40 protein-coding genes and 1 pseudogene (1 of these 41 running past the window's edge) are annotated in these 57,671 nt (G+C 72.3%); 12 read left to right on the top strand and 29 right to left on the bottom strand.

Annotated features, from left to right (window positions below):
- The 10 genes in view from BLT23_RS37715 to BLT23_RS37670 are tightly spaced (at most 40 nt apart) and all read right to left on the bottom strand, a layout consistent with a single transcriptional unit that may run on beyond the window.
- A protein-coding gene (locus BLT23_RS37715; RefSeq protein WP_218133998.1) for an MFS transporter crosses the window boundary here: on the bottom strand, window positions 1-631 show its 5' portion. The gene continues 590 nt to the left of window position 1, outside the view; the window shows 631 of its 1,221 coding nt (coding positions 1-631); it begins with the start codon at window positions 629-631; its stop codon lies off the left edge, out of view.
- Between the two features lie 40 nt (window positions 632-671).
- Window positions 672-1,796: an NAD-dependent epimerase/dehydratase family protein gene (locus BLT23_RS37710; protein WP_143036181.1), complete on the bottom strand. Its 1,125-nt coding sequence runs from the start codon at window positions 1,794-1,796 to the stop codon at window positions 672-674.
- Between the two features lie 32 nt (window positions 1,797-1,828).
- Complete coding sequence (gene sbnA, locus BLT23_RS37705; protein ID WP_090059804.1) at window positions 1,829-2,788, bottom strand: 2,3-diaminopropionate biosynthesis protein SbnA; 960 nt, start codon at window positions 2,786-2,788, stop codon at window positions 1,829-1,831.
- On the bottom strand, window positions 2,788-4,014 hold the full coding sequence (locus BLT23_RS37700; RefSeq protein WP_176947128.1) for an ATP-grasp domain-containing protein: 1,227 nt from the start codon (window positions 4,012-4,014) through the stop codon (window positions 2,788-2,790). Before BLT23_RS37700 ends, sbnA begins: the two co-directional genes overlap by 1 nt.
- Before the next feature lie 17 nt (window positions 4,015-4,031).
- Entirely contained in the window at window positions 4,032-5,018 is a 987-nt protein-coding gene (locus BLT23_RS37695; protein ID WP_176947127.1) for an ornithine carbamoyltransferase, read from the bottom strand.
- Entirely contained in the window at window positions 5,005-6,045 is a 1,041-nt protein-coding gene (locus BLT23_RS37690; protein ID WP_090059767.1) for an ornithine cyclodeaminase family protein, read from the bottom strand. The genes BLT23_RS37695 and BLT23_RS37690 overlap by 14 nt, the downstream gene beginning before the upstream one ends.
- Window positions 6,045-8,120, bottom strand: a complete 2,076-nt coding sequence (locus tag BLT23_RS37685; RefSeq protein ID WP_176947126.1) for a prolyl oligopeptidase family serine peptidase — start codon at window positions 8,118-8,120, stop codon at window positions 6,045-6,047. The genes BLT23_RS37690 and BLT23_RS37685 overlap by 1 nt, the downstream gene beginning before the upstream one ends.
- Entirely contained in the window at window positions 8,117-14,296 is a 6,180-nt protein-coding gene (locus BLT23_RS37680; RefSeq protein WP_090059763.1) for a non-ribosomal peptide synthetase, read from the bottom strand. Before BLT23_RS37680 ends, BLT23_RS37685 begins: the two co-directional genes overlap by 4 nt.
- Complete coding sequence (locus BLT23_RS37675) at window positions 14,293-15,078, bottom strand: HAD-IIA family hydrolase (protein WP_090059761.1); 786 nt, start codon at window positions 15,076-15,078, stop codon at window positions 14,293-14,295. The genes BLT23_RS37680 and BLT23_RS37675 overlap by 4 nt, the downstream gene beginning before the upstream one ends.
- Window positions 15,075-16,616 carry a pyridoxal phosphate-dependent aminotransferase gene (locus BLT23_RS37670; RefSeq protein WP_176947125.1) on the bottom strand — a complete coding sequence of 514 codons (1,542 nt, stop codon included), beginning with the start codon at window positions 16,614-16,616 and terminating at the stop codon, window positions 15,075-15,077. The genes BLT23_RS37675 and BLT23_RS37670 overlap by 4 nt, the downstream gene beginning before the upstream one ends.
- 167 nt (window positions 16,617-16,783) lie before the next feature.
- Between BLT23_RS37670 and BLT23_RS37665 the strand changes: the two genes are divergently transcribed.
- Entirely contained in the window at window positions 16,784-17,965 is a 1,182-nt protein-coding gene (locus tag BLT23_RS37665; RefSeq protein ID WP_176947124.1) for a threonine synthase, read from the top strand.
- An 8-nt stretch (window positions 17,966-17,973) separates the two neighbouring features.
- Here BLT23_RS37665 and BLT23_RS37660 read toward each other — a convergent pair whose 3' ends face one another.
- The 3 genes from BLT23_RS37660 to BLT23_RS37650 form a co-directional block, all read right to left on the bottom strand.
- Window positions 17,974-18,762, bottom strand: a complete 789-nt coding sequence (locus tag BLT23_RS37660; protein WP_176947123.1) for an HAD-IA family hydrolase — start codon at window positions 18,760-18,762, stop codon at window positions 17,974-17,976.
- On the bottom strand, window positions 18,744-19,583 hold the full coding sequence (locus tag BLT23_RS37655) for a class II fructose-bisphosphate aldolase (RefSeq protein ID WP_090059753.1): 840 nt from the start codon (window positions 19,581-19,583) through the stop codon (window positions 18,744-18,746). Before BLT23_RS37655 ends, BLT23_RS37660 begins: the two co-directional genes overlap by 19 nt.
- Before the next feature lie 429 nt (window positions 19,584-20,012).
- Window positions 20,013-21,371 (bottom strand): M20/M25/M40 family metallo-hydrolase, encoded by a 1,359-nt coding sequence (locus BLT23_RS37650; RefSeq protein ID WP_245744571.1) that lies wholly within the window; start codon window positions 21,369-21,371, stop codon window positions 20,013-20,015.
- Between the two features lie 809 nt (window positions 21,372-22,180).
- Here BLT23_RS37650 and BLT23_RS37645 point away from each other — a divergent pair.
- On the top strand, window positions 22,181-24,478 hold the full coding sequence (locus BLT23_RS37645) for a beta-L-arabinofuranosidase domain-containing protein (protein ID WP_245744570.1): 2,298 nt from the start codon (window positions 22,181-22,183) through the stop codon (window positions 24,476-24,478).
- Between the two features lie 64 nt (window positions 24,479-24,542).
- Window positions 24,543-26,624: a family 43 glycosylhydrolase gene (locus BLT23_RS37640; protein WP_245744569.1), complete on the top strand. Its 2,082-nt coding sequence runs from the start codon at window positions 24,543-24,545 to the stop codon at window positions 26,622-26,624.
- 50 nt (window positions 26,625-26,674) lie between these two features.
- Here BLT23_RS37640 and BLT23_RS41955 read toward each other — a convergent pair whose 3' ends face one another.
- Window positions 26,675-28,309 carry a glucuronyl esterase domain-containing protein gene (locus tag BLT23_RS41955; RefSeq protein WP_090059749.1) on the bottom strand — a complete coding sequence of 545 codons (1,635 nt, stop codon included), beginning with the start codon at window positions 28,307-28,309 and terminating at the stop codon, window positions 26,675-26,677.
- Window positions 28,310-28,848: 539 nt separating this feature from the next.
- Here BLT23_RS41955 and BLT23_RS37630 point away from each other — a divergent pair.
- The 3 genes from BLT23_RS37630 (at window position 28,849) to BLT23_RS37620 (ending at window position 32,479) form a co-directional block, all read left to right on the top strand.
- Window positions 28,849-30,507 carry a glycoside hydrolase family 27 protein gene (locus tag BLT23_RS37630; RefSeq protein ID WP_090059747.1) on the top strand — a complete coding sequence of 553 codons (1,659 nt, stop codon included), beginning with the start codon at window positions 28,849-28,851 and terminating at the stop codon, window positions 30,505-30,507.
- A 104-nt stretch (window positions 30,508-30,611) separates the two neighbouring features.
- The gene (locus BLT23_RS37625; RefSeq protein WP_090059745.1) at window positions 30,612-31,649 is read left to right on the top strand and encodes a saccharopine dehydrogenase; all 1,038 of its coding nucleotides are present in this window, start codon (window positions 30,612-30,614) and stop codon (window positions 31,647-31,649) included.
- Between the two features lie 158 nt (window positions 31,650-31,807).
- Window positions 31,808-32,479, top strand: coding sequence for a hypothetical protein (locus tag BLT23_RS37620; RefSeq protein ID WP_090059743.1), 672 nt, complete (start codon window positions 31,808-31,810; stop codon window positions 32,477-32,479).
- Window positions 32,480-32,517: 38 nt separating this feature from the next.
- On the opposite strand, the gene BLT23_RS37615 is transcribed toward BLT23_RS37620, so the two are convergent.
- Window positions 32,518-33,768 (bottom strand): DUF6357 family protein, encoded by a 1,251-nt coding sequence (locus BLT23_RS37615; protein WP_090059741.1) that lies wholly within the window; start codon window positions 33,766-33,768, stop codon window positions 32,518-32,520.
- A gap of 125 nt (window positions 33,769-33,893) precedes the next feature.
- On the opposite strand from BLT23_RS37615, the gene BLT23_RS37610 reads away from it, so the two are divergent.
- From BLT23_RS37610 to BLT23_RS37590, 5 genes are all read left to right on the top strand, one after another.
- Window positions 33,894-34,418, top strand: a complete 525-nt coding sequence (locus tag BLT23_RS37610) for a hypothetical protein (protein WP_090059739.1) — start codon at window positions 33,894-33,896, stop codon at window positions 34,416-34,418.
- 31 nt (window positions 34,419-34,449) lie between these two features.
- The gene (locus BLT23_RS37605) at window positions 34,450-34,917 is read left to right on the top strand and encodes a DUF2243 domain-containing protein (protein ID WP_090059737.1); all 468 of its coding nucleotides are present in this window, start codon (window positions 34,450-34,452) and stop codon (window positions 34,915-34,917) included.
- Window positions 34,914-35,744 carry a cytochrome c oxidase assembly protein gene (locus BLT23_RS37600; RefSeq protein WP_090059735.1) on the top strand — a complete coding sequence of 277 codons (831 nt, stop codon included), beginning with the start codon at window positions 34,914-34,916 and terminating at the stop codon, window positions 35,742-35,744. Before BLT23_RS37605 ends, BLT23_RS37600 begins: the two co-directional genes overlap by 4 nt.
- Before the next feature lie 564 nt (window positions 35,745-36,308).
- Window positions 36,309-39,632 (top strand): ATP-binding protein, encoded by a 3,324-nt coding sequence (locus BLT23_RS37595; protein WP_176947122.1) that lies wholly within the window; start codon window positions 36,309-36,311, stop codon window positions 39,630-39,632.
- Window positions 39,633-39,760: 128 nt separating this feature from the next.
- The gene (locus BLT23_RS37590; protein ID WP_090059731.1) at window positions 39,761-43,192 is read left to right on the top strand and encodes an ATP-binding protein; all 3,432 of its coding nucleotides are present in this window, start codon (window positions 39,761-39,763) and stop codon (window positions 43,190-43,192) included.
- 215 nt (window positions 43,193-43,407) lie between these two features.
- On the opposite strand, the gene BLT23_RS37585 is transcribed toward BLT23_RS37590, so the two are convergent.
- From BLT23_RS37585 to BLT23_RS37525, 14 genes are all read right to left on the bottom strand, one after another.
- Entirely contained in the window at window positions 43,408-44,031 is a 624-nt protein-coding gene (locus tag BLT23_RS37585) for a response regulator transcription factor (RefSeq protein WP_245744568.1), read from the bottom strand.
- A 96-nt stretch (window positions 44,032-44,127) separates the two neighbouring features.
- A complete protein-coding gene (locus BLT23_RS37580; protein WP_090059730.1) occupies window positions 44,128-45,459 on the bottom strand; it encodes an NADase-type glycan-binding domain-containing protein in 1,332 nt (443 codons plus the stop codon).
- Window positions 45,459-46,019 (bottom strand): phage tail protein, encoded by a 561-nt coding sequence (locus BLT23_RS37575; RefSeq protein WP_090059728.1) that lies wholly within the window; start codon window positions 46,017-46,019, stop codon window positions 45,459-45,461. Before BLT23_RS37575 ends, BLT23_RS37580 begins: the two co-directional genes overlap by 1 nt.
- A complete protein-coding gene (locus BLT23_RS37570; RefSeq protein ID WP_090059726.1) occupies window positions 46,016-47,950 on the bottom strand; it encodes a putative baseplate assembly protein in 1,935 nt (644 codons plus the stop codon). The genes BLT23_RS37575 and BLT23_RS37570 overlap by 4 nt, the downstream gene beginning before the upstream one ends.
- Window positions 47,950-48,360, bottom strand: a complete 411-nt coding sequence (locus tag BLT23_RS37565) for a GPW/gp25 family protein (RefSeq protein WP_090059725.1) — start codon at window positions 48,358-48,360, stop codon at window positions 47,950-47,952. Before BLT23_RS37565 ends, BLT23_RS37570 begins: the two co-directional genes overlap by 1 nt.
- A complete protein-coding gene (locus tag BLT23_RS37560) occupies window positions 48,357-48,671 on the bottom strand; it encodes a PAAR domain-containing protein (RefSeq protein ID WP_090059723.1) in 315 nt (104 codons plus the stop codon). The genes BLT23_RS37565 and BLT23_RS37560 overlap by 4 nt, the downstream gene beginning before the upstream one ends.
- A gap of 20 nt (window positions 48,672-48,691) precedes the next feature.
- Window positions 48,692-50,389, bottom strand: coding sequence for a VgrG-related protein (locus BLT23_RS37555; RefSeq protein ID WP_090059721.1), 1,698 nt, complete (start codon window positions 50,387-50,389; stop codon window positions 48,692-48,694).
- Window positions 50,386-51,150, bottom strand: a complete 765-nt coding sequence (locus BLT23_RS37550) for a CIS tube protein (protein WP_245744567.1) — start codon at window positions 51,148-51,150, stop codon at window positions 50,386-50,388. The genes BLT23_RS37555 and BLT23_RS37550 overlap by 4 nt, the downstream gene beginning before the upstream one ends.
- A gap of 26 nt (window positions 51,151-51,176) precedes the next feature.
- Complete coding sequence (locus BLT23_RS37545; RefSeq protein ID WP_090059719.1) at window positions 51,177-51,611, bottom strand: phage tail protein; 435 nt, start codon at window positions 51,609-51,611, stop codon at window positions 51,177-51,179.
- Window positions 51,612-51,636: 25 nt separating this feature from the next.
- Window positions 51,637-52,275 (bottom strand): hypothetical protein, encoded by a 639-nt coding sequence (locus BLT23_RS40385; RefSeq protein WP_143036180.1) that lies wholly within the window; start codon window positions 52,273-52,275, stop codon window positions 51,637-51,639.
- Window positions 52,276-54,541: 2,266 nt separating this feature from the next.
- Window positions 54,542-54,700 (bottom strand): DUF6760 family protein, encoded by a 159-nt coding sequence (locus BLT23_RS41185; protein WP_176947121.1) that lies wholly within the window; start codon window positions 54,698-54,700, stop codon window positions 54,542-54,544.
- Complete coding sequence (locus BLT23_RS37535; RefSeq protein WP_090059715.1) at window positions 54,697-55,161, bottom strand: hypothetical protein; 465 nt, start codon at window positions 55,159-55,161, stop codon at window positions 54,697-54,699. Before BLT23_RS37535 ends, BLT23_RS41185 begins: the two co-directional genes overlap by 4 nt.
- The gene (locus BLT23_RS37530) at window positions 55,158-55,598 is read right to left on the bottom strand and encodes a phage tail protein (RefSeq protein WP_090059713.1); all 441 of its coding nucleotides are present in this window, start codon (window positions 55,596-55,598) and stop codon (window positions 55,158-55,160) included. The genes BLT23_RS37535 and BLT23_RS37530 overlap by 4 nt, the downstream gene beginning before the upstream one ends.
- A 43-nt stretch (window positions 55,599-55,641) precedes the next feature.
- On the bottom strand, window positions 55,642-57,165 hold the full coding sequence (locus BLT23_RS37525; RefSeq protein WP_090059712.1) for a phage tail sheath family protein: 1,524 nt from the start codon (window positions 57,163-57,165) through the stop codon (window positions 55,642-55,644).
- 288 nt (window positions 57,166-57,453) lie between these two features.
- On the opposite strand from BLT23_RS37525, the pseudogene BLT23_RS37520 reads away from it, so the two are divergent.
- Window positions 57,454-57,671 (top strand): annotated as a pseudogene (locus tag BLT23_RS37520) (IS982 family transposase); the annotation flags it as partial.

Below are 57,671 nucleotides of genomic sequence, written 5' to 3'. Positions count from 1 at the left end.
CGCGGACCGGTTCTTCCTCGCTCTTGACCTCGCGTTCCGCGTTGGGCAGGACGAACAGCACGACCAGGGCGCACGCGAGGCAGGTGGCGGCGTCGATGACGAAGAGCCACCGCAGGCTGAACTGGCCGATCCACGCGGCCAGCAGACCCGCTCCGACGGCCGCGCCGGCCAGGGCGGCACCGAGCAGGCCGTAGGCCGCCGACCGGTGCTCCGGCGTGGTGACGTCGGCGATGATCGCCTGGCTCGGCGGTTCGTACAGCTCGAACGCCAGGCCCAGGATCAGCACCGCGACCGCGACGACGACCAGGCTGCTCGTCGCGGCGACCAGCAGCTGGGCCACGGCGCAGCCGACGAGACCGATGACGATGGTGACCTTGCGCCCGATCCGGTCGGCGAACCGGCCGCCCAGCAGGCGGGACGGGATGGTCGCGGCGCCGAACCCGGTGATCAGCAGGCCCGCCACGGCCACGGACACGCCGAACTCCTGCACGAGCACGAGGCTGAGGAAGGGCAGCGTGAACGCGCCCAGCCGGTTCGCCGCCCGCGCCGCGACCAGCACCCAGACCACCTTGGGCAACTCCCGCCATCCCGAGGGCAGGACGCGGTTCCACAATCCGGCAGCAGTGCTCACGAAAGACCTTCCGAGGTGGTGGATCGACAGCCGGGCGGCGTCACGACAGGCCGTCCCGGAAGGCGCGGTAGGCCGCGCCCAGCTCCTCTGCCTGCGCCCGGGACTCGTCCAGGTGCACCGTCCGAGCCGAGTAGCCGAGGAACTTCTCGATGATGGCCATGTTCTCGGGCGTGTAGACGGCCGTGCCGTCGGGGCGCACCTCGGCGATCCCGTCGAACACCATCGCGCGTTCGTTCACCTCTCGGGCCTGCTGCTCGGTGACCCCCTCCGGCAGGGCGAGCTCGACGCGGTCCCGCCACACCCGCACCGGGTAGCCGCCGATCAGCGCGTTCGGGCCGGGCGCGTGCACCACGGCACCCGTGTCGTCGAGGACGGCGTCGAGCACCGTGAGCGCGGACGCGGCGGTCAGCCGGGTGCCGTCACGGGCGCCGATCCTGGCGTAGCGGGTGGACAGCAGCCGCACGACGTCGGGCACCGACACGTCCGCGGTGCGGTCGACGTCGTCGACCAGCACGTGCAGCAGGTACGGCGCGCCGTTGACGGTGTGGTCGTTCTTCAGGCCACTGCTGACGAACGCCTCGGCCACCAGCCGCAGCTGCACCGAGCGCAGCGGCACGTCCAGCAGGTCGGCCGCCGCACGCCGCAGACCCGGCACGACGTTGGCGACGTTGCCCACGCCGATGGTCGGTGCGAGCCCGGCGGTGTCGAGCAGGGCGTGGGTGACGTCGGGCAGGGCGGCGTTGACCACCTTGGCGTCGGAGCCCGCGCGGCGCACGGCCTGCATCAGGTGGTAGACGAGGGTGAGCTGCATCGGCAGCCACGGGCCGATCGACGCCCGGTCGATCTCCTCCGCCAGCGCCTTGGGCAGCTCGAAGATCTGCCACCACGGCTGGAGGCTCGCCGTGGTGAAGATGACGTCCGGTGCCACGCGGGCGATCAGCTCGGCGGTGCGGTCGACGTCGAAGAGGTCGACCTGGTCGGCCTCCACCGACGGGTAGTAACCCATCTGGGTGACGGCGTGCAGGGCGAGGTTGGCCCGGCGGCGGGTCTGCTCCCGGTCGGTGCCCACGACCGTGATGCGCACGTCCTCGGACCGGCGCATCAGCAGTTCGAGGACGCCGTACCCGAGCAGTCCGGCGCCGACGATCATCACATGGGGCTTCACGCTCTTGGGTTCCTTCCGGCGGGTGGGTGTGGTCATCCGATGAGGTGGGCGTGCAGGGGTTCGACGACGGGGTCCGCCTGGTAGATCACGTCGAAGTACCTCTCGCCCCGGTCGGGGAAGAGGGTCACGACGCGGGCGCCCGGCCGCAGCCGCGGGAGGAGCTTGCGGATGGCGGCGACCACCGATCCCGAGGAGCCGCCGGCCATGATCGACTCCGCCGCGAGCAGGTCGTGGCACCCCGCGGCGGACTCGTCGTCCGTCACGTGCACGACCCGGTCGACGAGGTCGGTGTCGAGCAGCTCCGGCCGGCGGCTGGCGCCGATGCCGGGGATGCGGCGGGGACCCGCCGGTCCGCCGAAGATCACCGATCCCACCGCGTCGACCGCCACCACCTCGACGTCCGGGTACGACTCGCGCAGGCGCCTCGCGGTGCCCATGAGGCTGCCGCCCGTGCTCAGCGCGACCACCAGGTGGTCGGGAGGGCCGGGCAGGTCCGCGACCAGCTCCTCCCCCGTGCCCTCGTAGTGGGCCTGCCAGTTGAGCGGGTTGGCGTACTGGTTGACCCACACCGCCCGCGGGTCCGCCGCGAGGATGCGGTGCACCTCGGCGAGCCGCGTGTGCAGGTAGCCGCCCTGGGAGTCCTTGCGGTCGACCTGGACCACCTCGGCGCCGTGCTGCCGCATCAGGGCGAGGTTGAGCGGGCGCACGAGCGGGTCGACCACCAGCGTGCACGCCAGGTCGTGGGCCCTGGCCTGGGCGGCGAGCGCGACGCCGAAGTTGCCCGACGTGCTCTCGACGACCCGCATCCCCGGCCGCAGCACCCCCTGCCTGAGCCACTGGCGCACGACGTGGCGCGCCGGGCGGTCCTTGATGCTCCCGCCGGGGTTCAGGAACTCCAGCTTCGCGAGCACGTCCACGTCGTGCCCCGCGAACAGGCGCTTGAGCCGGACCAAGGGGGTGCCGCCGCCGACGTCGGCGTAGGACTCGAACATCACGACTGGTACTCCACGGCGACGTCGTCCATGAACAGCTCGGCGAGCCGGATCGACCTGTCGAAGTCGTCGGCCGTGGTGATGACGTAGCCGAGCCGGTCATCGTTGTCGCGCACGCCGGTGACGTCCATGGGCTGCGTGGTGAGGTTGCTGCGCACGACGCCCTCGTAGTCGCCCTCCGGCGCGCGGACGGACACGACCCGGCCGAGGCGGGCGGGCAGCTTGTAGAAGCTGGTGGCGTACCGGCCGGTGCGCGGGGCGCGCTCCACCCGCACGTCACGGCCCAGGTAGAGGCCCATGTACAGGTCGATCGGGTCGACACCGCTGGTGAGCCGGATCAGGTCGCGGATCTGGTCGCCACCGAGCCTCGGGTTGATCTCGATGAGCGCGACGGAGTCCCCGTCGACCTTGAACTCGACGTGCGCCGAGCCGTGGCGGTGACCGGTGGCCGCCAGCCACGCGTACACCGTCTCCTCCACCACGCGGTCGAACTCCGGCTCGAAGAAGTACGGGAACACCGCGCCGGTCTCCACCGGGAACGGCGGCGGGCCCAGCAGCTTCTTCGTGTAGCCGATGAGCTGCCAGCGGCCGCGCACGGTGTCCCACATGCACTCCGCGGTGTACTCGACACCGGGGACGTACTCCTCGACGAGCAGGTGGGGCGAGCACAGGTAGTCGCGCAGGTTGCGGCGGACCTCGCGGGCGCGCTCCACCGCCTCGGCGAAGTCCCGGTCGTCGTGGCACAGCCGGACACCGGTGCTGCCGCTGTCGTCGACCGGTTTGACGACACACGGGTACCCGATGGGGGAACTCGTCACCTCGTCCTGGTCCGGGCTGAACACGGCGTGCTCGACGGTGCGCCCGATGCCCTTGGTGAGCACCCGCGCGCGGTCCTTGAAATGCGTCTGCACGAGACCGTTCACGTCGGCGTGCGGCAGCCCGAGCTGCTGCGCGGTCACGGCCGTGGGAATCAGGCGGTAGTCGTCCACGGCCACCATGCCGATCACCGAACGCTGCTGCGCGAAGCTGAGCAGCTTGCCCACGTCGTAGGTGTCCACAACGGACACACTGTCGGCGAGCGACAGCACGTCGGGTTTCATGCCGACGTACTCACGCGGGTCACGCGCGACGAAGTGCGTGCGCAGCCCCTGTTCCGCCGCCAGCGACAACGCGATCGCGTTGTACCCCGTGAGGTTGCTTTCCACGAACAGGACTTCACCGTTCACGTTGCGCACCATTTCCCCTACCTCGTCCGGTCGATCCGGTCCGCGGCGTCGCCGAGCGGCCGGGCGAAGACGTGCGCGAGCACCGCCATCGCGCTGTACAACTTCATCCGCGCCTGCGACCAGGCGATCGAGCGCGGGCCGTCGAGCACGTCCCCGGTGACCTCGTCGCCGCGGTGGGCGGGGAGGTCGTGCATGAACAACGCTCCGGGGAAGCGCCGCAGGAACGCGTCGTCGACCCGGAAGGGCTCGAACCGCTCGCGCCACGCGGGGTCGCTCTTGCTCGTGCCCGTGGTCTGCCACCTGGTGGTGTAGACGACGTCGACGTCACGTCCGAGCCGGCCCACGTCGTGGCACTGCTCGACGAGACCGCCCTCGCGGGACGCTTCCTCGTGCGCGGACCGCACCAGCTGTTCCGGCAGGCCGTACCCCTCCGGGACGGCGAAGGTCACCGCGAGGCCGGGCACCTTCGCCGCCGCGCGCGCCAAGGCGCTCGCGGTGTTGTTGCCTTCGCCGACGTAGAGGACCCGCAGTCCCGACAACCGCGGGAAGTGCACCGCCAGGGTGGCGAGGTCGCACAACCCCTGCGTGGGGTGTTCGTCCTCGGCCATGGCGTTGATGAACGGCACCCCGGCCGCGGCCTCCAAGGCCGCCAGCCGCGCGGTGGAGTGGGTGCTGCGGACGACGATGCCGTCGACCATCCCGCCGAGCACCCTCGCGGTGTCCTCCGGCGTCTCACCGGTGGAGGTCTGCAGCTCCGCCCCGGACAGCGGCACCGGCGTGGCACCGAGCCTGCCCGCGCCCACGCTGAACGCGGTGCGCGTCCTGGTCGAGGTCAGCTCGAACCAGATCCCCACGAAGGTGCCGTCCAGCGGTTTGGTGGCCGGTGGACCGTCGCGGAACCAGGCGCCGGCGCGCTCGACCAGGACGGCGACCTCGTCGGCGGTCAGGTCCGCGTTGCTCAGCAGGCCGGAGACGCCGGCGCACGTCGTGTCAGGCGTTCGCACGAAGACCGTCCACGAGGTTGATCAGCACGCCCTCGCCGGTCGCGCGGGCGTTGGCGACGACCGCCGCGAGCAGGGCGACGTCGAGCACGGCCATGCCGAACGGGTTGGACACGACGTTGCCCCGCACGGGACGCACGGCGGGCACCCGGCCGTCCAGCACGTCGGCGAGGCTGCCTTCGACGCGCGGCCGGGCGCCGGACGGGTCCGGGTCGAGCGTGCCCGCGCCGAGCAGGGCGCCGAGGATGCGCCGGGGGTTGTCGACGACGAGCTCGAGGTCGTCGACGTAGACGGCCTCGGCCTCCCGGAACACGTCGGTGTCGACGTCGTCGAGCGAGACGTGCGCGACGAACGTGGGCCGGGTGAACCAGGACGGCGGGATGTAGGGCGACGACGAGGTGGTCACCGTGATCAGCACCGAGCTGGCCGCGACGCAGCTCTCGGCGTCGGGCACGACGTCCACCGTCACGCTCGGGATCTCGGTGGCGGCCCAGTCGCGCAGGGCGTGGGCGCGCGCCGGGTCGAGGTCGTGCGCGAACGCCCTGGTGATGCCGGGGTCCTTCGCCAGCAGCCGCAGGTGGGTGCGGGCCAGCGCCCCGCAGCCGAGCACCGAGACGGCGTCCGGTGACTCCGGCCCGAGGTGGCGCAGCGACAGCACCGTGTAGGCCGCGGTGCGCAGGGCGCTGAGCACGGCCGCTTCGGCGAGCACCGCCGGCCGGGCCGTCTCCGGGTCGAACAGCATGGCCACGCCGCCCGCCCGGTCCAGCCCGAACCCGGGGTTGCTGGTCGCCGCGTTCACGACCTTGAGCCCGTAGACGGGTTCGGGGTCGGTGACCGAGCCGAGCATCGCGAGCGACCGGGAGTACGCGCCGTGCCGGTTGGTCCAGCTCAGGTATCCCTCGGCGGGCAGCTGGGTGCGGCCGTCGGCGTGTGCCCGCAGCGTCGTCTCCACGACGGCGACCGGGTCGACGGCCGCCAGACACCGTTCGACCGCGGCGCGGTCCAGCAGCAGCATGTCATCCGCGGACATCAGTGTTCCTCTCGCAGGTGGGCCAGGGCGAAGGTGAGCCGGTCGGCGAACTCGCCGTCGATCTGGTTCTTGGACGCGCCGACGCCGTGGCCGCCGTGGTGCTCGACGCGGAGCAGGACCGGTGCCCGCGACCCCGCGGCCGCCTGCAACGCGGCGGTGAGCTTGGCGGGCTGCCAGGGCAGGACGCGCGTGTCGTTGAGCCCGACGGTCAGCAGCACCGGCGGGTAGGCGACGTCGTCGCGCACCCTGCGGCACGTGTCGGTGATGAGCAGTGCCGCGAGTCCTTCCGGGGTGGTGACCGTGCCGTACTCGGGGATGTTGGGCGGGCCGTTCTCGTGCATCTCCAGGCGGAGGGTGTTGGTGAGCGACACCCTGAGCACGACCGCGCCGAACGCGTCGGGGCGCCGGACCATGGCACCGCCGACGGTGAGGCCGCCCGCGCTGGTGCCCTCGGCGGTGATCAGGCGCGGTGCGGTGTAGCCGCGGGCGACGAGGTGCTCCGCGCAGTCGAGGAAGTCCTGGATCGTGCGTTCCTTGTGCTCGCGGTGCCCGGCGCGGTACCAGTCGTCGCCGCGGTCACCGCCTCCGCGCACGTGGGCGACGGCGAACAGGCCGCCGAGGTCGGTCCACACCCGCAGCGCCGGGTTGTAGGCCGGTCGCAGGGTGATGCCGAAGAAGCCGTACGCGGTGAGCAGGACGGGGCGCTCACCGTCACGACGCACGCCGGGCGCGCCGACGATCGTCAGCGGCACCTCGACGCCATCGGAGGCGGTCACCTGCTCCTGCCAGGACACGGCGGCGTCCGCGACGTCACCGGCCGCTCCGGGGGCGGGCACCGGGACGAGGGCCGACGCCTCCTGGTCGAGCCGCCAGACACCGGGCGGACGGGTCCACGAGGACAGCAGCACGTGCACGTCGCCGACGTCGGTCCACCCCCAGCTGGGGATGCCGCACGGGAACGGCAAACGGACCGGCACCACGTCGGCACCCTCGTCAGGCCGCACCACGCGCAGTCCGGCCGCTCCGTCGACGAGGCACCGCAGCAGCAGGCGGTCGCGCACGAACCCGATGTCCTCCAGCGCCTCGTCGTGTCCGGTGGCCACGAGCCGCCGGTTGCCGGGAGCGGGGTCGTCGAGCGGTACGCGGTCGATCCGCCAGCCACCGGTGACGGGCCCGCCGGTGTAGAGGTACCCGGCGCCCGCGGTCCAGACGTGCACCGCGTCGGCCGGGACCGCCACGCGCCGCCAGGACAGCCGCGACGGCGAGCCCAGCCCGGCGGCGTCGGCGAGGTGCAGGGTCCGCTCCTTGGCTGACCCGTGCACGATCGTCGCGACCAGCGTGTCCCGGTCGGCGAAGGTCACCAGGGGCACGTCGTCCGGGTCGAGGCCGACCTCCGGGTCCAGGCTCCCGCGCAGCAGGACGTGCTCCACGTCGAGGCGGTCGACCGCGCGGTAGCAGGTGGCCGCGTCCTGGTAGCGGGTCGCGGGGTCGTCGCCCTCGCGCAGCTCGCGCCACTGGAGGTAGCAGAACCCGGAGCTGTCGGGGGCCCAGGCCACCCCGCCGATGCTGGCGCGGTTGGTGCGCAACGGCATGATCCGCGGCACCGCGAGGTCCGGGACGAACTCCCCGTGCCGGTCGACGACGAGCAGGACGTGGTCCTCGGTGCCGTCGTGGGACACGCCGACCGCGATGTGGCGGCCGTCCGGCGAGGGCGTGTACCAGTCGATGCTGATGTGCGAGCGGACGTCGGGCAGGCTGATCCGGTCCGGTGCCACCAGGACCTCGGCCGCGCCGGTGCCGGGGTCCAGCCTGACCAGGGACGGCACGTCCTCGCCGCTGCCCCTGACCATGCAGTGCACACCGGTCGCGGCGACCTGCACGTTGCTCAGCTCGACCAGGCCGTCCCACGCCTTCGCGACCCGCGCGACGACGTCCTCCCGGTCCGGCCGGGCGGCGAACCACCGCTCCGCGGCCTCGCCCTGGGCGGTGACCCAGTCGCGGAACTCCGCGCTCGCGGTGTTCTCCATCCACCGGTGCGGGTCCTCGATGACAGTGCCGAAGTGGTTCTCCGTCACCACGTCGCGTCCACCTCCCTGAGCTCGTCGTCGATGAGCGCCGCGACGGACTTCGCGGCGGAGTCCCGCACGACCCCGTGGTGGTCCTCGCCGTCGAGGACCTCGATGCGCAGCGCGGTGACGAGCCGTCCCCACGCCCGCTGCGCGTCGTGCACGGGGATGGCCGAGCGTCCGCCGCCGACGAGGACCAGGCGGAGGTCCCGCGGTTCGGCGCGGTGCCGGGCCAGTGCGGCGCTGTTGTCCAGGAACAGGGCGTAGCGGTCGCGCAACGCGGCCGCGTCGGGCCTGCCGGTCTCGTCGCCCCGGAGGGCGGCGGCCAGCTCCTCGACCTCGGACCTGTCCGGTTCCCGGCCGCCGTGCAGGTCGGTGAGGAACGACGCCACCGCGTGGTCGCCCTCCGGGGGCGGGCCGGTCTCGGGTGCCGAGTCGACGGCGAGGACGAGGGCCACGTCGCGGCCCCGCTCGCGGAGGCGTCCGGCGACCTCGAAGGCCAGCACACCGCCCATGGACCACCCGCCGACCGCGACGGGACCGGTGGGGCGCACCGACTCGACCAGGTCGGCGTAGTGGGCGGCGAGGTCGAGGACCGACGAGCCGGCCGGCTGCCCGTGCCGTTGCAGCCCGATGACAGGCCGGTCCCGGTGCAGGGCCGAGACGAGGTCCCGGTAGCACATCACCGATCCCCCGACGGGGTGCAGGAGGAACAGCGGGGTCAGCGTCCCGTCCGGGCGCAGCGGGACGATCGACGGCTGGACACGGGGGTCACCACCGGCGTCGCGCACCGCGGCGGCCAGGTCGCGCGGCCGGGGCAAGTGGAACAGCAGGGACAACCGCACCTCGGTCCCGGTCAGCTCGCGCAACCGTCCCGCGAGCCGCAGGGCGGCGAACGAGTTCCCCCCTTCCGCGAAGAAGTCGCCGTCCGGGGCGACCGGCGCGCCGAGCCCCAGCACGTCGGCCATGGCGGCACCGACCAGGTGCTCGAAGTCGTCGGCGACCGTCTCCTCCGCACCGGTTCCCGACGGCGTCACGGGCTCGGCGGGCAGGGCGCGCCGGTCGACCTTGCCGTTGGGGCTCAAGGGCAAGGCGTCGATCCGGACCAGCCGCGGGGGCACCATGTAAGCGGGCAGCCGGCGGCGGAGGTGCTCGACCAGCGCCTCCTCGTCCCAGCTCGCACCCGGCGCCGGGACGACGTGCCCCACCAGGTGGTGCCCGCCGGCGGCGTTGGGCCGGGTGACGACCACGGCGGCCTGGACGCCGGGGTGCTCGGCGAGGTGCGCCTCGATCTCCCCCAGCTCGATCCGGTGTCCCTGGACCTTGACCTGGTCGTCCTCGCGGCCGAGGAACTCGATGACGCCGTCCGGCCGCCGTCGTCCCAGGTCGCCGGTCCGGTAGAGCCGGTGGCCTGTGCCCGGCAGGTGGGGGAAGCGTTCGGCCGTCAGGTCGGGGCGCCGCCAGTACCCCCTGGCGAGCCCGTGGCCGGAGATGTACAGCTCGCCGGTCACGTGGTCGGGGCACGGCCGCAGGTGGTCGTCGAGGACGTGCACGCCCTGCCCCGGCAGCGCCGTCCCGTACGGGATGCTCACCCAGTCCGGTTCCACGGTGGTGACGGGGTGCTCGATCGACCAGATGGCGGCCTCGGTCGCCCCGCCGAGGCTGACGACCTCCAGCCCTGGGACGGCGGCGCGCGCCGCGTCGGGCAGGCGCACCGGAATCCAGTCGCCGCTGAGCAGCGCGAGCCTGAGCGAGTCCGGCGCCGCCGCGCCGACCATGTCCACATAGGACACGTACAGGTCCAGCAGCGCGGGCACGGAGTTCCAGACCGTGACCCGGTGCCGCTCGACGAGCCGCAGCCAGTGCGCCGGTTCCCGGTGCTGCCCGGGGTGGAGCAGGACCAGGGTCGCGCCGGCCGACAACGTGCCGAACACGTCCCAGACGGACAGGTCGAACCCGGTCGACGACAGCCCGAGGACGCGGTCCCGCGGGCCCAGCCCGTGCCGCTCGTTGACGGCGGCGACGGTGTTGACCGCTGCCCGGTGCTCGATGACGACGCCCTTGGGGGTGCCGGTCGACCCGGAGGTGAAGATGACGTAGGCGACGTCGCCGGGTGCCGCCGGACCGGCGTCGGCCTCGGCTGCCGCACCGGTGTCGCACGCGCCGACGTCGAGGGGCTCGGCACCGAGACCGGTGAGACGGCCGAGCAGGGCGGACCCGGTCAGCACCACCGGCGTGGTGGCCTGCTCCAGCAGGTGCGCCACGCGGGCGTCCGGGAGGTCGGGGTCCACCGGCAGGTAGGCGGCACCGGCGAGCAGGGTGCCGATCATCGCGACGGGCTGCTCCCAGCCGCGCGCCAGCACCTGTGCCACGAGGTCGCCGCGCACGACACCGGCCGCGGTCAGCGCCGCGGCGACGCCGCGGGCCCGTGCGAGCAGTTCTCCGTAGTCGAGCGTGCGGTCCTCGGCGATGACAGCGGGCACCCGCGGGTGTTCCACGGCCCGGCCGACCACGCGGGAGTGCAGCAGTCCGCGGTCGTCCAGCACGAGCGGACCGTCCGCCTGCTCCACGGCGGGAACGTCGTCGTCCGGGATCACGTGTTCGGAGCGCCACGCGGCCTCATCGGTGGCGAGCGCGCGCAGCCCTCGTTCGTAGGCGGCGTGGAGGTGATTGGGAACGTCCTGTTCGAAGACGTCGTCGACGCTGTCGAAGTGCGCGACGAACTCGCCGCCGTAGTCGTAGACCTGGTGGTCCAGGTGCACGTGCGGGGTTTGCAGCCCACTGCCGAGCAGCGTGAGGTCGAACGGCGGCGGCTGGAAGTCGCCGTCCACGTCGAGAGTGCTGGCGAACACGACCGGCAGCACGTTGTCGGGCGCCCATCCCTTGGCCGCGGCGATGTCGCGCAACAGGGCGACACCGCTGATCCCGGCGTGTTGCAGATCCCGCACGATCTGTTGTTGCAGCGCCACGGCGCGGTCGGCGAACGCGGTGGGGGTCGTGTGGTCGACGACGACCGGCAGCGTGGTGGAGAGGTTGCCGACGATCTGCCCGGTCGCCGGGTCGAGCCGCATCCTGTTGCTCGCCAAGGTGTTCACGGTGAAGCGCGACCGCGCGCTCCACCGGGCGAGGACTTCCGCGTAGAGGGTGAACAACGCGGCGCTCGGCGTGAGGCCGTGCGCCGCCGCGTGCCGGCGGAACCCGCTCCACAGCTCCGGGGACAGCGTCGTGGTGCGACGGGTGAACCGGCCCGTGCCGGACCTCCGTGCCGCGGGCAGTGCCGGGGCGGGAGGCAGGTCGGCGAGCCGCTCGGACCAGTGCGCCCTGGCACGGGCCCGCTGCCGGGGGTCGGCCAGTGCCTGGACGGCCGTGACCGCGCGCCGGTAGGCGCCGTGCGGCTCGGCGACCGGCAGGCCGCCGCCGCGGTAGGCGGCCAGCCACTCGGCGATGAGCACGTTCTCCGAGTGGGCGTCGACCAGCAGGAGGCTGATCCGGAAGAACACCCGCGTGCGTCCGCCGGGCAGCCGCACCGCCGTCGCGTCGAACAGCGGCCAGGTGGACGTCGTGCCGCCGTGGTCGCGGTAGTCGGCGCGGATCTCCCCCAGCCGGTCCTCGGCCGTCCGCGGGTCGAGCCCGGTCAGGTCGACCATCTCGGGCCGGAAGGGCGGCACGTCGGCCAGCACGCGCTGGCGCCCGTCCGGGGTGACGACCAGGCGCAGTGCGTCGTGGCGGGCCACCACCCGGTCGACCGCCAGCGCGGCGCGGTCCAGGTCCAGGCCGGCGGAGTCGAACTCGACGTGCAGGTGTGCCTTGGTGCCGCCGCCGGTGAAGTAGTCGTCCTCGCCCACCCAGTACGCCTGCTGGAGGTCCGACAGCGGGAACGGTTCCCCCGGGACGAGGTCCTCGGCCAGGGTCTCGGCGACCGGGCCGGGTGCCGGCGCGGCACGGCGGACGGCCTTCGCGAGTCCTTCGACGGTGGGCTCGTCGAACAGGTCGGGCAGGGTGACCGCCACCCCGAAGTCGTCGCGAACGGCGCTCAGGAGGCGTGCGGCGACCAGCGAGTGGCCGCCGAGGGTGAAGAAGTTGTCGTGCCTGCCCACCTCCGTGAGCCCGAGCAGCTTCGCCCACAGCTCGGCGAGCCGGGTCTCGACCTCGTCGGCCGGGGCGACGGCCTGCCCCTGGCTGCGGGTGAGGCCGGGGGCGGGCAGCGCACGGCGGTCGACCTTTCCGTTGGCGGACAACGGAAGCGCGTCGAGCACGACCACGGCGTGGGGTGTGACGTCCGGGTGGAGCACCCGGCGTGCGTGCTCCAGCACGGTGGCGCGCAGCACCTCCTCGTCCGCGGCCGGGTCGGCGGGGACCACGTGGGCGACGAGCACGGCGTCGGTGAGGTCGTGGCTGGGCTTGTGCACCGCCACCGCGCAGTCCTTGACCTCGGGCAGGGCGCGCAAGGCAGCTTCGGTGCCCCCGACCTCCAGGCGACGGCCGCGGATCTTCACGGTGTCGTCGATCCGGTTGAAGAACTCCAGGACGCCGTCCGGCCGTTGCCTGACCAGGTCGCCGGAGCGGTACATGCGGGCGCCGGGCAGTCCGGCGAACGGGTCGTCCGGGAACTTGGCCGCGGTCAGGTCGGGCCGGCCGACGTAGCCCGGCCCGACTCCCACGCCACCGATGTGCAGCTCGCCCGGAACCCCGGGAGGCAGGAGCCGCCCGGCCGGGTCGAGCACGTAGGTGGCCATGCCGGGGATCGGTGCGCCGATCCACATGATGGCCGGGTCGTCCTCGGTGACCGCGGTGATCACGTGGTGGCACTGGTCGTCGCTGCACTCGGTGGAGCCGTAGGTGTTGAGGACGGGCACGTCCGGGTACCGGTCCAGCCAGTCGCGGCACAGGTCCGACGGCAGGGCGTCCCCGGTGGGCACGAGCCAGCGCAGGTGCCGCAGCCCCAGCACACCGGCCGTGTCCAGCGCCGCCCGGATGAGGGACGGCACCGCCTGCCACACGGTGACGGCCCGTTCGTCGACGCGCGCCAGCAGCCGTGCCACGTCCTGGACCTCGTCGTTCGAGAAGACCTCGACGCGGGCCCCCACCGCGAGCCCGGCGACGCACTGCCACACGAGGATGTCGAACCCGATCGGCCCGCACTGGGCGATGACGGAGTGCTCGGTGATCTGAAGATCGGCGATCTTCGCCCTGGCGTGGTTGAGCATGCCGAGGTGGTCGACACCGACGCCCTTGGGCAGGCCGGTGGTGCCGGACGTGAACATCACGTAGGCGAGGTCGGCAGGACGGCAGCAGTCGTCCGCGGCCTGGGGCGCGGCCGGGGGCGCGCTCGGCGCCGTGACCACGGGCAGGTCGAGCGTGCGAACCGCGTCGAGGTGGTCGTGCGTGGTGACGACGCAGACGACGCCCGCTGCCTCCACCAGCTTCCGTGCCGTGGCCGGGTCGGCGTCCGGTTCCAAGGCCAGGAACGCGGTGCGGTTGTGCCACGTCGCGAGCATGGCGGCGATGAGGTGCGCGCCGCGGTCGACGACGAGCGCCACGAGGTCGCCAGGTCCGGAGTGCTGCCGCAGCTCCCCGGCGATGCCCTCGGCCTCGGCGATCAGTTCGGAGTAGGTCGTCTCACCGGACGCGTCGGCCACGGCCACGTGGTCGGGGAGGAGTGACGCCTGGTCTCGCACGAACTCGAGCAGGCAGGTGTCGAGGTCCCACGGCGGCTCGCCCGCGCGGGCGAACTCGGCGAGGGCGGTCAGTTCGGCGGCGGAGAACACGTCGTCGCTGCTGTTCTCCGGCTCGGTGATCAGCCGTGCGAGCTGGTCGGCCATCAGCTGCACGGTGCCCGGGAACCACCAGGAGGGCGTGCCGCTCACGACGAGCTCGACGTGGTCGTCCACCGGGGTGAACGTCCACCGCAGCGGGGGGCCGTCGGCCGAGCCGGTGTCGACGACGAGGGGCGCCGCGACGGAGTCGGCGTCCACCAGCCGTTCCAGGTCGGCCTGTTCGACCCCGCCGTACCGGGCGCACAGCCGGGCGAGAGCCCCGGCGACGGTCGTCGGCCGAAGGTGCTCGGGGCGGCGGAAGGTGCTGCGTCCCAGCACCTCCGCCGGGGCGTCCGCCGCGCGCGGCGTGCGGTGTGCGGGCAGGCGTGCGCCGAGGGTGAACGCGGTGGTGGTCCTGTGGTCCGTCACGTCGTCCCCCCTGCGGCGACCGGTGTTTCCCAGTGCGAGAGCTCGTCGATCCGGGTGAGGTTCACGTCGCCCGCGACCGTCCCGAAGGCGGAGGGCAAGCGGACGGCGACAACGCCCAAAGCACGTGCGGCGTGCACATCGGCGTCGGCGTCACCGACCACCACCACGTCCGTCTCACCGACGCCGTGACGTTCCAGCAGCAGCCGGAACATCAGCGCTCCCGGCTTGCCGACGATCTCGGCGGTGGCACCCGACGCCGTCTCGAGGGCCGCGACCACGGCCCCGGCGCCCGGCATCCGCCTGCCTTCCGCGGTGGTGAAGTGGGGGTCGCTGTTGGTCGCGAGGAACCGCGCGCCGCGGTGCAGCGCGTCCACGGCTCCGGCGAGCGCCGAGTAGGTGAGGGTGGTGTCGAGGCCCGCCACGACCACGTCGGCCGGTGCGGAGTCGACGAACACGACCCCGTCGACCGAGCGTGCCTCGACCTCGACCGCGGGTGCGCCGAGCCGCAGGACGCGCAGTGCCGCCCCGCCACCGGCCAGGTCCGCCAGCACGTGCGCCGCGGTGGAGGCCGAGGTCGCGACGGCGTCGGGGGTCACCGGGAACCCGGCCGCCTCCAGTCGCGCGACCTGCTGCTCCACGGTGAGCACCGCGTCGTTCGTGGCGTAGAGGACGCGGTGGCCGCGCTCGGTGAGGGCGGTGACGGTGGCGACCGCACCGGGGAGCGCGGTGTGGTCGGCCAGGAGGGTGCCGTCCAGGTCGAACAGGAAGGTCGGGCGGGTCACCGGTCACCCCGTCCCGCGGTCGTGGCGAAACCCTGACGGGCGTGCTCGGCCAGGCGGAGCGCTCCCCGCTTGAGGCGGCCCGCGATGGCGTCCACGAGGACCGCCCGGCCGCCTTCGTACCCCGCGCTGGACAGCGCGCCGCCGGGTCCGCCGAGGCCCAGGCCGCGCATCAGCGAACGGCGCTCGCTCTCCGTGGACGTGGGCGAGACCTCGCGCAGGAGTGCGTCGGCGGCGGCGCTCAGCTCGTGTTCCCGGTTGTCCTTCCAGGTGTGCTCCGAGCCGAGGCAGCCGAACGAGATGCGGACCGTGCAGTCGTCGAACCCGTTGGACAGCCCCGGCGACAGGCAGACCGCCGCCTCCCGCAGGAAGTAGGAGGTGACGTCGACCGAGTCGTTCAGGACCTCGCCGTCCGGGGTCCGCAGGCCGGCCAGGCCACGGGCGGAGACCAGGACCGAGTGGCCGGAGCGCGGACGGTGGCCGACCGCGAAGAAGGGCACGCCGGGCTCGTGGCCGAGCACCGAGGAGACCTCGTCGTTGATCTCCCCGAGCAGGCGTTCGACCAGGGCGGCCCGCTCCGCGCACTCGCGGGCGTTCTCGGCCAGGTAGTCGGCGGGGGCCCGCATCGCGGCGAGCGCCATCGCCTTCGCGACGTGCGGGATGGCGATGGAGGTCGCCGTGGCGTGGTACTTCATCCGCGCGATCAGCTCCGGCGCACCGCAGGCCCACCCGATCCGGATGTTGGCCAGCCCGTACGCCTTGGAGCCGCCGTCCACGGTCACCACGCGGTCCCCGAGCCCCGGCACGGCGGCGAGGTGGTGCACCCGTTCCCCGGCGAACTCGGTCTGGGTGAAGATCGAGTCCTCCAGCACCGCGAGGTCGTGGGCCAGGACGCGGTCGGCCAGCGCCTCCAGCACCGCCTCGGAGTACAGGGCACCCGTGTAGCTCGGGTTGAACAGCACCACGGCCTTCGTCCGGCCGGCGTCCGCGGGGTTCTCGGCGAACCACGCGTCGAGCGCGTCGGCCGTCATGACGTAGTCGTCCTCGCGCCGGGTGCGGACCACCCGGAGCTCGACGCGCGCGATGTCGGCCCACATGTTCAGGGCCTGGTAGTAGGTCTGCGGCACCAGAACGATGTCGCCGGGGTTCGCGACGGCGTTGAAGAAGCCCATGAAGAGCCTCGTGTTACCACTTTCGACGCACACGTGCCGCGCGTACTCCTCGGGTACTCCCTCGGCGAGGAAATCCTGCGCGACCGCCTCGTCGAAAGTTTTGAACGGCCTGAGGTAGAGATAGTTGTCGAGCGAGGACTCCTCGGTGTCGAGCAATGCCCGCACCCCGGCCGCGATCACGTCCGGGTGCGGGCGACGGACGCCCTCGCCGTGGGCGAGCGAGATGACCGACGGGTCGGACCACCCCTTCGCGACCTGCACGCCGTTGCGGTCGAGCCCTTCGATGGCGCCCCGGGCACGCCGGAACCGCACGATCGCGTCCTGCTGCTCGAAACCGCCGGCCATCCACCGGGTCGCGGTCGCGGACATACTTCTCCCCCATTTCGACAATGCCATCGAGAATGTGTGACCAGTCAGGCTCGAACCACGTTCCTTGGCGTCTCCTTCAACGAGGTGCTACGGTCCGGAACATGGGGGCTTCAACTCGTGGAAAAACATTTCAGTGGCGGTGCGGCACGTGTGGCCGCACTTTTCATTTGGACGCGGTCGACTACACGTGCACGACGTGCGGGGACGCGGGCGTCCTCGATCTGGAGATCGACCACGACCGCCTCCTCCGGGAGGACCACACGGCACGCCCGGTGGCGGGCGACCACTCGCTGTGGCGCTACCGCGCGCTGCTGCCCGTCACGCCGTCGGCCACCTGCCACAGCCGCACCTCCGGCTGGACGCCCCTGGTCCGCGCCGAGGGGCTGAGCGTCCTGGCCGGCGTCGGCGAGGTGTTCGTCAAGGACGACGGGCGCAACCCGAGCGCGTCGCTGAAGGACCGCGCGAGCGCCGTCGTCGTGGCCAGGGCCCTCGACACCGGCAGGCAGGTGGTCTGCGCGGCGAGCTCGGGCAACGCCGCCGCCGCACTGGCCGCGGCCGTGGCGGGCACGCCGCTGTCCGCGGTCGTGTTCGTCCCGGCCGGCGTGCCCCGCGGCAAGCTCGCGCAGCTGTGGGCCTACGGCGCCCGCGTGGTCCTCGCCGGTGGTGGCTACGGCCAGGCGGTCGAGGCCAGCAGGCTGGCGAGCACCCAGCGCGGCTGGTACTGCCGCAACACCGCCTACAACCCCTTCACCGCCGTGGGCAAGATGACCGTCGCGCTCGAGATCGCCGAGCAGCTGGGCGGCCTGGCGCCCGACGTGGTGCTGGTGCCGACCGGCGACGGCAACATCCTGGCCGCGGTGCACCGGGGGTTCGCCGACGCGACCGCGATGGGGTGGCTGGACCGCGTGCCGCGCCTCGTCGCGGTGCAGGCTCGTGGCGCGGACGCGCTTCACCGCGCGTGGGTGGCGGGGCTCGCCGCTCCCGTCACCGGGCCGGAGAACAGTCGTGCGGACAGCATCAACGTGGCGCTGCCACAAGACGGCGCCAGGGCGCTGCGGGCTGTTCGCGCGACCGGAGGCGGGATCGTCACCGTCCCGGACGACGAGCTCGCCCGCGGCGCGAGGACCTTGGCGACGCACAGCGGCGTGTTCGCCGAACCCGCCGCGGCGACCGTGGTGCCCGGTCTGCTGATCGCCCGCGAGGAAGGACTCGTGACCGCGTCCGACCGGGTCGTGCTGCTGAGCACCGGACACGGCCTGAAGGACTCCGGTCTCGTGGCCGAGGAGATGGGCGACCACGACGAGCTGGACCGCCTCACGCCCCTGGACGTCCAGGTGTCGGCGTTGTGAGTGCCGGGTCACCGGTGCACCACCGGCCCGGAACGGGCGGCGTCCAGCAAGGACGCGAGGTGGGCGACCGTCACGTGACCCGACCACTCCCCGGGAAGGCCGCGGACGGGCGGGCTCCCGGGCTCCCCCAGGTCAGACAGCACCGCCACCGCCGCCGTGAAGTCCTGCCCGGCGGTCGCCGGCGTGGTGGTGACCAGGCAGGTCAGCCCGGCGGTGACCGCCGCCCGCAGGCCGCGGTGCGAGTCCTCGACGGCCAACGCCCGGTGTGCGGGCACCCTCAACCTCGTCAACGCGCGCAGGTACCCCTCTGGGTCGGGTTTCTTGGTGGACACGTCGTCCCCGGTGACGACCACCAGGTCATCGGCGAGGTCCGCGAGCAACGTGCGGACGAAGCCGTGCACGGTGCGCGCGGTCCCCGAAGACACGACCGCGAGCGCCCAGCCCTCCTGCCGCGCCTCGCGCATGAGCCGGACGACACCGGGACGGGCCTGGACGCCACCGCGTTCGATGATGGCGGCCAGCAGCTCGGTCTTGCGGCGGTGCCAACGCTCCACAGTGGACCGCCAGTCGCCGAAGCGGGCCAGGGAGCCGACCGCGGCGAGGAAGTCGGGCGAACCGGCGAGCGCGGCGAGCCTCTCCCTGCCGCCCGCGGTGCGCAGGGCGGTGCGGTACTGGCCAGGAGTCCACTGCCAGGGAACGCCTTCCTCACGCCACACCTGGTTGAAAGCGGCCAGGTGACCGTCGATCTCGACGTCGACGAGCACACCGTCGCAGTCGATCAGCAGTGCGCGGTCCACGCCACCCCCCGCAGCCGGTCGATCCACTCCTGACCGACCGCGCGCACGCCACCGCGGATCGCCTCCAGGACGCGCAGCGGTTCGAAGGTGCCCGCCTCGACACCGATGGCACACGCTTGCCGGTAAGCGGTTTTCAGCGCGGTGGAGATGTTGACCTTCGCCACGCCCGCGGCCACGAGAGCGTTCAGGACGTCGCCCGTGGTACCGCTGCCACCGTGCAGGACAAGGGGAATGCGCACCGCCTCGGCCAGAGCGCGGGCGTAGGCGACGTCAACGTCGTTGGCGCAGCTGCGTTGTCCGTGCGCCGTGCCCAGCAGCGGCGCGACGCACACGACGCCGGTTTCCTCGACGAAACGCGCGTACTGCGCGATGTCGGTTTCCGTCCGAGGCGGTCTGTCCCCGGAAAGTCTTCCGATGGGCTCGAACTCGCCCTCCACATCACCGCCGAGCTCGTCGGCGGCGGCCACGACACGGCGAGTGGCGCGGATGGCGTCGGCGAAGTCCGTGGCCGAGGTGTCGAGCAGCACGGAGTCCCACCCGGCGGCCAGGCAGTCGATCGCGGTGTCCGGGGAGGGGCAGTGGTCCAGGTGGAGCGCGGCGTCGGCGCCCGTCGCCGTCCTCAGCAGACGGAAGCGCTCGGCGGTCCTGGCGAAACCCCAGAACTCGGCGACGCGCACGGACATCTGCACGACGACCGGGGCCTCGGAGACGCCGGCCGCGGTGAGGATGGCTTCCATCGAGTTGTCGTCGACGACGTTGAAGGCGGCAACGGCACCGCCACCGGCCCGTGCCCGGACCAACATCCGTTCGAGCTCACCCACCGCATCCCCCAAAGAAAATCGATCGACCCCACACGGGCGCAACTCGGCCCGGCCTCTCGTGAATCGCGATCGAAATTTTCCCTTGATACCGCCCCAGTGCAACGCACGAGGACGATAGCCATCGGAATATCCGCGCCGCAATAGGTCACGGTGAGAACATCGCGATCCGCCGACTTGTTGCAAACGGCCTGCAACAACTGACCCAAACGTTTTGCCCTTCCACGGACAGGACGCGGCCGCGCCACTCGAACATCGTTTGCACAGAACGGAATCAATCGCGCCCTAACACATCCAGCTGCGCAAACGCCAACCAGAACCTGTCCGCATGCACACCACTCCCCTCATTAACTATTGCCAGATTGGCAATGACCAATGAGGGGAAGTATGCGTAGTGTGATCCAGATCACTTCAGCTGACGCGTGGGGGAAACTATTGCGCCATCTCGGCGATTGCGAGTTGCACCGTTGCCGCAGCTATGATGCCGCGCCGAAACCAGTCCAGTTCCAAGTTCTCATTGGGCGCGTGGTTGCGCTCGTCCACGTTCGCGAACGGCACGCCATAACACGGCACGCCCAGCACGTCGGTGAACGGCGCGATGGGCAGGCTGCCGCCGAGCGCGGGCAGCAACACCGGAGGCTCGCCCAGCCCGACCTCCGCGCCACGCATGACCGCGTCCGTCCACCGGGTCTCGGGCAACGTGCGGGACGGCTGCATCGCCGCGCCTTCCACGAACTCCACGTCGGGCGCGTGCTTGGCCAAGTGCGCCCGGATCGCCGCGAACACCTCCTCCGCGCGCTGCCCACCCACCAACCGCATGTCGCACCGGGCGACCGCCACGTTCGGGATGACCGTGCGGTGCTCAGGGGTGTCCTCGCACGTCAGCGAGTTGATCGTGAACGTGGGCGAGGTCAGCCGCTCCTGGAAGCTCGGCCCGTGCGGCGGCTCCATGGCCGTGACACCGATGCCGGCCAGCACTTCGGGAACGTCCACCGGCACCCGCGCCAACGCGTCCCGCTCTCCCGCGGTGAGCGGTTCGGCGCGGTCGGCGACACCGTCCACCAGGATGCGGCCGTCGCGGTCGCGCATGGACGCGAGCACGTGCACCAGCCGCCACGCCGGGTTCGGCGCGACCCCGCCCCAGTTGCCCGAGTGCAGCACCTCGGTCGCACCACGCACACGCAACTCGAACGCCGCGACCCCACGCACACCCAGCATCACCGCGGCGCGTCCGGACTCGTGCACCGGCCCGTCACTCCACACCACGAGATCCGGCGGGTCGGCGGCAAGCCGATCCGTCAGCACCTGAGCCAGGTTGGGGCTGCCGATCTCCTCCTCGCCGTCGAGCAGCACGGTCACCCGGCACGGCAGGCCACCGAGTTCCCGCAACGCCCGCAGCCCCAGCAACTGCGCCAGGTGCTGTCCCTTGTTGTCCCCGGTGCCGCGGCCGTAGATGCGGCCATCGCGGAAATCCGGGCTGAACGGCGGACTCAGCCACTCGTGCAAAGGTCCCGCGGGCTGCACGTCGTAGTGCCCGTAAATCAGCACGTGCGGCGCCCCCGGTGGTCCGGGCGCGGTACCGAGCAACACCGGCCACCCGGCAGTCGGAACGACCTCGGCGGTCAACCCGCTTCGCCGCACCAGCTCGGCCCCGTGTTCCGCCGCCTCCCGCATGCCCTCACCAGTGCGGCTCACACTGGGCTGAGCCACCCACGCCGCCAGTTCGGCCAGCAGCTCGCCGTCCCGTTCACGAACCCAGGCGCCGACCCGTGCCGCGAGCTCTTCCATCATTCCCCCGTTGAATTCGAAGTCATCGCATTCAACGGCAGTCAAGCAAACGTCTCATCGATCCGACAATCACCCGCCCCGCCCGACGGGCCGCGCGGTCGGCTGATCCCGGCCGAGGACCATGAACGTCCACACAGGACCGCGCGGCACTGATCCCACGGGAACAGTCCTGAGTGGACGTACGCGCGCACCCGCACGCGTCGCCCGTGGTCGTCGCAGGAAGCACGGCCGAGGGGACCACCAGCCACACCGGCCCGCTGTGAACACCCCACTGATGTTCACGCTCACATCATGATGTCGAACGCATTCGAAACCAACGACCCATATGGAGTAAGTTTGAGGCAAGTTCCTTCGATGACAACGATCATCTCCCCGACCTCGAAGTGCGCTGACACCGAGATCGAGCCAAGTTAACGTTCACATCGCCCGGGCGGACGGCCGTTGACGACAGGTCTTTCCCGTGGCTACATTGGCCGAAGCTCAGGCCAGCCGAGGAAGTTTCCGCTCAAGGCATTCCCACGCCGCCACAATCGTCCACAGTGTACTTTGCCGCACGCTGAGGACGACGGATCACGCTTCGCCGGGAGGTTTCACGCACTGGGACTCGGCTCGCTGCCTGGTGGACCGCCGCAGGTCCACGACACAGGCAGGCGGGTCACCCCCGGCGCGGAGCTTCCCCTGCCGCAGTCCGGCAGGCCGACCGGTTCATGCCGCACCGGTCGGCCTGCCTCCCCTTACCGACCTCACCCGCCGGCCTCGACGGCGGCGGGCTTTCCGAGCACCGGGAGTAGCCACCCATGTCGTCCTCACCGTTGAGCCGACGCACGCTCCTCCGCGCCACCGGCATCGCCGCCGCGGCCACCGCCGTTCCGGGACTGGCGCCGGGCATCGCCAGTGCGGCCTCCGTGCCGCCCGCGCGCGGCGACCTCGGCGTGTCCGCCCACCCGTTCGACCTCGGGGAGGTGCGCCTGAGCGCGGGACGCTGGCAGGACAACCAGAGCCGGACGCTGTCCTACCTGCGGTTCGTGGACGTCGACCGGTTGCTCTACAACTTCCGCGCCAACCACCGCCTGTCGACGCAGGGCGCGGCCGCGCTGGGCGGGTGGGAGGCGCCGAACTTCCCCTTCCGCACCCACAGCCAGGGTCACTTCCTCAGCGCGTGGGCGCAGGCGTGGGCCGTGCTCGGCGACACGACGTGCCGCGACCGGGCCAACCACATGGTGGCCGAGCTGGCCAAGTGCCAGGCGAACAACTCCGCGGCCGGCTTCAACACCGGGTACCTGTCGGGGTTCCCGGAGTCCGACCTCGACGCGATGGAGGCGGGTTCACCCAAGGCGGTGTCGTACTACGCGCTGCACAAGACCCTGGCCGGTCTGCTGGACGTGTGGCGCCACATCGGCAACACGCAGGCCCGCGACGTGCTGCTGCGCTTCGCCGGCTGGGTCGACTGGCGCACCGGGAGGTTGTCCTACAGCACGATGCAGCGAGTGCTGGGCACGGAGTTCGGCGGCATGAACGCGGTGCTCACCGACCTGTACCAGCAGACGGGCGACTCCCGCTGGCTGACGGCGGCGCAGCGGTTCGACCACGCCGCCGTGTTCGACCCGCTGGCGGCCAACCAGGACCGGCTCGCCGGGTTGCACGCCAACACGCAGGTGCCCAAGTGGATCGGCGCGGCGCGCGAGTACAAGGCCACCGGGACCACCCGCTACCGCGACATCGCCCTCAACGCCTGGAACTTCACCGTCGGCGCGCACACCTACGTCATCGGCGGCAACAGCCAGGCCGAGCACTTCCGCGCCCCGAACGCCATCGCCGCATACCTCAACACCGACACGGCCGAGGCGTGCAACACCTACAACATGCTCAAGCTGACGCGCGAGCTGTGGCTGCTGGACCCGGACCGTGCCGCCTACTTCGACTTCTACGAGCGCGCCCTGCTCAACCACCTGCTCGGGCAGCAGAACCCCTCCGACCCGCACGGCCACATCTGCTACTTCACCGGCCTGAACCCCGGCCACCGGCGCGGCAACACGGGACCCGCCTGGGGCGGCGGCAACTGGAGCACCGACTACACCACCTTCTGGTGCTGCCAGGGCACGGCGCTGGAGGTCAACACGTCGCTGGCGAACTCGATCTACTTCCACAACGGCACCACGCTGACGGTGAACCTCTACACGCCGTCGGTGCTGACCTGGACGCAGCGGGGCATCACGGTCACGCAGACCACCGGCTACCCGGCCTCCGACACCACCTCGCTGACCGTGACCGGCAGCGTCGGCGGGTCGTGGACGATGCGCCTGCGCATCCCGGCCTGGGCGACCGGCGCGACGGTCAGCGTCAACGGCACGGCGCAGGGCATCGCCACGACGCCGGGCACCTATGCGAGCCTCACCCGCTCGTGGACCTCCGGCGACACGGTCACGGTCCGCCTGCCCATGCGGCCCGTGGTGCAGCCCGCCAACGACAACCCCGGCGTCGTCGCGATCACCTACGGACCCGCAGTGCTGGCCGGCAACTACGGCAACACCACCCTGAGCAGGCTGCCCTCCCTCGACGTCGCCTCCATAACCCGCACCAGCACCTCGACGCTGGCGTTCACCGCGAGGGCCAACGGCGCGACCGTGAACCTCGGCCCGTTCCACGACGCCCACGGTTACAACTACACCGTCTACTGGAGCACGGGCGGCGAAAGCTACCGGTTGGTGAACGTCGGAAGCGGGCTGGTCCTGGGCATCCAGGACATGTCGACCACCGACGGCGGCCTGGCGCTGCAATGGGGCGACACCGGCACGGCCGACCACAACTGGCAGATGGTCCCCGACGGGACCAACGTGCGCTTCCGCAACGTCCACAGCGGCAAGGTCCTCGGCGTGGAGAACATGTCCACCGCCGACAACGCCCGCGTGCTCCAGTGGTCCGACACGGGCACCGCCGACCACAGGTGGACCTTGGTGGACAACGGCGACGGCACCCACAAGATCCGCAACGTCCACAGCGGCAAGCTGCTCGGCATCCTCAACGGCTCCACCGCCTGGGGCGCGCAGGCGGTCCAGGACTCCGACAACGGCTCGGCGGACAACCGCTGGCGGCTGGTGCGCAACACGTAGCGCCGTCCCCGCGACCGTGGCAACTCGTCCGTGTCGGCTGTCCCGCAGAGTAAGGAGCACCTCCGTGAAAGAACGATCCTCCGCTCGACGGCGCCGGGTCACCGGCGCCCTCGCCGCCGCCGTCATCACGTTCCTCGGCACCGTGATGGCCGCGCTCGCCGGCACTCCGAGCTCGGCGGCGACGGTCGACACGAGCGCGTGGTACGTCCTGGTCAACCGCAACAGCGGCAAGGCGCTGGACGTCTACAACCTGGCCACCGACGACGGCGCGCGGATCACCCAGTGGACCCGCAACGACGGCAACAACCAGCAGTGGCAGTTCGTCGACTCCGGCGGCGGCTACTACCGCCTCAAGTCGCGCCACTCCGGCAAGGTGCTCGACGTCTACAACTTCTCCACCGCCGACGGCGCGAACGTCGTCCAGTGGGCCGACGGCAACGGTTCCAACCAGCAGTTCCGCCTGGCCGACTCCGACGGCGGCCACGTCCGCCTGATCAACCGCAACAGCAACAAGGCCGTCGAGGTCCAGAACGCGTCCACCGCAGACGGCGCCAACATCGTGCAGTACTCCGACTGGGGCGGCACCAACCAGCAGTGGCAGCTCGTCCGCGTCGGCGGGGGAACCACGACCACCACGACGACCCCGGCACCGGGCGGGCAGTACACCAACCCGGTGGTGTGGCAGGACTTCGCCGACGTCGAGGTCATCCGGGTCGGGGACGCCTACTACATGACCGCCTCCACCATGCACTACTCCCCCGGCGCGCCGATCCTGCGCTCCTACGACCTGGTCAACTGGGAGTTCGCGGGCCACTCCGTGCCCTCGCTGGACTTCGGCAGCAAGTACGACCTGACCAACGACCAACGCGCGTACGTCAAGGGCATCTGGGCGTCGACCTTGCAGTACCGGCCGAGCAACCGCACCTACTACTGGGCCGGGTGCATCGAGTTCAACGACACCTACATCTACACCGCGCCCAGCGTCGAGGGGCCGTGGAACCGGCACGCCCAGCTCGACCAGTGCTACTACGACGCGGGCATGCTCATCGACGACAACGACACCATGTACGTCGCCTACGGCAACGGCACCATCAGCGTCGCCCAGCTGTCCGCCGACGGCCGCAGCCAGGTCCGCGCGCAGCAGGTGTTCCAGACCCCGTCGAACATCGGAACCCTTGAGGGAGCGCGCTTCTACAAGCGCAACGGCAGCTACTACATCTGGCTGACCCGGCCCGCCAACGGCCAGTACGTGCTCAAGGCGAGCAACCCGTTCGGCCCCTACACCCTGCGCCAGGTCCTGCTCGACCTGCCGGGGCCGATCTCCGGCGGCGGCGTGCCCCACCAGGGCGGCCTGGTCCAGACGCAGAACGGGTCCTGGTACTACATGTCGTTCGTCGACGCCTACCCCGGCGGCCGCGTCCCGGCCCTCGCCCCGATCACCTGGACCGCGGACGGCTGGCCGACGTTGCAGACGGTCAACGGCCGATGGGGCGTCAACTACCCCTCGCCGCTGCCCACGCGCCCGGTCACACCGCTCACCGGGACCGACACCTTCGCGGGCACGACGCTGGGCCCGCAGTGGGAGTGGAACCACGACCCCGACACCAGCCGGTACTCGGTGAACAACGGGCTGACGTTGCAGACGGCCACGGTCACCAACGACCTGTACGCCGCGCGCAACACCCTCACCCACCGCATCCAGGGACCGACCTCCACCGCCACCATCGAACTGGACTACAGCACGATGCGCGACGGCGACCGGTCCGGTCTCGCCATGCTGCGCCAGTCCTCCGCCTGGATCGGCGTCAAACGCGACAACGGCCAGACACGCGTGTCCATGACCACCGGCCTGGCCATGGACAGCAACTGGCGCACCACCAGCACCGGCAGCGAAGCCGCGAGCGCCGCGATCAGCGGTGGCCGGGTGTGGCTGCGGATCAACGCCGACATCCAACCCGGCGCCAACCGCGTCGCCCGCTTCTCCTACAGCACCGACGGCACGAACTTCACCGCGCTCGGGCCGAGCTTCACCCTCAACAACACCTGGCAGTTCTTCATGGGCTACCGCTTCGGCATCTTCAACCACGCCACCCAGGCCCTGGGCGGAGCGGTCACCGTCCGCAAGTTCGACCTGTCGACACCATGACCTCGCGGCCCGTCCCGGTGCGGGGCCGCCGCCCCGCACCGGGACCGACCTCAGGCGGCCGAGCAGGTGGGGGACATCCCCGCACCGCTGCCGGTGGCCTGGTAGCCGAACTCGACCGACTGGCCGGCCGGGACGGAGCCGTTGAAAGCGACGTTCGTGAAGTCGACCGCCCCGGAGCTCCCGCTGCGGTTGACGTTCCAGGCGTTGGTGATGCCCGCTCCCGAAGGCAGGGTCATCGAGACCTTCCAGCCGCTGAGCGGTGCGGAACCCGCGGTGACCTTGACGGTGGCGACGAAGCCGCCGGTCCACTGGTTGAGGGCCACGGACGCCGTGCAACCTCCCGGCTGTGTCGTGGTCGTGGTCGTAGTCGTCGTGGTGGTGCTGGTCGTGGTGGTGGTGGTGGACGTGGTGGTCGTCGTGGTCGGTCCGTCGGAGAGGGTGGGGGTGGTCCAGTCACGCCACTGGGACAGGTTGCCGGTGGCGCTGCTGTGCATCTGGATGGAACCGGTGTAGCTGCCCGAGTTGCGCAGGAACTTGGCGATGTTCTGCTGGAGCGGGGCGGTCCACTCCGGACGGTTGGCGCAGTGGCTGCCGTTGGAGACGTTGGAGTGGTAGGTGATGTTGCCGCCCGCGCCCAGCGCCTTGTAGACCTCCGCGCCTCCCAGCGCCGCCACGGACGCCGAACGGGGCCCGAGGTTGGCGATGTGCGGGTTGTCCATGACGAACAGGCCGCGAGGGGCGACCATGGCCACCAGCTGGTGGGTGTCGACGGGCAGGGCGGCGGGGTTGCCGGTGAAGGAGCCGAACGCGTCACCGAACCAGGGTTGCTCGCCGTAGGCGCTGCTCAGGCTTTGCGCACCTTCTCCCGGGACGCCCCGGTAGATCGGCACGCCCGCGGTGCCCGACTCGATCGGCATGGTCAGGCCGATGCGCTGGTCGAGGACACCGGCGATGAAGGCGCCCTTGCCGAACCGCGAGCACCCGGTCACACCGGTCGCGTCGGCCTTCAGGACGGTGCCCCCGCTGGACTCGATGACGTCGATGATCCGGCTCACGCCCCAGGCCCAAGCGGCGAGCAGCCCGGTGGAGCTGGTGTTGCCGTACAGGGTGTAGAAGGCGCCCTGCTTGTTGCCGCGCCCGGTGCCCTCCTGGCCCACCGCGTACGGGTCGTAGCTGATCACCGCGGCACCGGCGGCCCTGATGGTGGCGGTGTCCGCGCCGAACCCGCCGTAGACCACCACCGCGGGGAACGGGCCGGTGCCGCTGGGCAGCTGCACGCTCGCCGAGAAGGTGGCGCTGCGGCCGTTGTGCGAGACGTTCACGGTGATGCGGTCGCTGGAGACAGTGCCAGTGACACCGGTCGGCTTGGCGGGCTTGTCACCGAGGACGTGGCGCTCGGCCAGCTCCCGGATCTCCGCCCGCCGGCACCGCCAGTCGGACTTCGAGGTGATGCGGGTGCCGTCGATCCGGGTGAACGGATCGGGCAACCGCGAGTTCGAGGGCGTGGATCCGGGCAGCGTCACCTGGCAACCGGCGCCGTCGTCCTCCACCGCCGCGACGGTCACGGCGGCCTCGGCGGGGGCTGTCCGGGTGAGCGCGATCGCCGATCCGGCGAGCGTGAGCGACGCCGCCGCGAGCGCGACGGCTGTCCAACGGGTGCGGAGGCGGCTTGAACTGCCGGTCACTGAGCACTCCTTCGGGTGGAGAGAGGCGGACGCGGCGACGGAAATCAATTCGAGAACTGAAGTTTCAGGCACGACCCGGAAACCGTCAACGGAACCACGGACTTTTGCGCTGTCGGGACCATCCGCGCACTGGTCCACTCGGGGCGGCCACCCCGAGTCCGGCCACCACCGCCAGTCCCGCACGACTTTGCCGCTTTAACGCTCACATTCACAGCGCTCCTTTACGAACCAATCCCCAGCCAGGACCCGAACGAGGCAAGACCGCAGCTTGACCAGCGGCTACTCCCAGCAAGAAGCACCAAATGAACGGTTCGCACCGGCGTGCCGCAGCGACCACTCGCCGAGTCGTCAATCCGGCCGGACATTGACAGACGGGCATCCGATCCGGGAAAGTCGTATTCCGCGAATTGTTAGCGCTAACGTTGCGATCGAATCGAATTCGACACCCTCCGTCCGGTCGATCATCGAAGGTGTCGAATTGTGTCCGCCGCAGCGGAAAAACCGGCAACGGTGCCAGACCACATCGACGAAGGAACGCCATGACCCGATCACCCCTGTCTCCCCACCGCAGGCGGTTCGCCGCGCTGCTGGCAGCCGCCGCCCTGGCGGTCGCCGGTGCGGTCACCGCGACGACCACCGCCGCCGCTCCGGCCCAGGCCCTGGAGAACGGCGTGGCCCGCACCCCGCCGATGGGCTGGAACACGTGGAACACGTTCGGCTGCAACATCAGCGAGCAGCTGATCCGGCAGACCGCCGACGCCATGGTCGCCAACGGCATGGCCGCACGGGGCTACCAGTACGTGGTGGTCGACGACTGCTGGTTCGACCCCGAGCGGGACTCCCAGGGCAACCTCCGCGCGCACCCCACCCGCTTCCCCAGCGGGATGAAGGCGCTCGGGGACTACCTGCACGGCAAGGGCCTGAAGTTCGGCCTCTACCAGGTGCCGGCGGCCAAGACGTGCGCGCAGTACTTCAACGCCTTCCCCGGATCCACCGGGAGCAAGGGCCACGAGGAGCAGGACGCGCGCCAGTTCGCCGCGTGGGGCGTGGACTACCTCAAGTACGACTGGTGCTCGCCGCAGGGCTCGATCGACGACCAGGTCAGGGACTTCGCGAAGATGCGGGACGCGCTGGCCGCCACCGGCAGGCCGATCGTCTACAGCATCAACCCCAACAGCATCCACGCCAAGACCGGCCCTCTGCGCGACTGGGGCGACGTCGCGAACATGTGGCGCACCACCGAGGACATCACCAACCGGTGGGACACCGGCAGTGACGGCAACTCGTTCATGGGCGTCAAGAACATCATCGACTGGACCGTCCCGCTCGCCTCGTACGCCCGGCCCGGCGGCTTCAACGACCCCGACATGATGGAGGTCGGCAACGGGGGCATGACCGACACCGAGCAGCGCAGCCACTTCGCCATGTGGGCGGTCATGGCCTCACCCCTGATCGCGGGCAACGACGTGCGCAACGCGTCCGCGGCCACCCTGAGCATCCTCAACAACAGCGACCTGATCGCGGTCAACCAGGACCCCCTGGGCCTGCAAGGCGTCCAGGTCTCCTCCGACGGCACCCGGCGCGTGCTCGCCAAGCGGCTCGCCAACGGCGACGTGGCGGTGGCCATGCTGAACCAGGGCAACAGCACCACGACCATCTCGACGACCGCGAGCACCATCGGCAAGTCCGGGAGCTCCTTCACCCTGCGCGACCTCTGGACGGGAGCGACCTCGACGAGCACGGGCACGATCTCGGCGAGCGTCCCCGCCCACGGCACCGCGGTGTTCCGGGTGAGCGGCGGCGGCAACACCCCGCTGCCCACGACCTTCGCGCTGCGCAGCGCGTCGGCCGGCCGGTGCGTGGACGCGCCCGAGAGCTCCACCGCCAACGGCACCCAACCGGTGATCTGGGACTGCCACGGCGCCGCCAACCAGCGGTTCACGCAGAGCGGCAACACCTTGCAGCTGCTCGGCAAGTGCCTGGAGACGCCCACCAACGCCACCGCAGGCACGAAGGTCCAGCTGTGGGACTGCAACGGCGGCACGCACCAGCAGTGGACTCTCAACGGCAACGGCACGATCAGCAACACGCGAAACGGGTTGTGCCTGGACGTCAACAACAACGGCACGGCGAACAACACGGCGGTGATCGTCTGGACCTGCCATGACGGCGCCAACCAGCGGTGGACCCGAGTCTGACCGGGACTCGCGTGTGGACCCCGGGCACTCCGAGTGCCCGGGGTCCTCGTCGTCCCGCCGCCGTGCCGGGCGGGTGATCGGCCGCTACCGCTACCTTCCACGGCATGACGGTTGAACTGTGGATGCGCAGCGAGGTGCGGGCAACGGAACGCCGCGCGCCGATCACGCCCGCCGACGCCGCCGCGCTCGTGCGCGAGGGCTTCGCCGTGACGGTCGAGGAGTCGGCGCAACGCGTGCACCCGATCGAGGAGTACGCCGCCGCGGGCTGCACCGTGGCGGAGACGGGCAGCTGGGTCGACGCGCCGCGCGACGCCGTCGTGGTCGGGCTCAAGGAACTGCCGGACCAGCCGGCCGAGCTGCGGCACCGGCACGTGTTCTTCGGCCACGCCTACAAGCAGCAGGAGGGCGCGGAACGGCTGCTGCGCCGGTTCGACGCGGGCGGCGGCGTGCTGCTCGACCTGGAGTACCTCACCGACGACTCGGGCAGGCGGCTGGCGGCGTTCGGCTACTGGGCGGGCTACGTGGGCGCGGCACTGGCCGTGCTGCACCACCGCGGCGAGCTGGACGCGCCGCTGCGGCCGACGTCCGTCCCCGACCTGGACGCGCGGCTGTCCGGCGGCGACCCGATGAGCGCCATCGTGATCGGTGCGCTGGGACGGTGCGGCCGTGGCGCGGACCGCGCCCTGACGGCGGCGGGCGTCACGCCGACGCGCTGGGACGTCGCCGAGACGCGCGACCTGGACCGCCCGGCGCTGCTGCGGCACGAGCTCATGGTCAACACGGTGCTCACGTCCGCGCCAGTGCCACCGTTCCTGCGTCCCGCCGACCTCGACGCACCGGAACGCGCGCTGCGAACGGTGTGCGACGTGACGTGCGACGTCGGCTCGCCGTTCAACGTCCTGCCGATCTACGACAGCACGACGAGCTGGGAGCAGCCCGCGCGGACGTTGCGCGACGAGCCGCCGCTGGACCTCATCGCGATCGACAACCTGCCGTCGCTGGTGCCGCTGGAGGCCACCGAAGCGTTCTCCGCGGACCTGTTGCCGCTGCTGCGGGACCTGCCGCGAGCGACCTCGCCCTGGCAGCGGTGCGAGCGGCTGTTCCACGACACCGTGGCCTCGGTGAAGGAAGCGTCCCGCTGACCGTTCCTCCGCCGGACGGGTGGGCTGGAACGGCACGGGCCTGCCCGCCCGCAACACGAACGGGCACAACGGTTGCTCCGTTCGCTGCACGACGAGGGCTGAACAGGTGTCCTTGGCAAGCGGGAGCCCACACCGGTCCGGCGGAGTAGAACACCCGTATGCGTGAGCTGAAGCCGTTCGGGCTGCTGTGCGCGGGCGTGGTCGTGCTGGTCGTGTGCTGGCTGGTGGCGTTCGCGACGCTCGCGGTCCTCATCCTTCAGCCCAGTGGTGCCCTGTGGGCGTTGCTCGGCATTCCGCTCGTGGCGGCTCTGCTGCTGTTCGGCTTCGTCCTGGCGTTCGAGTTCGTGGAGGAACTGGAGCCCTCTGACGGAGGCATGACCGCCAACGCGCTCATCGCGTTCTTCTTCGCCGCTCTCGCAGCTCTGTTCGTGGGCGGCACCACCACGTACTTCTCCGGTGCGCAGATCTACCACGCGCACTTCGGCGCACCGGCCGAGGCTGTTGTCACCTACATCGCGCCGATGAACAACGAGAGCGGCGGCGTGACGGGCTGGTCCTACTACGTGGACGACGCCGCTACCGGACAGGACCTCGGGCGTCTGGCGGCTTACCCCGCGACCGAGACGGCCGAGGGTGGCCGCCTCACCGTGTCCGTCGATCCCAGCGGCTGGATGCGCCCCGTTCCCGCCGACCGTCTGGGCTGGACCACCGTGCCGTCCGCGATCCTCTTGTCCTGCGCCGGTGTCGTGGCCCTCGGCGGTCTCGTCTCCGTCGCGACAGGGTTCGGAGTGTGGCTGAGAAAACGCGCTCAGCGAAGTCCATCGGCGTGATCGCGCCCGTTCGGGCCGCACAGGAGACCTGCCGCCGTTCAGGCCCAGTTGCCGAGCTCCGCGTCGATGCGGGGATCGGTGCGGACCCACACCTCACCGGTGGCGGCCCCCGGCGGGGTGTCGACGCGTTCGAGCCCCAGCGTCCGCACCAGTTCCAGGAGGTCGTCGCGGGCCGCTCCCGCCTCCTCCACCGTGCGGCTGTCGAACAGGACGTAGTGCACGTCCCACCGGTCGTTGTAGCCGGTGTCGGCCCAGATCTTGCAGAACCTGGTCAACGCCTCGCGGTCGAGTGGCGCGGCCTCTGCCTCGTCCGGTGCGAGGGCCTTCGCCATGTCCTCCTGGCTCCACCGCGCCCCTGCCTCCGCGAGCACCTCGGGGGTGAGTTCTCGCGCCGCGAGGAAGTGGTCGAGCAGCCGGGTGACGCCGGTGGCCTCGATGTCCAGCCCGTCCTCCTCCAGGCGCGTCACCAGGCCGTCCGCCATCGCACACGGACCGGAGAAGGTGAAGATCCCGGTGGCGGCCACCAAGGTACCGCCGTCGGGATGCGGGATGTTGAACGTCGTGTCCGTTGCAGGTACGTCCTTCACCAGGGCGAGGAGGTCCGCCGGGACGCCATCGTACAGCGCCGCGTGCGCATGAGTGTCCTTTGTGGACACAAGAGGGCTGGAACGGTCGTACGTCAGCACCAGGCCGCGGCCTTCGGCGGTGAACCAGGCGTTGACGGTGTTGCCGGTGCCGTAGCCGTAGTGGGTGACGCCAGAGACCGTGACCGGCTCGCGGCCGTCGACCCGGGTCAGGATTTCGAGGCGGCGGCGCAGTTCTCGTGGGTGGGTCCGTCGCAGGACGGACCTGTCGAACTCGGATCGGATGCCCTCGTCACGAGACCGCGCCTGGGTCGCGTTGCGCAGGGCCGTGACTCGTTGCTCGCGGAAGGCCGCTCGGGCCTGCAAGAAGGTCTCGGCGTCCGGCAGCCACGGGCCGTGCGGGTCGAGTGCGGTGAAGCCGCCGCGGGCGAACTCGGCCGCCAGGGTGCGGTGGTCGCCGCTCCCCGTGACGACGCGGTACTCGGTGCGCCCGTCCTGCCACCCCTTGACCCGGCAGATCGCGCCGATGTCCTTCAGGAACATCAGCGCCTCTTCGGCTGCCATGTCCATCATGCCGAACGACGTGTTGTCCGCGGCTTGGTGGCGGGCGACGAACTCCAGGAAACCGTTCTCGGCGGACTGGTCCCCGCCGGGGAGCCACTCCTGCTCGTTGTCCTTGTCGTCGCTGAAGGTCAGCGGTCTCATCGCCCGTCCTCGCTGTCGTGTGCGGGTCCCCGGAGCCACGTCGCTTTCCGGCCCGCACAGCTGACGATATAGGTCGCGGCACGAGACCACGGATAGGTCGCCCGCAGCCGGGTACTCGAAGCGGCATGATGAAACGCGCGTTGTGGGAAGGGCTGGTCGCCGGTGCCGCCGGGGTGGTGGTGATGACGCTGGGAGAGAAGCTGGAACAGCGCCTGACCGGCCGCCCCGACTCCCACGTGCCGGCACGGGTGCTGCAACGGCTCACCGGGATGCGGGAACGGCCGGGTGGTCGGCAGCCGGTGCCGGTCAACCTGGCGATGCACTTCGGCCAAGGCGTGCTGCTCGGCGTGGTGCGCTCGGTCATGGCGCACGCCGGGCTGCGAGGGCCGTGGTCCTCGGCGAAGTTCACCGTCGTCCGGGTGACCAACGACCAGATCCTGGAGAACGCCACCGGCGTCGGCGCCCCGCCGCCGACCTGGCCCCGCCGTGAGCTGGCGGTGGACCTGCTGCACAAGTCCGTCTACGCCTTCGCCACCGGTGTCGTCGCCGACGCCCTGGCCGCCCGCTCGGGTCCCGGGCCCGGACAGCGCCACGCCTCGATGCGGCCCGGCCGCCAGGCAGGCGTCGGACCACTGCCCCGCACCCGGTGACCCGACGCACAACCGGAGGACCGCGCGCCTGATGAACGAATCCGCCGGGCACGCCTCTGCCCCGGAACCCGGAAGGTCGCTGGCCGTGTGCGCGCTGATCGGCGCGGCGCTGATGGCGGCGGTCGACGAGATCGTGTTCCACCAGATCTTGGCGTGGCACCACTTCTTCGACCGGTCCACTCCGGCGGTGGGGCTGGTGTCGGACGGACTGCTGCACACCGCCGAGCTGCTGGGCCTGGTGGCCGGGTTCGTCCTCTACGCCGACCTGCGCCGCCGTCATGCCCTCGCACCGGCCCATGCCAGGGCGGGGCTGTTCCTCGGGCTGGGCGGCTTCCAGCTGTTCGACGGGATCATCGACCACAAGGTGCTGCGTCTGCACCAGATCCGCTACGGCGTCGACTTGCCGGTCTACGACCTGGCGTGGAACGGCGCGGCACTGGCGCTGCTGGCCGTGGGCGTCGTCCTCGCCGTGCGCGCACGGCGAGGGCTTCGCTCATGAGCGGTCCCCACCTGCACGACGCGGCGCCTCAAGGCGTGACCGGGACCGTCATCGCGGTGACGGCGCTGCTGGCCGCGTGTGCCTATCTGGCGGGCAGCACCCGGCTGCGTCTGCGGGGTGACGCCTGGCCGAAGTGGCGAGACGCCTGCTTCACCGCCGGGTGCGCCGTGCTGGCGTACGCGCTTCTGGCGCCGCTGCCCGGTGGCCCGTTCACCGCCCACATGGCGCAGCACCTGATGATCGCCATGGTCGCCCCCGTCCTGGTGGTGGGGGCCCGTCCGCTGACCCTTCTGCTGCGGGCGCTGCCGGTGCGGCCACGGCGCACGCTGCTGGCCGTGGCGCACTCGACTCCCGCGACCGTGCTGGTCTTCCCGCCGCTGGCGGCACTGCTGGACCTCGGCGGTCTGTGGCTGCTCTACCGGACTCCCCTGTTCGCCGGAACCCACCACCAGCCGCTGCTGCACGCCGCGGTGCACCTCCATGTCGTGGTCTCCGGGTTGCTGTTCACCTTCGCGGTGTGCCAGCTGGACCCGGTCAGGCGCCGCTGGAGCCTCGCCTGGCGCGCCACCACCTTGCTGGCCGCCGGCACCGCCCACGCCGTCCTGGCCAAAGCCCTCTACGCGACCCCTCCGCCGGGGACCGCCTTCACCACCGCCGATTCGCACGCCGGCGCACAACTGATGTACTACGGCGGCGACCTGGTCGAGGTCGTGATCGCCGTGATCATCGCGGTCCAGTGGTACACCGCCGGTGGCCGCGTCCACGCCCGCCGGCGACGCCGCGCGGAGTCGACCGGCACCGCGCCGGTCACCTCCGCGTTCCACTGACTGAGAATGCCCGGATCCGTCCCTTTCCGACACAGCGGCGCACCTCGGTTTCGGCCATCCGCAACGGAATTCGAGGGTGTCTTCCGGCTGCCCGTTCAAAGCAGCCGAAAGACAGCGGCCGAGCCGCCGCACTCGCACTCGCGCAATTCGAACGCGGCCGGTTCACCCGAACTCCTCAAGTCTTACCCGAACCCCGTCTTGACGTCGAACTCCACGACGCCACACTGACTTGGTGAGCAGGGAGGAGTACAACTACTCACAGGCCCGAGGCTTTCACCCCGACACATTGCAAGCAGCCACACGCATTCCGCGCGAACGGGAATGGCGACGGCTTTCGACCGAATTGGCGCGAAGACGGCAGGGACCCTCCAAACAGGAGTGGACAGACTGTTGACCGCCGGAAACAGCTATTGAGACAGACTCTTTTAGGCAGCATTAAGGAAGCGTTGCCATGCTGGCATGACCGGACGAGATCCCCCAATGCCGATCGGCGCAATACACCATCGGCCCGGTCTGCCATTGGCTCCGCCGTTCGGCCCGCACCTCCACACGAAAGGTGTCCCGATGTCGCTGTGCACGACCGCTTCGCTGGTGGTCAGGCTGCTCGGCCCGGTGCGCGCGTGGCGCGGCGGCGCGGAGGTCGGCCTCGGCACAGCGCGCGGGCGCGCCGTGTTCACCCTGCTCGCGCTGCGGGCGAACGAGGCGGTCTCCGCGGACGAGCTGGTCGACGGGGTCTGGGGTGACGCGCCGCCCGCGACCGCCAGGGCGAGCCTGCACACCTACGTCTCCGCGTTGCGCCGGGCGCTGGAACCGGAGCGGTCCAAGCGGTCGGCCGGGGTGGTGCTCGTGTCGTCGGGAGCCGGGTACGCGCTCCGGCTGGACCCCGAGGCGGTGGACGTCCACCGCTTCGACCGGCACCGCGAACGGGCGGAGGGCCTGGCGCGGACCGACCCCGGGCAGGCGGTGGCGGAGCTGGACGCCGCACTGGCGCTGTGGGAGGGCGAGGCGCTGTTCTCCGTGCCGGGCCGGTTCGCCGAGTCCCAGCGGTCGCGGCTGCACGAACTGCGGCTGGCCGCCGTGGAGCGGCGTGCCGAGCTGGAGCTGCTGCTCGGCAGGCACGCCGGCGTCGTGGCCGAGCTGTCGGCGCTGACGGTCGAGCACCCGCTGCGCGAAGGTCTGCGGGCGCTGCTGATGTCCGCGCTGCACCAGGGTGGCAGGCAGGCCGAGGCGCTGGAGGTGTTCCGCGACGCCCGGCACGTGCTGGCGACCGAGCTCGGCATCGAGCCCGGCAGCGCGCTGCGCGAGGCTCAGCGCCGGGTGCTGGAGGGTCAGCCAGCCCACCGTCCACCCGCGACAGAACAGTCCCCGGCAACCCCCGCCCCGCCTCCCACGTCCCCCGCGACCGCGAGCGAGGCACGACAGGCGGCTCCCTTCGTCGGCCGGCGGCGGGAGCTCGACGTGCTGCGGCGCGCGGTGGCCGAGGTGACCGGTGGCCGGGGCGGAGTCCTGTGGCTGGAGGGTGAGGCGGGGATCGGCAAGTCGTCGCTGCTGTCCGCCGGCCTGGCCGGTGCGGGTGCCCGCGTCGCCCGTGCCGCGGCCGACGAGCAGGCCGGACGTTTCCCCCTCCGCCCGGTGCTCGACGCTCTCGACGTGTCGGTCACGTCCGCCGACGCGCGCAGCGGTGAGCTGGCCCAGGACCTGCCGGCGCTGGCGGGCGGCCGCCAGGCCCCGGGCGACCCCGTGCTCACCATCATCGAACGCCTGGTGGAACTGGTGCGCGAGCTGAGCTCGGAAGCCCCGCTGGTGCTGGCGCTCGACGACTTCCACTGGGCCGACGAGGCCAGCGTGCTGCTGTGGCACCGGCTGTCCCGCCTGGCGCGCCGCCTTCCCCTGCTCCTGGTCGCGGTGGCGCGGCCGGTGCCGCACCGCGAGGACCTGGCGCGGGTGCGGCGCGCGGTCGCGGACGCCGGTGGCCTGGTCGTCCTCGAACCGCTGACGGACGACGAGGTCGCCGAGCTGGTGACCGGGATGGTGGGCGCCGCGCCCGGCCGGGGCCTGGACCGGATCGCCGGGTGCGCGGGCGGAAACCCGCTCTACGTCGAGGAAGTGGTCCACGCGCTGGTGCGCGAGAACGCCGTCGAGCTGCGCGCCGGGGTCGCCGAGGCGCGGGTGGCGGACCACGACATGCCGGCGTCGCTGGTGACGGCGCTGGCCAGGCGGCTGGCTTTCCTCTCGACGGAGGCACTGGACCTGCTGCGCTGGGGCGCGTTGCTGGGCACCTCGTTCGCGCCCGGTGACGCCGCGGTCGTGACGGGGCGGCCGGTCAGCGAGCTGGTCGCCGCCGTGGAGGAGGCGATGGCTGCCGGTGTCCTGGTCGAGGCGGACGCCGGGTTCGCCTTCCGCCACCACCTCGTCCACCGCGCCCTCTACCTGGGCGTCCCGGCCGCTGTGCGGGCCTCGCTGCACCGCCAGGCCGCCAGGGCCCTGGCCACGGCCGGGTCCCCCGTCGAGCTGGTCGCGCGGCAGCTGGCCACCGCGCCGACCGCCGTCGAGCCCTGGGCGGTGGACTGGCTGGTCGCCAACGCCGAGTCGGTCGCGGCGCGGGACCCGGACCTCGCGGTCGGGGTGCTGCGGTCGGCCGTCACGCTGCCGGACCTGCCCCCAGGGGACCGGGACCGGCTCGCCGCCCGGCTGGCCCGCCTGCTGTTCGGGCTCGGCCGCCGCGCCGACGCCGAGGCCCGCTACGCGCTGGCCCGCGCCAGGGACCACGAGCTGGTCGCCGAGATGCGCTGGGTCCTGGCCGCCTCGCACCACCGCGACGGCAGCGCCGTGGACGCCGCCGAGGTGGTGCGGTCGGCAGCCGCGGACCGCACCACGCCTCTCGTCTGGCGGGCCCGCCTGCAGGCGCTGACCGCGGACGTGGTGACCGGCGACGAGGGCGAGACCGCCGCGCGCCAGGCGCTGAGGCTGGCGCGGGAGGTGCGCGACGACTTCACCGTGGCGCAGGCCAGGCGCGCGCTGTGGCGGAGCGCGACGGCCCGCGGCGACCACGCCGAGGCGTTGCGGCAGGTCGACCAGGCCCTCGCGGTTCCCGTCGCCCCGGAGGTCCGCGCGGACCTGGTGGGCGACAAGGTGCTCACCCTCCAGCACCTCGACCTCCTGGACGAGGCCGACGAGCTGCTGCGGGCGGCGGGACCGCACCCCGCCGCCGCGGCGCAGTGCTACTGGCGGGGTCGCTGGGCGGACGCGCTCCGGCTGGTCGACGGCCACCAGGCGCCGACACCGAGTCCGTGGCCCCGGGACCGCGGTCCGACGCCTCCCGCGCACGGTGTCGCCGCGCTCGTCGCGGCCCGCCAGGGCCGGGTGGACGAGGCGGCGCGGCACCTGCGTGCCGCGGCAGGTCACCGGGAGGACTTCCTGGACGGCTTCCGGGCCGCCGCCGAGGCCGCCCTCGCCGAACGCGCCGGACGGGTGGACGAGGCGCTCGCCGCGCTGACCGGGGTGCTCGCGCCCGGCCGCATGGCACCCGACCCGCGGTGGCTGCCCCCGCTGACGCGGCTGGCGCTGCTCGCGGGTGACCACGACCTGGCGGCGCACGCGGCGGAGCTCGCCAGGACGAGCGGTGGAGCCGTCGAGGTGGCGCTGCGCTGCCGGGGACTGGTGGACCGCGAGCCTTCTCTCGTGCTCGACGCGGTGGCGCGGTACCGGGAGGCGGGCCGGCCGGTGGAGCTGGCGGAAGCGCTGGAAGACGCCGCCGCGCTGCTGGTGGCGCGCGGCGCCTGCGCCGCAGCGGACACGGCGGTGCGGGAGGCCGTGACGGTCTACCGCGGTTTCGGCGCGGAGTGGGACGCGGGGCGGGCCGGAGCGCGGTTGTGCCGCGTGGCTTGAGAAGAGCGGACGTGCACGCCGGCCACGGCGGGTGATCGAGCGTCGGCGCGGGCGGCCGTGCCGGCAGCGGGCCGCGCCACGAGGAGACGTGCGCCGCGGCCGGAGGAGCCTTCGGGGAGGCAGGTGAGATGTCGGCGTTGCGGTTGGTCGTGCTGGGGCCGGTGCGCGCGTGGGTCGGGGACCGCGAGGTGCAGCTCGGTTCGGCACGCCCGCAGGCGGTGTTCGCGATGCTCGCGTTGCGCTCGGGTGCTGCGGTGCGGCGGGACGAGCTGGTGTCCGGGGTGTGGGGCCGGGACGCGCCGGCCACCGCGGAGGGCAGTGTCCACACCTACATCTCGTTGCTGCGCAAGGCTTTGGAGCCGGACCGGCCACGCGGGGCGGCCTCGCGGGTGCTGGAGTCGGTCGGGTCCGGCTACCGCCTGCGGTGGCGCCCGGCCGCCTCGGACCTGGCGGAGTTCCGCGCGCTGCGGGCACAGGGGCAGCGGCAGCTGGCGGACGGCGACGCGGACGGGGCGCTGCGCTCGCTCGACGCGGCGCTGGGGCTGTGGCGGGGCGAGGCGCTGGCCGGCCTGAGCGGACCGTTCGCCGGGAACCGGCGGCGGGAGCTGGCCGCGGAGCGGACCGTCGCGCGGGAGCTGCGCGCCGAGGCGGCCCTGGCGACCGGCGCGCACACCGACGTGATCGCGGACCTCGGCGCGCTGGTCGCGGAGGAACCGCTGCGGGAGCGGGCGCACGAGCTGCTGGTGCTGGCCCTGCACCGCGGTGGGCGCGGCGCGGAGGCGCTGGAGGTGTTCCGCGACGCCCGCCGGGTCATCGTGGCCGAGCTGGGCGTGGAACCGGGGCCGGGGCTGCGTGCCGCGCAGCAGCTGGTGCTCAGCGGCACGGTCCCCCCACCGCGGGCCGCCACCGCCCAGCAGCACGTCCCACCACAGCGGAGCGCCTCCGCATCGGTGGCCGGCACCGTCGACGAGCCGGTCCTGCTGGGCCGCCACGCCGAGCTGGCCGCTGTCTCGCGGGCGGTCGACGAGCTGTCCGCCGGACGCGGCGGGACGCTGTGGGTGGAGGGCGAGATGGGCATCGGCAAGTCCGCGCTGCTGGCCGCCGCGCTGGCACGGGCCGGGCTGGCCGGGCACCAGACCGCCCACGCCGTGTCGGACGAGCTGGACAGCCACTTCCCGCTCCGGCTCGCGCTGGACGCCCTGGGCGTGGACCCCGCCGCCACCGACCCGCGACGTGCGGAGGTGGCCCGGGCACTGCGCGAGCGGCAGCCCGCCGCGTCGGTCTTCGCGAACGGCGACCCGCTCTCGTGCGGTGTCGACGAGCTGGTCGCACTCGTGGAGCGGCTGTGCTCGGACGCACCCCTCGTGCTGGCGCTAGACGACCTCCAGTGGGCCGACGAGAGCAGCATCGAGGTGTGGCGCCGGCTCGCCGCGCTCACCCGGCACCTGCCGTTGCTGCTGCTGGGCGCGGCGCGGCCGGTGCCGCACCGGCCGGGGGTGGCCCGCCTGCGCCGGTTCGCCGAGTCCGGTGGCGGCGTGGTGCTCGACCTGACCCCGCTCGGCGACTCGGACGTGGCGGACTTCGTCGGGCGGCTGGTGGGTGCGCCGCCCGGTCCCGCGCTGCGCGAGATCGCCGCGCGGGCGGGCGGCAACCCGCTGTACGTGCGGGAGGTGGCGGACGCCCTGCTGCGCGAACGGCTGGTGGTCGTCGGCTCCGGCGTGGCCGAGGTGGGAGAGCACGCCTTCGACCAGGTGCCCGGCTCGCTGGTGTCCGCGGTCGGCGGGCGCCTGGACCTGGTCTCCGCCCCCACCCGCGAGGTGCTGCGGTGGGCGGCGCTGCTGGGCTGCGAGTTCTCCGTCGACGGGCTCGCGGTCGTGCTCGCCCGCCCGGTGGCCGAGCTGGTGGCGCCGCTCGAGGAGGCCGCCGCGGCGGGGGTGCTGCGCGACGCCGGGACACGCATCGCGTTCCGGCACCCGGTGCTGCGGCAGGCGCTGCACGAGAGGATGCCCGCGGCGCTGCGCGACGCCCTGCACCAGCAGGCCGCACAGGCACTCGCGCGCGCCGGGGCACCGGTCGGCCACGTGGCCGAGCAGCTGCTGGCCTCGGCGGGGAACTTCGGCGCGTGGGTGGTCGACTGGCTGCTGGTGCGGGCACCCGCGCTGGTCGACGAGGCGCCGCTGGTCGCGGTCGAGCTGTTGCAGCGGGCGCTGCGGTCCAGGGCGGTGACCGACGCGCACGCCGCGGTGGTGCGGGCCCACCTGAGCAGCGCGCTGTTCCGGGTCGGCCGGGACGCCGAGGCCGAGCACCACGCCCGGCGGGCCCTTCCCCGGCTGCGCGACCCCGACCTCGTCGGGGAGGTCCGGTGGCTGACGGCCTACGTGCCCTTCCGCGCGTCACGGCCGCAACAGGCGCTGGAGTCGCTGCGGGAGACCTTGGCCGACCCCGCGCTGCCCGGCGCGTGGCGGGCCCGGCTGCTGTCGCTGCTCGCGCTGGTGCAGCGCGCCGGGCTCGACGACCTCGACGCGGCTGCGGCGAGTGCGCGCGAGTCCATCGAGGTCGGCGAACACGCCGCCGACCCGTTCGCCATCGCCCAGTCCCTGGGGGTGCTCTGGCAGGTCGGCGCGGCACGGCGCGACTACGTGGGCGCGCTCGCCCACCTGGACCGGGCGCTGGACGTGGTGGGCACCGACGCCGCGCTCACCGACCTGAAGCTGGTGCTGCTGGACAACCGCATGTTCACGCTCCAGTGCCTGGACCGGCTCGGCGAGGCGACCGACACGATGCGGCTGGCGTTCGACGCCGCCGGGCACAGCGCGCCCGTCGCGGCTCTCCAGGTCGGCGCGGCCGTCCACCGGTTCTGGCTCGGCGGGTGGGACGAGGCGGTGGACCGGATCGGCGCGGTGCTCGGGGACGACTCGGGCATGACCGGGTTCGGCCTGCGCGAGGGCGGGTTGATGCTGCTGCACGGCGTCGCCGCGCTCATCGCCGTGCACCGGGACGACGACCTCGCGCTCCGGCGGCACCTGCCCGCCGGTCTCGCACTGCCGCTGACGACCGCGGTGAACCGGGAGAACCGCGACTTCCTGGTCGCGGCACGGGCGGCCGCGGCGTACCGCGACGGCGACCACTCCGCCGCGATCGAGTTCCTGGGCGAGATCCTCGACACCCGCCGCACCGAGATGATGCTGCGCCACCAGTGGCTGCCGGAGCTGGTCCGGATGGCGCTGGACCACGACGACCGGGCGACCGCCCGCGCCGCCACCGAGGCGTGCGAAGCGGAGGCGGCCAGGGAGTCCACCGAGGCCAGGGCCGCCGCGGCGGCGCGGCGCTGCCGGTGCGTGCTGGCGGAGGACCCGGACGGGCTGGCGGCGGTCGCCGCGCACTACCGTTCGGCGGGCCGGGTGTTCGAGGCGGCGCAGACGCTGGAGGACCGCGCGGTCCTGCTCGCACGCGGCGGGCGTGCCCGGGAAGCCGGCGCGGCGCTGCGCGAGGCCGTCACGCTCTACCGGGGGCTGGGCGCGGCATGGGACATCCGCCGCGCGACGGACCGCGTCGGCTGAGCACCCTGACCGAGCCGTTCACCGTGCAACCGCAGCTCCGCACCCGCACCTCCTCGCCGGGGTGGGGTGCCGGCTCCTCCTCCGGGGCCCCGATCACCCCGTTGTCCGACATCACCCAGCCCGGGTCCGGGGAGATGCGCTCCGCCGCTGCCTCGCCAGGTCCGTCCTCCTCGACCTCGCACGTCCCCGCTCTGCCACCAGGGTTGCCGTCCATCTCAGATCATTCCCTTCCGCAGGGCGTAGGCGACCGCGTGCGGCCGGTTGCGCAGGTTGAGCCTGGTGGTCAACCCGTAGAAGACGTTCTTGATCGTGCGCTCGGAGTAGCACAACCGGCCGGCGATCTCGCCGGTGTCCAGGCCGTCGGCCATCAGCCGCAGCACGTCGGCCTCGCGCGGCGTCAGCTTGGGCACGCTCGTGTCCGGTGACACCAGCTCCCGCTGGAGCCGCTCCACGTGCCGGAGCAGCTCCGCGACCAGACCGGACGGCATGACCCCGCCACCGGAGGCCGCGGCCAGGACGCTGTGCAGGACCCGTTCGCCGGTCGCGGCGGCGCGGGGCAGGATCGCCACCACCCGGTGCTCCACGACCGCGAGCACGTCCTTCTCCCCCACCTCGTCGAGCACCAGCACCACCGGTGCCCCGGTGTCCGCGGCCACCCGCCGCAGTCCGGTCAGCAGCGCCGGGCCCATCCGGTCGACGGCCACCACGACCACGTCGGCCCGCGCCCGCCGGTCCCAGTCCAGCACCTCGATCTCGTCCCGCGAGCCCAGGTAGCTCGTCAGTCCGGCCATGCTCAGGTGATCCGCCGCCTGCACGACGACCCCGACTCGTTCCACCACTGCCTCCCCGCAGACCCGGTTGCAGATCCCGAGTCTGCGAGGCGCGGCTTCACGCGCTCTGAAAAGCGTCTACAAAAGTTCTTCAGCGGGGCCCGGTCACGAGCGGCGGAAGAACTCGACCTCGCCGAGCGCCACGTGCCTGCCGTCCCCCAGCCCCGCGGCGGACTTCACGACCAGGCGCACCGCCACGACGTCGCTGACGCCGGTGTCGGTGCGCTGCGGACCCGGCTGGTCGTTCAGCGCCACCGCGATCGTGCGGGTGACACCACCGGACCCGGTCACGACCAGGTCCACCGCCGTGGGCCGGGCCTGCTCGCGGAACTGCTCTGGCTGCGCGGAGGCACCCGTGTGCACGACCACCGACAGCAGCCGGAAAGGACGGTCGAAGGTGAACTCGATCGCGTCGCCCACGGCGGGCGCGCCCCAGTACCGGTTCGACAGCCCGTCCACGGCCGCCCCCGCCGGGTGGCCGGGCACCTCGGCGGTGGCGGCGGCGCGCACGGGCGCGATCGGCGCGGGCTTCGCCAGCCGGTCACGCAGGTCCTCGACCAGCTCCACCGCGTTGGGGTAGAACACGATCCCGGCGACCACCAGCGCGGCGACCACGAGCAGCGCGGCCAGCCTGCGCAACCACTTGGACGTGTCGCCGAGCCGCGAACGCCGGTGGGGACGCGCCGTGGTGACCGCGGTCCCGCCCTGCAACGGTGTGGCGCACCGGCGGCAGAACCGGCGACCCGGCGGGTTGGTGGTGCCGCACACCGGGCAGGGCGGACCGGCCACCTCGACCTGGGCACCAGCGGTGGGCAGCGGACGCCTGGCCTCCGGCCGCCCCGGCAGCACGGGTCCCAGCACCACGTCCGACGGCCCCGTCCCGACCGCCGCCTCCGTTCCGGCCGCCGTACGGACCCTGGCGACCACCGGCCGGTCGGAGGCGGCGGCGGACTCTCCGGTCGCCGGTGTCCCGTCCTTCCCGAACCGCGATCGGACCCACGCGTGCCAGCGGGCCCACAGGCCCGGCCGGGCAGTGGCGGGACTTTCCGGCGCGAGTCCCCCACCGACCGCTGAGCCTGGTTCCACCGGACCCGGTTCTCCGATCGCCGTCTCGATCCGCGCCGCCAAGTGGTCCTCGGCCACCGGGGGCGGGTTCATGCCGGGACCTGCGTCCTCATCGGCCTTCCCGTCCGCTGCTCGCCCGCTCCTGTCCACCGGCTGCTGCCCGGCCGAGTCGTCCCGCGGGACCGGGGCCGTGGGCGCGACTTCCGCGACGGACGCGTCCTCAGCGGCGGGGACCCGCGCCGTGGCGGCCTCGGCTCGCTCCCGCCGGGTCGCCTCGGCGGTCCACCCCAGGTAGGTGCCGCAGTTGCCGCAGAAGTCGTCACCGTCCTGGACGGACGCTCCGCACTGGGGGCACGAGCGCACCACGGCCATCACCCCTCACCCCTCGGCGGCCCGTCCAGCACCTCGACCGCGCACCGGACGTGCACCGGACACACCGCCTCCACCAGAGCCTCGACCCGGTCGCGGTCCACCGGGCCGGACGAACCCGGCCACACCCGCACCACGACCACGCCGGCCGCCGGACCGGGCAGCGGCGCGTCCGGAGTGCCCGACCAGCGCACCCCGGGGCCGTCCGCCACGTCCGCGCGCACGCCCAGCGACAGCTCCAGCCGCTCGACCAGCCCGCGCACCGTGCCGCGCTTGCGGTGCATCTCCACGGCCCGCCGCACCAGGGCGCGCCGCAGCGGTTCCGGCCACGCCGGGTCCAGCCCCGCCGCCACCCACGACGACAGCCACACCAGGAAGTCCTCCGGCGCCAGCGCCGGGTCCAGGTAGGCGGGCAGGTTGTCCAAAGTGGACAGGACCGCCGACAGCACGGCGTCCAGGCCGGAGGTGAACCGCTGCGCGAAGTCGTCCGCCGCGAACAGCGCGGGCAGCATGCCGCCCAGCGGGTGCCTGCTCGGCAGCTCCGGCAGCGCCGCCCTGGTCACGGCGCACCGACCTCGACCTGGTGCTGGTAGGAGAAGGCCAGCGCGTTGGGCGCGACGTCCAGCCGGTCCACCGGCGCGCCCCGCGCCCCGGTGATGGGGTTCGCCGGGAACATCCTGATCTCGTCCACCAGCAGCACCCCCGGCACCGCCTGGAGCACCGAGAACACCTCGCCGAACTGCACCGGCCTGCCGAAGCCCCACCCGGTGCCGCCCGGTCCGCCGCGCAGCGGGTTGAGGTACCGGTACAGCGCGGCCAGCGCGTCCTCGCGGACCCGGTTCACGTCGGCGGCCGTCAGCCTGGCCACCACCGTGATGCCCTGGTAGCGGGGTGGTTCCACGACCAGCCGGGTGCCGAGCAGGCGCCGTTCGTCCAGCCGCCGGGCGACCGCGGCCAGCACCTCGTCGGAGGGCACCAGCTGCTCGAACCGCAACCTGTCGCCCTCGTCGGCCACCGCGTCCGGCACCACCAGCACCCGCGCGGCCCCCGCCTCCCCCTCCACGGGCAGGCAGCGCACGCGTGCCAGCGACGGCGCCGCCTGCCGCGCGATCAGCTCGTGGTCCTCGGCGGTCACCGCCCGGTCCTGCACCCGCAGCTGGTGGGGTGCCCGCAGCTTCGCCTCGGCCACGGTCTCGGCGTCCACGCCGCCGGTCGCGGCCTCCCTGTTCTCCACCGCCGAGATGTAGGGCACCGAGCTCCGCAGCACCGAGAGCGCGCCGCGCGCCACGTTGCCCGACCGGCCACCGCCGGTGCGGTAACGCGGAACCCTCAGCACCGCCCCCTTGGGCGGCACCGCGCCGTAGCGGCGCAGCGTCCCGTCCGCCTCGCGCACCGCGGGCGGGAACAGGAACTCGCCGCTCGACGCGTCGAGCACCACGTGCCGGTCGCCGGGGGTGGAGAGGCCGAAGTCCTCCACCACGGCCCAGTCCTCCCAGCCCTCACCCGCCGCGGCCTGCACGACGACCGGGTCGCCGTCGAGCAGCACCGGGGCCCTGGGCACGCTGAACCGCTGGCCCGGCACGCCCGCGGACTCGCCGAGCGGCACGTCGGTCTCGGTCTCGGCGTGCTCGGCGACGGTGGTGCCGCCGATGGTGTAAGCCTCGGCCTCGCGGACCGTCGGGGACTCCGAGTAGAACGGCTGGCCGGGCACGGGTTCGACGACCCGGCAACGCAGCCAGCCGGCGCGCTGGCCGGCGACCACCGACATCGTGTGGCCGCCCGGCACGTGCAGCACGACCTCGCCCGGCCGGTTGAGGCCGCCGGTGCCGTCCTCATCGACCTCGCAGGCGACCCAGTCCCCTCCGTCCCACGCCTCCCACACCAGCGGCGGCTGCCGCGGGTCGACGCCGATGCCCTCGACCCTGCTGTCCAGCCGCAGCACGACCGCGCAGTGCGGCACGGCGGCGGTGAGCCCGAACAGCGTGGCGTCACCGGGCACGGGCGAGGCTTGGAAGCACGCGACGTCCTTGCCGGACTCCAGGTCCCGCGTGCGGTCGGCGTGCTCACCGGACGCGGACCGGGTGACCAGGCGCGTCAGCGCGCAGGGCACGATCGGCAGCTCGCCGGTGGTGGCGAAGACGATCGCCTCGGCGAACTCGGTGCTCACCGTCGCGACCTCGGTGCCCGCGGGCAGCGACACGGTCTCCACCTGCGGCGCGGACAGCCAGAACGTCACCAGCGCGCGGGCCGCCGTGGGCGGGAACAGCCGCACGCCCAGCAGGTCGAGGAACGCCAGGTAGTTCTTCTCCGGCACCCGGTTGAGCCGGTAGACCAGCTGGTCGGCCATGTGCGCGAAGGTCTCGATGAGGGTGACGCCGGGGTCGGACACGTTGTGGTCCGTCCACTCGGGACAGCTCTGCTGGACGTACCGCTTGGCCTCGTCCACGAACTGCTGGAACCGCCGGTCGTCCAGGTTGGGCGCTGGTAACGCCATCAGTCGGCCTCCCCTTCGCCGGAAGGGATCGTGTAGAAGGGGAAGACCAGGTTGCGCTGGTCGTTGGTGGACTTCACGGTGTAGTGGATCTCGATGTAGAGCGTGCCGACGTCGACCGAGTCGAACGCCACGACCACGTCGGCCACGTCGATGCGCGGCTCCCACCGGTCGAGCGCGGTCCGCACCTCGCGCGAGATGTGCCCGGCGGTCGCGCCGTCCGCCGCGGCGAACACGAGGTCGTGGATGCCGCAGCCGAACTCGGGGCGCATCGGGCGCTCACCGGGCGCGGTGCCCAGGACCAGCCGGATGGCCTCCTGGATCTCCTGGTCGCGGTCGACCATGCCGATGCCGCCGGTGGGACCGGGCCGCAGCGGGAAGCCCCAGCCGCGGCCGATGAAGTCGGCGCTCACAGCGGACCCCCGATGTGCACCGTGCCGGGACGTGGCGCCAGCTTGGCCTTGCAGGTGGTCTCGTCCCCGACGGTGGCCGCGGCCAGGCCCCCGATGAGGACGCCGCGGCGGGCGATGGCAGGTGAGATCAGGATGAGGTTGGGGGCCGCGTTGTGCGGCACCACCGTGCACACGTGCACGCAGTTGATCGTCGCGGCGGGCTTGCCCTCGATCAGCACCGTCATCAGCCGGGACGCCGCCAGCGCGTTCAGCGGAGGGCCGATGGTGCCGCTGTGCAGCGTCTTGTCACCCTGTCGGGCAGCGGGAGGCATGTCGCGATCTCCTCACGTGGTCAGTTGAGCTTGATGAGGGCGCCCTTGAGCGTGAGCACGCCCCTGCCGGCGTCGATGGTGATGCCGGTGCTGGTCAGCGACACCGAGCCGAGCACGCCCGCACCGCGCGGCCCGCGCACGACGAGGTCGATCTTGTCGCGCTTCTCGTCGAGCACGACCTCGAGCCGCTTGTCACCGGAGGCCAGCCGGACCCCCGACTGGGCGGTGCCGTCCAGCAGCTCCACCCGGTTGCCCGTGCGCGAGACCAGGGAGCGGCGGTTGACCTTGCCGCGTCTGCCGTCCACCAGCGGCAGGTCGTGCGCCGAGGGCTGGTCGACGCCGTTGTAGAGCCCGCCGATCACGTAGGGCCGGTCCAGGCTGCCCTGCTCGAACCCCACCAGCACCTCGTCGTTGACCTCCGGGCTGAACACCCCGCCGCCACCCGCGCCGCCCCACTGCACGGTGCGCACCCAGTCGGTGACGTACTTGTCGTCCAGCCAGGGGAACTTCAGCCGCACCCAGCCGCGCTGGCCGCCGGTCTCCTTGATGTCGGTGACGATTCCGGTGGCCAGGCCGGGCATCCGCGGGCTGCGGGGTGGCGCGTTGCCGCCGATGGCCAGACCCGTGAGCGAGCGGTCGAAGGAGGAGCTGACCGTCAGCGTGGTGTAGTAGCCGGTCTCGGGTTCCAGCACGTGCCGCGCCGCGGTCACGGTGTAGGCGCCGTCGAACTCCTGGCCGGAGTTGGTCAGCGTCACCGGGTCGCCCGCGCGGAGCTTGGGGCTGCCGGTGACCACGGCCTCCAGCTCGCCGAAGCCCGCGCTGGTCGACGCCTCCAGCGACCGCGCCGCACGCGTCGCCTCCGCCTGCGTGGCGTACGGCGTGTCGGTGACCAGCAGCGGCGCCTTGGTGGGGAAGGCCCCGTTGGCCTTGCTGGCCGTCAGTCCCGGCCTGACGGTCTTGCTGGAGGTGTTGGGCCGCACCGCGACCAGCGCCTTCTTGGTGGCCACGTCCCAGCTGCGCACCTCGACGCCGTTGGCCTGGTCCGCGGTGGTCAGCACGGCGCGCAGCGCGACGGTGTTCTCGCCGAACTCCAGCACGTGCGGATCGTTGGTCACCTTCGGCTTCGGTGCCCCGCTCGCCGGCTTGAGCTTGACGAGCTCGAGCCGTCCCGCCTCGTCGACCCGGACGACGGCGTCGTGCTCCCTGGCGAGCATCTGCAGGAAGTCCCAGTCCGACACGCCCGCCTGGCTCAGGTGCCGGTAGGTGACGCCCGCGACGTCGAGCCGGCCCGCGGTCAGCCCGGCGCCCGTGGCGACCTTGCGCACGACGGCCGCCGCCGACATGTTGCGGAACGCCTGGACCTTGCGGCCCCGCATCAGGCGGTGCGCCCGGCTCATCGCCCTGACCACGATGTACGAGCCGGTGCCGTCGCGGTCCAGCTCCAGCGCGGTGACCTCGCCGGTGAACACCTTCTCGGTGGTGGTGACGCCCGAGGACGCCAGCGACACCTCGATCTTGGCGCCGATCGTGATGCCCGTGTCCTTGAGCAGCTCGTTGTTCTCGTCGGAGTAGGTCAGCACGACGCAGTCGGGCAGGCCGACGTTCTCGTCCACCACGCAGCGGACCAGCTGGTCGGCCTGCTCGGTCAGCTCGGTGCCGTTCGCGCGCACCACCGCGCTCGCGGCGATGTTGTCGCCCTCCACGCCCGGCCCTGTCATCGGTCCTCCCCTGTCTCCCCCGCCACGCCCGGCACCAGCAGCTCCGTGCCGGGAACCAGGACCATGGGGTCGTCGATGTCGTTGGCCTCCGCGATCACCCGCCAGGCCGTCGCGTCGCCGTACTCGCGCCACGCCAGCTGCGCCAGGCTGTCCCCGGCGACCACCTGGTGCGTCCGCCGGGCCTCCCGCGACCCGGACGTCGGGTTCTGCCCTGGCGTGCCCGCCCCCGCCTCCTCGATGGCCAGCGAGCAGGTGGCGCGCAGCGGCTTGCCGTCCACGTCGAACAGCGAGTAGTCCACCGACAGGCTGGACAGCACCCCGTCGAAGGACACCGACTTGGCGGTGCCCCACTCGAAGCGGACCCACGGGCTCGCGGGTTTCTTCTTGCGCAGACTGGCTTTCGTCGGCACGCAGGCGATCATCAGCTGCTCCACCCGTTCCTCGACCGAGTTGTCGTGCCCGGCGGTCGCGTCCAGGAACACGTCCACGCTCAACGACCGCGGCCCGCTGCCGACGAACTCCGGCAACGCCGCCTGGCCGGCCATCCGCGCCGGCTTGCGCCGCCACTCGACGCTCTTGCTCAGCGCCAGCTTGCCGGGGTTGAACTGGAACTGGACGGTGGCCAGCCGGGCCCCCGGCCCGGCACCGCTCCTGGCGGGCGGCTCCATGATCACCAGCTGTGCCTTGACGAGGCCGGAGCCCATGAACGCCTTCGCCGCCTTGCCCGCCTTGCCGGCGACAGCCCTGGCCTTCGACGCCACGGTCCGTCTCCTCCCGCTGCCCGCGCTCAGCCGTCGCTGGACGCCTGGAGGCCCTCGTGGGCGAACTCCAGCGTCTCCACGGCGGCCTGCGACTGGTTCGGGTCGAACGACGGCCCCTGCCAGCGGACCGGGATGATGCCCATCACCTGCCAGCTGACGATCGGCGTCAGGTCGGGGGCCAGCGCGACGATCTCGCCGTCGGAGCGGTCGGCGTCCTCGATGATCTCGTTGAACCACTTGAGGACCTTGGCCGAGTCACCGGTCACCGGACGGGTCATGGTGATGTTGGACCAGGTGATGCGCGAGGGCAGGCTCCAGGTGAACCCGTTGTTGCCGCCCTCGGCGTACTGCTCGACCTCCACCGTCGCGCCGAGACCGTCGCAGGTGTGGAACATGCCGAGGTCGTCGTCGGCGATGGTCAAGCGGAAGAAGACGCTGCTGGCGAACACGTCGTCGCTCATCGGGGTTGCTCCTCGTTCTGGCCGGTCAACGGCCGCGGTCGTGCAGTCGGCCCGCGCGTTCGCGGCCGTGACGCAGCTCTGCGCGCAGCAGCCTGCCGAGCGGGTCGAGCAGCCTGCGGGCCAGTTCCTCGAGATCCGGCTCGGCCCGCTTGGTGCGGGCCTGTCCGGTCGCCGGGTCGTCCTGCCACGCTCCCGGGGATGTCGGTTCCGGTTCCGGCGATGCGCTCACCGGTGCCCGCCGTCCCGGCGCCTGCTTCGAGGCGCGCTGCACCACCTGAGTGCCCGCCGACCACCTCACCGCCGGGACCGCGGTCCGTTGCGGGGTGGCTGGGGCGGTTGGGGTGTGGTCCCGGCCGATCGTGGTAGGCACGTTGGCGGGGTACGCGATCGGCGGGAGCCGCTGGCCGCTGTCGAGCGGCCGAGGCGGTGCCGGTCGCACCACGGCCGGCGCGCCGTTCGCCGCTGGGCGGGGTGCACCGCCGACGTCCCGCTGGACGTGGGGGCGCTGGGCTTCGGGGTGCTGGCTGTGGGAGCGCTGGATGTGGGAGCGCTGGACGTGGTGGCGCTGGCCGGGGCCGGAACCGGTCGCCCGCTGGGCGACCAGCGGAGGCGACGCCGGTGCCGGTACCGAGCCCGGGATGGAGGTCGATGCAGAGGTCTGCACGGAGGTCGATGCCGAGCCCGGTGCGGAAGTCGATGCTGCGGTCTGCACCGAGTTCGGGAGCGAGGTTCGTGCGCTGGTGGGTGACGGTGCGGCGCTCAGGGCCGCACTGTTCGGTTCCGCACTGCCCGGTTCCGCACCACCGGACACCCCACCCCTGGGCCGCCGACCACCCGGCCGCAGACGGCTCAAGCCAGTCGTCCTCGACGCGTCACCTCGGGGTACAGCCGCATGGCGACCAGCCACCCTGCGGCTGCCTCCTGCCGGGGCTCCAGGGTCCGCGGACAGCCGTTGCACCGTCGGCGCCGGATCCGAACCAGTCGGCTCCCTCTCAGCGCCCGCCCACTGCGGGCGAACCACGGGCTTCCCCGCCGCGCGCTGCACCGGCTGGGGCAACCCCACGCCGGTGCTGGTGGCGAGGGGACGTTGAGCGATCAGGGGCAGCACTGGCGAACCGTGCGTCCTGTCCTGCGGCATGGACCGGCGAGGCTCATCCGCAGCAGGACCCGCCTGTCCCCCACCCTTCACCTCACCGGCAGGCTTCGGCGACCGCTGAACCTCTACCTCCCCGACAGGGAGCCGTGTCACCGGAACCACCGGCAACCGGGCCGAATCCGGCCGAGCCGATGCACTGTCCACAGTGGACGGCGCGCCGAGCTTCATCGCTGTACGCGTCTTGGCGTCGACAGCGCGCTGCACCTGGCGGTCCACCTCAGGCAGTGGCGGCCTCTCCACCCCCAAGATCGGACTGCGCCCGTCAACGACGCGCTGTACCGATGCGGTTGCCGGAGCTGTCGACCGAGAAGCCAGCCCACCACTCGAAGACGACCGCACGGCAGGTGCGGCTGCCCCACCAGACGCGGGCGTCCGCACCTGCGCTGCGCCCGCCTGGGCCGCGGTGGCCGGGAGCTCCGCAAGGGGTGCGCCGATCCCGGTGCCGCGCTTGGGTCGAGACGTCGCGTCCTGCTTCGGCGCGGCACTGCGCTGCACCGCGAGCCCGTCGCCCGCCTGAGCCGTCCCCGACCTGACCACCGGCGTCTGTGCAACACCACGGGGCGGGTTCGACCGCGGCACCGACGACGAGCCGAGCGGCGCCTTCGCCGTCGGCGGCATCGCGGTCAACGGCTCCCCGAGCACCGGCGCGACCTCGGGCGATCCAGGTCGCCCGCCCGCCTGGGCCACCGGCACGCTCGGAGCCTTCCCTGGCACCCCACCAGGCGCGCTCGGGACGTTCCCGGCCACACCCGGCACGCTCGAGGCTTTCGCCGCCGCACCACCCGGCACGCTCGGGGCCTTTCCCGCCGCACCACCGGCCACGGGGAGCGAACGAACCGGCATCGCCGGTCGCCTGGCGACAGTCAGCGGCGGCCGGACAGGTCGCAGCTGGACCACCTCGGCGGCGCCACGGCCCGCAGACCTCACCCCACCAATCTGCCCGGCACCAGACGACGCCGAAGCGACCACCGCCTCGCCACCCCTTGGCGTCACATCACCGGCAACCGAACCTTCGGCAACGGTCGCGGTCTCGCCGACACCCGAAGACGTCGAACCGCCCGCCGCACCGCCAACACTCGGGGACTTCGAACCAGCCGCGTTGCCACCAACGCCCGAGGACTTGGATCCGCCCGCCGCACCACCGACTCCCGAAGACTTCGCACCGCCCGCTGCGCCACCAACGCCCGAAGACTTCGCACCGCCCGCGTTGCCACCCGGCACTCTCGGGGACTTCGTCCCCGCACCACCGCTGCCGGGCCTGGCCGCAACTCCACCAGCCTGTCCCGCCGCGCTGCTCCCACCGGAAAGCCCCGGCCCGCTGGCACTCCGCCGCACCACCGGCGCGGCACCGGCAAGGGGAGCCCTCTGCACAGCCGGTCCCGCCACCCCACCGGACGCGTCCGCCCGCACGGGCGAGGGCGGTTCCTCACCCTCCCCGCGCCAGGCCAGCAGCAACGGCCCGCCGCCCGAGTACCGGGATCGCTGCGTCACCTCCGGCCCGGTCACCCCTGCGACCAACCCTGCCGGGGCGTTCGCGCTCAGCGAGTGCCCCAGCTCGCCGCCGAAGCGGTGGTCCCGCCAGGAGGCCAGCCCGTCGCGGAAGCCCAGCCCGTCCCCGACCGGGATGCCGCTGCGCTGGACCACCCCGCTCAGCGGCGCGACCGCACGCCAGCCGCCGTCCCACGCGGGACGTGCCGGAGCGGTGACCGGCGTGGCCTCCGGCTCTTGCGCGGCGCGGTCGCCCCGCCGCCACCGGTCCCAGAACCCCACCGGGTCACCTCCCCTCGTTCACCCTCGTGTTGATGCGCGCGATCTCACGGACCCAGCTCTGGCGCTCGTGGTGCGCCAGGTCGAGGATCTCCTCGCGCGGCCAGTGGAAGTGGTAGGCCACGTACGCGACCTCTTCGAGCAGCCGGTCGGCCGCGTACGTCACGATTCCCCCAGGCGGCCACCGGCGAGGTCGACCTCGAACGCGGTGCCGCACGACGGGCAGGTCACGCCGGCCCTGGTGTGGCCCTCGCTGTTGATCCGCCGGTAGAAGTCCTGGAGGAAGGCGATGTCGGTGGCGTACATCTGCTCCACCACCCCGGCGTGGACCTCGCGGACCGTGCCCAGCGCGGTGATGACCTGGCTGAGCAGCACCACGCTGAGGTAGCCGGGGTTCTCCTTGACCCGCAGGTCGATCTGGGGACGCAGCTCGTCGCGCGCCGTGGCCAGGCGCATCCGGCCGTGCCGGTGCAGCACGCCGTCGGGGTCGACGTAGCCCCTCGGCAGTTCGAAGTCGAACTCCGTGCGCAGGCCGCCGCGCGTGCTCGGCGCCGCCTGCCGTTCCGGTTCCTTGCCGGTCTCGACCAGTTCGTCGAGCTGGTCGAGCTGGATCGTCCGCCGCCTCATTCGACCGTGATCTCCTCGAACACGAGGGTCACCTTCTCGGTGGCGGCACTGGACTCGCCCGCCTTGAACGAGGGTCCCTCCCACTTGCTGGCCCACGCGCGGTAGAGCGTCATGCGGCGCACCGTGTTGCCTTCGGTGTCCTTGACCTCGATGGTGATGTCCTGCCTGGCCGCCGTGACCGCGCCCTTCTCCAGGGTTTCCTTGAGCCAGTTGGTGAACGTGACGCTCTGGTCTAGGCCCCTGGTGAGCGTCACCTCACCGCCCTTCTGCGCGCCGGGTTGCTTGCGCAGCACGGGTTTTCCGGTCGGGGTGACCTGGGAGACCTCGACGACGTCCTCCTCGACGGTCAGCCCGCTGACCTCCTGGAGGGACTCGACGGTGAACCCGCCGAGCTGGACGCCGAAGATGTGGGTGGAAAGAGCATCGCCCTCTGCCATGGGTGGTGCCGCCTTTCTGGTTCACCCGCCCGCGCGGGACGGCTCATTCGCTGACGAGGCTGGTGCTGTCGGAGAACTGCGACAGCTGGAAGATCACGAACTCGGCCGGCTTGACCGGCGCCACGCCGATCTCGCACACGACCTGGCCGAGGTCGATCGACTCCTGCGGGTTGTTCTCCCGGTCGCACTTGACGTAGAAAGCCTCCGCCGGAGTGCGGCCGAACAGCGCGCCCCGCCGCCACTGCTCGGTGAGGAAACCGGTGATGTTGCGCCGGATGCTGGCCCACAGGCGGTCGTCGTTGGGCTCGAAGACCACCCACTGCGTGCCCAGCAGGATCGACTCCTCCAGGTAGTTGAACAGCCTGCGCACGTTGAGGTAGCGCCACGCCGGGTCGGAGGACAGCGTGCGGGCGCCCCAGACCCGGATGCCGCGGCCGGGGAACGACCGCACGCAGTTGACGCCGATCGGGTTGAGCAGGTCCTGCTCGCTCTTGCTGACGTTGATCTCGAGGTCCACCGCCCCGCGGATGACCTCGTTGGCGGGCGCCTTGTGCACACCGCGCTCGTTGTCGTTGCGGCTCCACACGCCCGCGATGTGCCCGGCGGGCGGCACGAGGGTGTTGCGCCCGCCGGCCGGGTCGAAGACCTTGATCCACGGGTAGTACAGGACGGCGTACTTGGAGTCGTAGTTCGCCTCGTCCATCCGCCAGGCGCGGACCTTCTGCGCGTTGAGCCCGGGCGGCGCGTCGAGCAGCGCGACGCGGTCGCCCATCTGCTCGCAGTGCGCGATCATCGCCAGCTGGACGGTCTTGACGCCCTCCAGGTCGATCAGGCCGCGCTTGTAGGCACCCATCAGGTCCGGCGCCACCACCATCGTGACCTCGTCGATGCTCTCCAGACCACCCATGCCGGTGCGCGCGTCCGGGTCGCCGAGGTACTCCTGGGCGTCCAGCCGGGCCACGGCCTTCGACGGAGCGGGCGTGTCCGGCAGCGCGACCTGCTGCTTGTCCGGACGCGCCAGCGTGCCGGAGGACCGCTCGGTCATCCGGATGAGCTTGGACCGCTCGGACACCTGCGTGACGACGTAGTTCTTGACGTTCTTCTTCGTGGAGACGTCGTAGGTCTCCACCACCTTGCCGCCCTGCTTGACCACCAGCTTGAACCTGTCCTCCGGCGGGTTCTCCCCGTCGGCGTCGGCCACCTCGACCGAGATGTCCGAGCCCGCGCCGGGCAACGCCGCGACGTCCAGGCCACCCAGCTCGGCCGGGGCGGGCGCGACCGGCTCGGCGTCGGCGCCCGCCTGCGCACCGCCGACGCGCACCACGTACGCCGCACCGCCGCCGTTGGCGAAGAAGCCGTACATCGCGTGCGGCAGGTAGGCGTCCTCGGTGAAGCCGCCGAAGAGCTGGACGTACTGGTTCCAGTTGGTCACGAGGGTCGGCCGGTGGAAGGGCCCGCGCTCGGCGAAGCCGACGAAGGCGGCCACCGCGGTGCCGACGCCCTCGATCGGCCGTGCGCCGGACTGGACCTCCTCCACGTAGACGCCCGGTGAGAGGTACTGCGGCATGGTCGCTCCCCTGTCTCTTCCGCTCTGGCTGTCTTTTCCGCTCCGGCAGCTGCTGCGCTTGTGCTCCACAAGCCTGCTGTGGTCGCCCTGGCACGGGCAGGGCTCACGGACCCCGGCCGGGGGCAGAACCGTTGCCCCAAAAGACATCAGCGGAGCGCGCACGGCGAAGCGCCCCTGTGCCGATGCCACGGGGGCGCTTCGCCGTGGGGAGCTAGATGATTGATTCCGTTTGGCTCTTGAGCTGAAGGCGGTCCTGAGACGCAGGAGGAGGGTGTCAAGATCAGGTTTGTGACGACCGATCTGGACACCCTCCTGACTGCACTCTACGTGTTCTGCGATGACCACCTGACACCACCCGAACGCAGACGTCCCGGCCGGCGCAAGAAGCTCTCCGACGCGGAGTTGCTGTGCCTGGCCGTGGCCCAGGTACTGCTCGGCTTCCCGTCGCAGCACCACTGGCTGCGTTTCGCCTACGGCAGGCTCGGGCACCTGTTCCCGTACCTGCC

It is taken from the genome of Lentzea fradiae (genome assembly GCF_900100955.1).
Classification (GTDB): Bacteria; Actinomycetota; Actinomycetes; order Mycobacteriales; family Pseudonocardiaceae; genus Lentzea; species Lentzea fradiae.
Note: the sequence above shows the minus strand (reverse complement) of the source record. Positions and strands in the feature narration are given on the sequence as shown.

Coding starts and splice junctions, on each gene's coding strand:
- sbnA (WP_090059804.1), bottom strand. CDS start 2,788: ATGTTCGAGTCCTACGCCGACGTCGGCGGCGGCACCCCCTTGGTCCGG.
- BLT23_RS37690 (WP_090059767.1), bottom strand. CDS start 6,045: ATGTCCGCGGATGACATGCTGCTGCTGGACCGCGCCGCGGTCGAACGG.
- BLT23_RS37670 (WP_176947125.1), bottom strand. CDS start 16,616: ATGTCCGCGACCGCGACCCGGTGGATGGCCGGCGGTTTCGAGCAGCAG.
- BLT23_RS37650 (WP_245744571.1), bottom strand. CDS start 21,371: ATGATGGAAGAGCTCGCGGCACGGGTCGGCGCCTGGGTTCGTGAACGG.
- BLT23_RS37630 (WP_090059747.1), top strand. CDS start 28,849: ATGACCCGATCACCCCTGTCTCCCCACCGCAGGCGGTTCGCCGCGCTG.
- BLT23_RS37625 (WP_090059745.1), top strand. CDS start 30,612: ATGACGGTTGAACTGTGGATGCGCAGCGAGGTGCGGGCAACGGAACGC.
- BLT23_RS37620 (WP_090059743.1), top strand. CDS start 31,808: ATGCGTGAGCTGAAGCCGTTCGGGCTGCTGTGCGCGGGCGTGGTCGTG.
- BLT23_RS37615 (WP_090059741.1), bottom strand. CDS start 33,768: ATGAGACCGCTGACCTTCAGCGACGACAAGGACAACGAGCAGGAGTGG.
- BLT23_RS37610 (WP_090059739.1), top strand. CDS start 33,894: ATGATGAAACGCGCGTTGTGGGAAGGGCTGGTCGCCGGTGCCGCCGGG.
- BLT23_RS37605 (WP_090059737.1), top strand. CDS start 34,450: ATGAACGAATCCGCCGGGCACGCCTCTGCCCCGGAACCCGGAAGGTCG.
- BLT23_RS37600 (WP_090059735.1), top strand. CDS start 34,914: ATGAGCGGTCCCCACCTGCACGACGCGGCGCCTCAAGGCGTGACCGGG.
- BLT23_RS37595 (WP_176947122.1), top strand. CDS start 36,309: ATGTCGCTGTGCACGACCGCTTCGCTGGTGGTCAGGCTGCTCGGCCCG.
- BLT23_RS37590 (WP_090059731.1), top strand. CDS start 39,761: ATGTCGGCGTTGCGGTTGGTCGTGCTGGGGCCGGTGCGCGCGTGGGTC.
- BLT23_RS37580 (WP_090059730.1), bottom strand. CDS start 45,459: ATGGCCGTGGTGCGCTCGTGCCCCCAGTGCGGAGCGTCCGTCCAGGAC.
- BLT23_RS37570 (WP_090059726.1), bottom strand. CDS start 47,950: ATGGCGTTACCAGCGCCCAACCTGGACGACCGGCGGTTCCAGCAGTTC.
- BLT23_RS37560 (WP_090059723.1), bottom strand. CDS start 48,671: ATGCCTCCCGCTGCCCGACAGGGTGACAAGACGCTGCACAGCGGCACC.
- BLT23_RS37555 (WP_090059721.1), bottom strand. CDS start 50,389: ATGACAGGGCCGGGCGTGGAGGGCGACAACATCGCCGCGAGCGCGGTG.
- BLT23_RS37545 (WP_090059719.1), bottom strand. CDS start 51,611: ATGAGCGACGACGTGTTCGCCAGCAGCGTCTTCTTCCGCTTGACCATC.
- BLT23_RS37535 (WP_090059715.1), bottom strand. CDS start 55,161: ATGAGGCGGCGGACGATCCAGCTCGACCAGCTCGACGAACTGGTCGAG.
- BLT23_RS37530 (WP_090059713.1), bottom strand. CDS start 55,598: ATGGCAGAGGGCGATGCTCTTTCCACCCACATCTTCGGCGTCCAGCTC.
- BLT23_RS37525 (WP_090059712.1), bottom strand. CDS start 57,165: ATGCCGCAGTACCTCTCACCGGGCGTCTACGTGGAGGAGGTCCAGTCC.